The organism is Pseudomonas sp. 2,4-D, from assembly GCF_030418155.1.
In the GTDB taxonomy this organism is placed as follows: Bacteria; Pseudomonadota; Gammaproteobacteria; order Pseudomonadales; family Pseudomonadaceae; genus Aquipseudomonas; species Aquipseudomonas alloputida.
In genome coordinates, this window is the sequence record NZ_JAUHUI010000036.1 from 1 (window position 1) to 56595 (window position 56595).

Sequence of the window (56595 nt, forward strand, 5' to 3'; positions counted from 1 at the left end):
AACCCCCCCCCCCCCGGGCAGCATCCCTTCGAGCTTCATGAAACTTGTTTCATGCCTGTTTTACTTACTTAGTCTGCTAACAAACTCTATAAAGAAGACGTGCGACACACTGTCGCAGCCATCTTGAAGAAGTGGAGTTTACCGATGACTGTCCAAGTAACCGAACGCGACGAATCGAGAATGTCCCACGAAGGCCTGGCCGCTGGCGTGCGGATCTGGGATGTGTACCAACAAGGTCAACTGGTGGGCATGTTCCATAACGAACACGAAGCACACCAATACCGCGTTGAGCTTGAAGACCTGGAAAACCAGCGCGCCACACAATGACCCTGCCCATTGCGGCGAACCCCTGACTCACCAGGGCTGAGTGAGCAACCCCACAATACTGCGGCATTGCCGGAGCATTGTGGGGTTGCCATGTCAGGGCCTACACCGCCCCGAAACGCACCTCTACCGACAGGCTGCCCAGGTTATCGCTCAGGCCAGCCCCGTAACGCCCGTCCAGGTCGTCATTGATGCACAGCTGCAACTCACCTTGCTGGCCGCGCGGCAATTGCACCTGATCGCCGACCAGGAACGGCACGCCGCTGTTACCGATACGCCCGATCAACGCCCCTTCCGGTTGACCAGGCAAGGCATAGCCGGGCTTGGCGATCAACCTTGGGTTGCCTGCCGCGCCAACCATGCCGGTGGCCGGGTTCGCCGTCCACTGCCCGCCCGTGCATACCGCCAACTGCCAGCTCTGCCCATTGACCTGCATGCCCGTGCCCTGCCATGCCTGGTTGGCCTGCACCTGCACGGTGCGTTTGAGCAGGTCGCTGGCCACCACGTCGGCGGCCTGGAACGTCAACGCAGTGATGGTCAAGGTCGGGTTGGCGGTGCCGGTAGTGGGGAACACGCCGTCGCCGACCAGGAACAGGTTGGGGTGGTCCCAGCTGCGCTGGTCCTTGTCCACCACCGACCTGGTACGGTCCGAGCCCATGCGGTAGGTGCCCATCAGGTGGCCTGCGCCGTAGAACGCGTAGTTCTGGCCGTCGTACTCGAACACCGTTTGCGAGCCGGGCTCGAGCTTAGGGTTCAGGTCGGTCAGCTCGGTGGCGCCCATCAGCTCGGTGATGATGTGCGTGGCGGCCAGGCGCGCCTGCTTGAAACCCTCCTTGGTGTAGTCGGACAGTTCGTAGGTGATCTGTGGCCGAGGCAGGCCCAGGCCGTCGGTGAACTCCGTGCTCCTCTCCACCCGGCACAGCGCTTTGTCGGGGTCTTTTTCCACCTGCTCGACCAAGAAGCCCAGACGGAATTGGCGGGTCAGCACGCTGTTCAGCTGCTGCACCAGCGCCTGGCCAGACAACGCCAGCTTGCTGGGGTTAGCGCCGCCGTGGTTGGTGCCGTCGATGAAATCGCAGACCGAGGTGTAGGGGTCGTTCACCGACCAGTTCCAGCCCTCGTTGCCGATTTCGATACGCCAGGCGGCACGCTGGCTGCGGAACGGGCCATCGCGCATGTCCTCGATCCCCGAGGTGGACAACGGCCCCCGGAACGGGAACAGCGGCTTGCCTTCGGGCATCAGGCCCCAGGCCAGGTACACCGGGTGGTCAGCCAATGCCTGGCCGACCTGGCCGCTGCTGTTGGCAACCCCTTTAGGGCTGTTCGGGCCGATGGAGTTGAGCAACAGCTTCGGCGTTTCGATCGCGTGGGCGGCGATCACGTAGCGTTTGCCCTGGGCCGTGCCGTTCTGGCGCGTACCGTTGTTCTGGTACTGGATGAAATCGATGCCCGTGACCCCATTGGCATCGACCTGCACCTGGCTCGCCACGGTCTGGTAAAGGATGCGCACGTTGCCGGTATCCAGTGCCTTGGCCATGGTCACGGTGGCGTCGTACTTGGCCTGGATCGGGCAGATCGGCGTGCAGCTGGTGTTGCCTGCGCACACCCGGCGGCCGTTATCATTCTGCGAGTTGCGCCCGGCCGGGGTCTGCCGGACGTTGAGGGTGACACCTGGGTACGGCTTGCCGTCGGGCCCCTTCTCCGGGCTTTGGTACACGGTGCCCGTGACGTGGTTGCCCAGGCCTTGGTCGACCAGCGACGGCGGGATGCCATGCATGCTGTATTTGTAGCCCTGCGGAAAGGTCACGCCCAGGTAGGTCTGCGAGGCGACATCGGCGGACACGCCCATCTCCTCCTCGGCGCGGCAGTAGGCGGTCTGCAGGTCGTCGTAACTGATCGGCCAGTCGACCCCGACGTTGTACGCAGTGCGCATGCGAAAGTCGTTGGGCAACAGGCGCAGGGCCGTGCCCATCCAGTGCCACATGGTGCCGCCGCCTACCCGCTCGTAGGTGCTGGCGAACAGGTGCGGCCCCTTCTGCACCAGGTAGCTTTTCTGCGCCTTGTTCGGGTCTTGGCTACCCGCGGTGATCAGGTCCTGGATGGTCGCCCGTGGCGCGAACTGTGTGGCTGGGGTCTGCTCGCTCTGCTCAGGTGGGTACGGCGACTCGGGCGCCTTGAGCACCGCGGTGTAGAAGCGCTCCAGGTACTCGCTGCGATTCGGTGGAATGGCCGGGCCCGACTCGAGCACCAGCACTTTCAACCCGGCCAGGCCCAACTGGTAGGCCATGACACTGCCGGCCATACCGGCCCCCACCACGATCACATCAGCGGTTTCGATGTTCTGGGTTTGTACATTGCTCATGGCTGCTGCCCTTCCTTGGCGTCGACACCGGTGAATTGCTTGAGGGTCGGTGGCTGCTCACCCCAGTATCCGAAGTGGAACTGGCTGTAGCCCATAGGGTGAGATTGGGCGATCTTCCATGCCCAGCTCTCCTTGTAGGCCTGGTCGGAGACCACACGCGTGTCACCTGTGCGGGCGCTGCCCAGGTCATAGGGTTGGTACCAACTGCCGAGCAACCACAGCTTCATGATCGAGCGGGCGCCCTGGGCAATTTGTGGGTTCGCGTTATCGAGCACGGCGCTGGCGATTTGCGCGGGCGGTTGGCTCTGGATGCTGGCGTACAGCTCCAGCAGGCTGCTGAACGCCTCGAGGCCCATGCCTTGCTGGGCAGTGGCGAAGAACACCGGCGGCAGGTTGATCGGGTCGACGGAAGGCGCCAGCAGCTTGGCCGACAGGCCAGTGAGCACGGCGGACAAGCCGATGAAGTTTTGCAGGTTCTGGTCGCTCATGGCATCACTCCTTGGCGCCTGTGGATTGGGCACGTTCAAGCAGGAAAGTGAAATCGGCGAAGCTGGTGCGTGGTGACTGGGTCACGCGGGTGGTCGCGTTGTTGTGGCACTCCATGCAGCTGGACGAGGCCTGCGGGGTGGTGCCCTGGTTGTAGGTCTCCAGGGTGGCGTTGGCCAGGAAGTTCGGCGCAGGCGTACCTAGCGGGTTGGTCGGCGACGGCACCTGGCAGTCATCGGCCGGGTCGGTGGGCCACTGGGTGCTGATCAGGTGGTAGTTGGCCCACACCGTGCCCTTGAGCGCGCCTTGCCACTGCGCGTTGAGCTGTTGGGTGGCGGCGGTGATGGGAATTTCACGCACGATCTGCGAAGGGATGGCCTTCTTCGACGGGTCCCAGGGTTGCGCGGGCGGCTCGTTCACCGGGCGGTCGCTGGCCTGGGCGTCGTAGAACAGGTAGGGCCCCTTGCGCTCGTTCATTGGCGTGGTCTTTTCCGGCACGTTGCGCACGTGCTCGAACGTCGACCATACCCACTGCGGAGCGCCCTCGGTCTTGTGCACGATGTGCAGGCCTACCAGCCCGACCTTCTGCGCATTGCACGATTCGGGGATCACCGCCCCCTTGTTCGGGTCGGCGTTGCCGGGAGTGTAGACCAGCGCGTCGACGGCGTGGAACTCCTGCGGGTTGTCGCTGCCATCGAGCACTTTCCAGGCCGACTTGACCATGATCGCGCCGACCTGCTGGGCCTTCTGCGAACCGCAGGCGAAAGCGATGCGGTTGTCGGCCTTGCTCAGGAACGCCTGCTGGCCTTCCTTGCTGTACAGGCCATTGTTGACGATGTCATCGAACATCGGCTGGTTGACCATGATCGCGTTGCGCGTGTAGGTGCCGCTTTGGTCGACCAGCGGGCCGGTCTTGAACGGCTGGATGAACTCATCGAGTACCCCGGCGACCTTGCCCATCTGTTGCAACACCGGCAAGTCACCCTTGCCTTGGCAGGCCTCGGGCACGGGCGCCTGCTGGTCCCAGGCGACGGGTTTCTGACCCTTGGGCAGGAAAATCTCGTAGCTTTCTTTCCACGACTCCCACACCGTCTTGCCGGGCGCGCCGATCTTCGCCGAGGTGTTGGCACTGCCGTCGGCGTTGGCGGGCCAGTTCAGGGCGACGAAGGTTTGCCACGACAGCACGTCGAAATCGTGTTGCAGGTTGTCCAGGGTGAAGGGGGGATTGGCGGTGACATCGAAGGGAATCGCAGGTGACAGCACCGGCGGGCTGGCCGCATCGGCCATGGCGAAAGCACTGGTGAAGCTCGCACCCAGGCACGCCAACCGTTTCAGGGTTATTTTCATTGTCGTCTCCTCAGCAGATAAAGCGTCGGGACGACGAGGCGTACGGGCCCTTCCTGGACCGAATGTTCAGCGCTATCCCTGACGCTAAGCTGGAGGCTAGCCGTTGTGCCGGAAACCTAAGAAATGTCCGACGAACGGATGGAACCAAGACGAGAGTGCAAGTGACTAACTGCGCCGGTTCGGTGAGCGGCGAACCCTTTCGCGACGCAAGGCCAGCGTCTTCTTGAGAACGCGCGTGTCGCGAAAGGGCCGCAGAGCGGCCCTGCGATCTTGAATAAACCGCATTAACGCCAAGGCGGGGTTTTAGTGTTTACCACATCAGGTCATCAGGGATCTTGTAAGCCGCGTACGGGTCGTCTTCGTCCGCTTCCTCGACATGGCTGTTGAGCAGCAGAATACGGCCAGGGTCGCGCTCCTGGATCTTCAAGGCGGCCTCACGAGGGATAACCTCGTAACCACCGGCATGGGCTACCACGGCCAGCGCGCCGTTGCTCAGCTTGGTACGCATCAGGGCGTTGACGGCAATACGCTTGACCTTCTTGTCGTCGACGAAGTTGTAGTAATCCTCGGTGCTCAGCTTGGGCAGGCGAGTGGCTTCGATCAGTTGCTTGACCTGCGCGGCACGGGCCTTCTGCTCGGCCTTTTCCTGCTGCTGGCGGTTCAGTTCCTGGTCACGCCTGGCTTTTTCAGCCATGGCCTCCTTGGCCATGCGCTGCTGGCTGTCGTCGACTTCGACCTGGCCTTTGTGCTCCATGCGCTTCTGTTTCTTTTCAGCTTTGTTGGTCTGCGAGACCTGTTTCTGGTTGACCAGACCGGCTTTGAGCAATTGGTCGCGAAGGGAAAGGCTCATGAATATTCACTCACTTATGCAACAGCTCAGCCGCAGCTGGGCAGGTTCTTTTCCTGACGTTTGGCTTCCCCCCAAAGGGCATCCAGCTCGTCAAGGTCACAATCTTCAATGGGGCGGCCACTGTCGCGCAATGCCTGTTCGATAAAACGGAAACGTCGTTCGAACTTGCGATTGGCGCGGCGCAGCGCATGCTCTGGGTCTTGCTTGAGGTGGCGGGCCAGGTTGACCGCAGCAAACAGCAAGTCGCCGACTTCATCTTCCAGCGCATCGGCGTCGCCGTCGGCCATGGCCTGCAGCACTTCATCCAGCTCTTCGCGGACCTTGTCCAGCACCGGCAACGCCGCCGGCCAGTCGAAACCGACCGTGGCCGCGCGTTTTTGCAGTTTGGCTGCCCGCGATAGTGCCGGCAAGGTTGCTGGCACGTCATCAAGCAGCGACAGTTGTTCGGGCTGGCTCTTCTCCGCACGCTCTTCGGCCTTGATTTCTTCCCAGCGCGACTTGACCTGGGCTTCGCTCAGGCTGGGCGTGTCCAGCGGCGCGTACAGCTCGCCAGTCGGAAAAACGTGCGGGTGGCGGCGGATGAGCTTGCGGGTGATGCTGTCGACCACGCCATCGAACTCGAAACGCCCTTCTTCGCGGGCCAGCTGGCTGTAGTAGACCACCTGGAACAGCAAATCGCCCAGCTCACCTTGCAAGTGCTCGAAATCGCCGCGCTCAATGGTGTCAGCGACCTCGTAGGCCTCTTCGATAGTGTGTGGGACGATGCTGGCGTAGTTCTGCTTCAGGTCCCACGGGCAGCCGTACTGCGGGTCGCGCAGGCGGGCCATGAGGTGCAGCAGGTCGTCAAGGGTGTAGGTCATACAGGCAGGTCCTTCGGTGGTGGCTTCTTCGCGGGCTTGCCCGCTCCCACAGGTACGGTGCAGATTTCGAAACCTGCATCCATCCTGTGGAGCGGGCAAGCCCGCGAAGCTGGCGCCCCGGTCTCAAGGGGTACGATTACGCCGCGTCTCGATGATGTTCGGCAACTGCGAGATCCGCCCCAGCAGGCGCCCCAGCGCGTCCAGGCCTGGAATCTCGATGGTCAGCGACATCAGCGCGGTGTTGTCTTCCTTGTTCGAACGGGTGTTCACCGCCAGCACGTTGATCTTCTCGTTCAGCAGCACCTGCGACACATCGCGCAGCAACCCCGGGCGGTCGTAGGCACGGATGACGATGTCGACCGGGTAGGTCTGCACCGGGATCGGCCCCCAGCTCACCTGGATCATGCGCTCTGGCTCCTTGCCCGCCAGCTGCAATACCGAGGCGCAGTCCTGGCGATGAATGCTCACGCCCCGGCCCTGGGTGATGTAACCGACAATGGCATCGCCTGGTAGCGGCTGGCAGCAGCCGGCCATCTGTGTCAGCAGGTTGCCGACCCCCTGGATCTGAATGTCGCCACGCTTGCCGGTACGCGGCCCGGTAGGCTTGCGCGGCACCAGTTCGATCTGCTCGATACGCTCGGGCTCAAGCAACTGCTGGGCAGCGTTGACCAGATGAGCCAGGCGCAAGTCGCCAGCACCGAGCGCGGCAAACATGTCCTCGGCGGTCTTGACGTTGGTCTTCTCGGCCAGGCGTTCGAAATCAACCTGCGGCAGGCCCAGACGACTGAGCTCGCGCTCAAGCAAGGTCTTGCCGGCAGCAACGTTCTGGTCGCGGGCCTGCAATTTGAACCAGTGGACGATCTTGGCCCGCGCCCGCGAGGTGGTCACGTAGCCCAGGTTGGAGTTCAACCAGTCGCGGCTGGGGTTGCCGTGCTTGCTGGTGATGATCTCCACCTGCTCGCCAGTCTGCAGGCTGTAGTTCAGCGGCACGATACGGCCGTTGATCTTCGCGCCGCGGCAGTTGTGGCCGATCTCGGTGTGCACGCGGTAGGCAAAGTCCAGTGGCGTGGCGCCTTTGGGCAGGTCGATGGCGTGGCCGTCGGGGGTGAACACATAAACCCGGTCAGGCTCGATGTCGACCCGCAACTGCTCGGCCAGGCCACCGATGTCGCCCAGCTCTTCGTGCCATTCCAGCACCTGGCGCAACCAGGAAATCTTCTCTTCGTAGTGGTTGGAGCTGGGCTTGACGTCGGTGCCCTTGTAGCGCCAGTGGGCGCATACGCCAAGTTCGGCCTCTTCGTGCATGCCGTGGGTGCGGATCTGCACCTCCAGCACCTTGCCCTCGGGGCCGATTACCGCAGTGTGCAACGAGCGGTAGCCGTTCTCCTTGGGGTTGGCGATGTAGTCGTCGAACTCCTTGGGAATATGCCGCCACAAGGTGTGCACGATGCCCAGCGCGGTGTAGCAGTCGCGGATTTCCGGCACCAGCACGCGTACCGCACGCACGTCATAGATCTGGCTGAACTCCAGGCCTTTGCGCTGCATCTTGCGCCAGATCGAATAGATATGTTTCGCCCGACCGCTGATGTCGGCATTTACGCCAGTGGCGAGCAACTCGTTCTGCAACTGGTTCATCACGTCGCTGATGAAGCGCTCGCGGTCCAGCCGCCGCTCATGCAACAGCTTGGCGATCTGCTTGTACTGGTCGGGCTCCAGGTAGCGGAAGGACAGGTCTTCCAGCTCCCACTTGATGTGACCGATACCCAGGCGGTGCGCGAGCGGCGCGTAGATGTCGAACACTTCACGCGCGACACGCAGGCGTTTCTCGTCATCGGCGGACTTGACCGCCCGGATTGCGCACGTGCGTTCGGCCAGCTTGATCAGCGCCACACGCACGTCGTCGACCATGGCCACCAGCATCTTGCGCAGGTTCTCGACCTGCGCCTGTGAGCCCAGCACCAGCGACTGTCGTGGGCTGAGGCTGGCACTGATGGCGGCCATGCGCAGCACGCCGTCGATCAGCTTGGACACCACCGGGCCAAAACGCTGGCTGACCTCGGCGAGGGTGACCTTGCCCTCGCGCACCGAGCGGTAGATGACCGCAGCCACCAGAGAGTCCTGGTCGAGCTTGAGGTCAGCCAGAATTTCGGCGATTTCCAGGCCTGCCTGGAAGCTGGACGTACCATCCGCCCAGGAATGCTTGGCCGGGTTGCCCTTTTTCTCTACCTCAAGAGCAAACTCGCAGGCTTCTTTCAGCGCTGCGCGATCCAGTGCCGAATCGACGCTTACCACATGGTCCAACCATGCTTCGAGATTGATACTGCCGTCGGTGTTGACCGGCTGGTGCACTCTCACCTGTACCATCTTTGTTTTACCTTTCCATGCAGCACACCATACCGGTGTGCTGGCGATCACCGTGCGGCCGCCCTTCCGTGGCAACCGCACCAAGGGGCCAGTCAGCTAGCCCGCTTCGAATAACGCCATGGCCTCGACATGCGCCGTCTGAGGAAACATGTCGAGAATCCCGGCCCTTTTTAACCGGTACCCCTGGCCGACCAGCACTTGGGCGTCTCTCGCCAGCGTGGCCGGGTTGCACGATACGTAGACCAGCCTGCTGGCCTTGAGGCGGGCGATGCCTTGCACCACCTCGAAAGCACCGTCGCGCGGTGGATCCAAGAGTACCGCAGAAAAGCCCTCGGCGGCCCATCCGGTGCCGGCCAAAGGCTGCGATAAATCGGCCTGAAAAAACCGTGCGTTATGCACATTGTTGTTCCGGGCATTGGCCGCGGCCCGATCGACCATGGCCTGTACACCTTCCACTGCCACCACTTCACGCGCCTGGCGGGCCAGCGGCAGGGCAAAGTTGCCCAGACCGCAGAACAAGTCCAGCACACGCTCGTCGGCTTGTGGCGCGAGCCAGGCCAGGGCCTGCTCGATCATCGCCGTATTGACCTGGGCATTCACCTGCACGAAATCGCCCGGGCGCCAGGCCAGCTCCAGCTGCCAGGGTGCCAGGGCAAAGCCCAACTGCGCCGCTGGGTCCACTGGCGCCGGCTCACCCTCGCCTTGCAGCCACAGCTGGGCGTTGGCCTGCTCGCAGAACGCTTGCAGCCTGGCTTGGTCCTCCGCCGGCAATGGCGCGACGTGGCGCACCAGAACCGCCTCGGCGGTGCCACTGAACAGCTCTACATGGCCCAGCGCCTGCGGCTTGCTCAACGAACGCAGCACAGTCGGCAAGTGGCGCAAAATGGACTGCAAGGGTTGTACCAGCACTGCACAATCGTCGATGGCAATGATGTCCTGGCTGGCTTCGGCGCGCAAACCCACCTCCAGCTGACGCGCCTTGACGTCCCAGCGCACGGCCACACGGGCGCGGCGCCGGTAGCCGAATTCCGGCCCGCTCAGGGGGGCGGCCCACGCCTCGGGTTGCACACCGGCCACCCGCTGCAGCTGCTCGGCGAGGGTGCGCTGCTTCAGCGCCAGTTGCGCGTCGTGCGGCAGGTGCTGCAGGTTGCAGCCACCGCAGCGGTCGTAGTAGCGACACGGCGCCTCGCGGCGCTCGGGGCCGGCCTGCAGCAACCGCTCCAGGCGGGCCTCGACCACTTTGCCACGGGCGTTGAGCACCCGCGCCTCCACGGCCTCACCGGCCAAGGCGCCGCTGACGAACCAGGTACGCCCGTCGAGGAAGGCGATGCCACGGCCGTCACCGGCCAGGCGCTCGATGTCCAGGCGCTGCTTCTTGCCCACTGGGACCTGCGGGGTGCGATTGCCGCCGGCCGGCTGGAAGCGCAGGCCGCTGTTGCTTTTTTTCTTGGACATTTAGCGTGGATCAAACAGGCCGGTGGACAGATAACGGTCGCCGCGGTCGCAAATGATCGCGACCATTACGGCATTTTCCACTTCGCGGGACAGACGCAACATGGCCGCGACCGCACCACCAGAAGACACGCCGCAGAAAATGCCCTCTTCACGCGCAAGGCGACGGGTGGTGTCTTCGGCTTCCTGCTGCGACATGTCGACCACGCGGTCGACGCGGGTGGCGTCGAAGATTTTCGGCAGGTATTCCTCGGGCCAGCGGCGAATGCCCGGAATAGCCGAGCCTTCCATCGGTTGCAGGCCGATGATCTGCACCGCGGGGTTTTGTTCCTTGAGGTACTGCGAGCAGCCCATGATGGTACCAGTGGTCCCCATGGAGCTGACGAAATGGGTAATGGTGCCCTGAGTCTGCTGCCAGATTTCCGGGCCGGTGCTGTTGTAGTGGGCGATCGGGTTGTCGCCGTTGGCGAACTGGTCGAGCACCAGGCCACGGCCTTCGGCCTGCAGCTTCTCGGCCAGGTCACGGGCGCCCTCCATACCCTCCTCCTTGGTCACCAGGATCAGCTCGGCGCCATAGGCCGTCATGGCGGCCTTGCGCTCGGCGGTGGAGTTGTCGGGCATGATCAGGATCATCTTGTAGCCCTTGATCGCCGCCGCCATCGCCAGGGCGATGCCGGTGTTGCCGGAGGTGGCTTCGATCAGGGTATCGCCTGGCTTGATCTGGCCCCGCAGTTCGGCGCGAGCGATCATCGACAGCGCCGGGCGGTCTTTCACCGAGCCGGCAGGATTGTTACCTTCGAGCTTGAGCAGGAGGGTATTGCTGGTGTCGCCAGCGATGCGCTGCAGGCGAACCAGTGGCGTATTGCCGACGCAATCGGCGATGGTTGGGTACTGCAAGGTCATGGCGTATTTCGCAATCCGGACGGCGGGGGTGCCTATCATACCGGCAAACCCTTCGCGGCCATATCACGCAATCTGTAGTGCATATAGCTACAAGCTATAACGGTGTGACATGTGCTGGCCTCTTCGCGGGTAAACCCGCTCCTACGGGGATTCGCTAGCCTGTAGGAGCGGGTTTACCCGCGAAGCGGCCGGCACATGCAACGGCAACCTCATCCACAAGCGCAACCCGCGTTTGCCATTCTGCGCCCACAAGGTGCCGCCCTGGCGCTGGATGGCACTGCGGGCGATGCTCAGCCCCAGGCCGAAGCCACCATCCCCGGGCCGCGAACCGTCCAACCGCGAGAACGGCGCGAAGATCCGTTCCAGGTCTTCTTCAGCGACACCGCCACCCTCATCCTCAAGCCACAACCACCAATAGCTACCCTCCCGCTGCCCACCCAACCGCACCACCCCCTCGGCCGGCGAGTGGCGAATGGCATTGCGCAAGATGTTCTCCAGCGCCTGAGCCAGGTGGTTGAGGTTGCCCTGCACCCAGCAGTCGGCCGGTACTTCGCAGCGCAGTTGCGCAGGCGACCAGCCGCTCTCGTAGCTGGCATTTTCGGCCAGCAACTCCCACAAGGCGTGGACCTCGATCGGCTCAAGGTTCATCGGCGCACGCTCGGCGTCCTGCCAGGCCAGTTGCAGGGTGTCTTCGACCAGTTGCTGCATGCAGTCCACTTCACGGATCAGGCGGTCACGCAAACGCTGCAGGTCGGTTTCACCATCGCAGGCCACCCGCAACCGGCTCAGCGGCGTACGCATTTCGTGGGACAGGTCGCGCAGCAACTGCTGCTGCATGGCTACCGTGCCTTGCAGCCGCTCGGCCATCTGGTCAAAGGCACGCGCCAGTTCGCCCAGCTCGTCATGCCGGGCGATGGTGCGCGAGTCCAGCCGGGCCGACAACTGATCGGCCCGCCAGGCATTGGCCTGCTCGCGAAGTTGATTCAGCGGCACGATCAGCATGCGGTACAGGCCTACACACAACAGCAAGGTGAACAGCCCCGGGATGATGCCGTTGGTGACAATGCGCCACAGCAAGCGGTGCTGCCCCGGATTGAAGCGCTGCGGCAGTTCGATGACCAGCATGCCCTGCTCCGGCGCCCCCGGGAACGGTATGCGCACCCACGGCTGGTCGACACTGCGCCGACTCATCGGCCAATCGACACCGCGCAGGCGTGTCAGACGCTGCATGATCTGTGGGTTGAGGGTGGCGCTGTCGAGCGGGCGCAGGTTGATGTCGAGCACGCCGACCCAGCCCCGTTCGCGCTGATGCATGGCCGCCACCCACTGGTCCAGCCCTGACCGCCCGCCACTGCGCCAGGCCTGCTCAGCTTCGGCGGCATAACCCCGCAAGGTCTGCCGTGCCGGCTCCGAGAGGAAGGCATTCTGGGTTTCCATGTGCCGGCCCCAGGTATAACTGAGGCCGATCATCAGCAGGCAGAAGCCCACCAGCAAGATGGCCAGCTTCCAGAACAGCGAATGGCGGTCGAGCATGGTTCACTCCGCCTCGCTGGCACTGAGCACGTAACCCTTGCCCCACACGGTGCGGATCTGCCGTTCGTGATAACCGATACCCTTGAGCTTGCGACGGATCTGGCTGACGTGCATGTCCAGGCTGCGGTCATGCCGTGAATAGCCGCGCTGCAACACGTGCTGGTACAGGAATGGCTTGCTGAGGACTTCGTCGAGGTTGCGGTTGAGGATGTCCAGCAGGCGGTATTCGCTGGGGGTCAGGCCTGCCAGACGGCTATTCAGGCGCACGTCACACAGCCCCTCATCGAACTGCAGCTCGCCGCAGCCGGCTTGCTCCAGCGGGCCCTGATGCCGCCGCTCCAGGGCCACGCGGCGCAGAATCGCCTCGATGCGCACCTGCAACTCGGCCATGCTGAATGGCTTGGGCAGGTAATCGTCGGCACCGCGCTGAAAGCCGCTGATACGATCCGCCTCGGCCCCCAGCGCCGACATCATGATCACCGGGGTGGCGCTGTGCCTGCGCAACTGCGCCAAGGCGTCCAACCCATCAAGCCCGGGCAGCAGGATGTCCATGAGCACCACATCGAAAGCCTGGCGGCCAGCTGTTTCCAGGCCCTCCAGGCCATTGCGGCACCAGGTGACCTGGCAGCCGCCACGCTGCAGCTCTTCCTGCAGATAGGCGCCAAGCACCGGGTCGTCCTCGATGGCAAGGATGGTGGTGTTGTAAATAGATACAGGATTCATTGGCAACTGCCATGCATTCTCAATTACGTAATTATTGAGCATTCGCCACCTGCCAGGCAACCGCACTGCAACCAATGCCCCGGCAACGGCGCATAACACGTACTAAAGAGATGCAATGGTGCGGCAGGCGGAGTAACTTCGCGGCTTGGCCGTTACCACTTGACGGCATCCAGGCACATCAGAGGAGGCGAGTGTGCTCGATCGCTTGGGAATCCGCAGCCGGGTACTGCTGCTGGCACTGCTACCGGCCGGCTTGATGGCCCTGGTGCTGGGTAGCTATTTCACCTGGCTGCAACAGAACGACCTGCGCACCCAGCTGCTGCAGCGCGGCAAGATGATCGCCGAACAACTGGCGCCCCTGGCCGCACCCGCCATGGCCCGGCTCGCGCCTGCGCAACTGGAGAGAATTGCCGCACAAACCCTGGAGCAGGCCGATGTGCGCGCAGTGGCGTTTCTGGCCCCGGACCGCACGCGCCTGGCCCACGCCGGCCCAAGCATGCTCAACCTGCCCCCCAGCGGCGGTACCGGCACCCAACTCCTGCAGCGCAGTGGCAACGACGCCACCCGCTACCTGATGCCAGTGTTCGGCCACCACCGCGACCTGGCCACCGACGCCGTGCCGGCCGAAGCCGAGCGCCTGCTGGGCTGGGTAGAGATCGAGCTGTCGCACGACGGCACGCTGCTGCGCGGCTACCGCAACCTGTTCACCAGCCTGTTGCTGATCCTCGCCTGCCTGGCACTCAGCGGCCTGTTGGCGCTGCGCATGAGCCGCACCATCAACGACCCCATCGAACGCATCAAGCACGCGGTCAATCAGCTCAAGGATGGCCACCTCGAAGAACGCCTGCCGACCATGGGCAGCCATGAGCTGGACGAACTGGCCCATGGCATCAACCGCATGGCCGAAACCCTGCAGAACGCCCACGAAGAACTGCAACACAGCATCGACCAGGCCACCGAAGACGTGCGCCAGAACCTGGAAACCATCGAAATCCAGAACATCGAGCTGGACATGGCGCGCAAAGAGGCCCTTGAGGCCAGCCGCATCAAGTCGGAGTTCCTGGCCAACATGAGCCACGAAATCCGCACCCCGCTCAATGGCATCCTCGGCTTTACCCACCTGCTGCAAAAAAGCGAGATGACACCGCGCCAGCTCGACTACCTGAACACCATCGAGAAGTCTGCTGACAACCTGCTGGGAATCATCAACGAGATCCTCGATTTCTCCAAGATCGAGGCCGGCAAGCTGGTGCTCGACAGCATACCGTTCAACCTGCGGGACCTGATCCAGGACACCCTGACCATCCTCGCTCCGGCCGCCCACGCCAAGCAGCTGGAATTGCTGAGCCTGATCTACCGCGACACGCCTGCTTCGCTGGTGGGCGACCCGTTGCGGCTCAAGCAGATCCTCACCAACCTGGTCAGCAACGCCATCAAGTTCACCCGCGAAGGCACCATCGTCGTACGCGCCATGCTGGAAGACGAGCACGAAGACTGCGCGCAGTTGCGCATCAGCGTGCAGGACACCGGCATCGGCCTGTCACCACAGGATGTGCGCACACTGTTCCAGGCCTTCAGCCAGGCTGACAACTCACTGGCCCGCCAGCCCGGTGGCACCGGTCTGGGGCTGGTGATTTCCAAGCGCCTGATCGAACAGATGGGCGGCGAGATCGGCGTCGACAGTACCCCGGGCGAAGGTTCGCAGTTCTGGATCAGCCTCAACCTGCCCAAGGCTCATGACGATGCCGAAGCGCTGCCACCGCAGCCATTGCTGGGGCGCCGTGCCGCCATTGTCGATGGCCACGAACTGGCGCGCCAGGCACTGGAACACCAGCTGGAAGACTGCGGCCTCAGCGTGAGCCTGTTCGCCACCTACGACCAGTTGCTGCAGGGGGTGCAGGCCGCCAGCCAGGCCGGCCTGCCCTTCGAGTTCGCGGTGCTCGGGGCCAACCTGGGTAACCTGTCGCCCGAGCAACTGGGCCATTATCATCAGCAGCTCGAGCGTTACCACTGCCAATGCGTGGTGCTATGCCCGACCACCGAGCAGGCGCTGTACCACCCGTACCTGCCCAACGGCCATGGCCAGTTGCTGTCCAAGCCGACCTGCACCCGCAAGCTGCGGCGCCTCTTGCTGGAGCTGGTACAACCTCGCCGTCCGCTGGCCGAAGTGAGCAACGCCAACGGCCAGCGACGACCGAAAATACTCTGCGTCGACGACAATGCCGCCAACCTGCTGCTGGTAAAAACCCTGCTCGAAGACTTGGGTGCCGAGGTACTGGCCGTCAACAATGGTTATGCGGCGGTACAGGCCGTGCAGGACGAGTTGTTCGACCTGGTGCTGATGGATGTGCAGATGCCCGGCATGGACGGCCGCGCCTGTACTGAACAGATCCGCCTGTGGGAAAACACCCAGAGCGGCAACCCGCTGCCGATCGTCGCCCTCACTGCCCATGCAATGGCCAACGAAAAACGCGCGTTGTTGCACAGCGGCATGGACGACTACCTGACCAAACCGATCAGCGAACGGCAACTGGCCCAGGTGGTGATGAAGTGGACCGGCCTGAGCCTGGGCACACCCCAGCAGGCGCAGGCCGAGCTGCTGACCAACGGCGACGAACTGAAGGTACTCGACCCCGAAGAGGGCCTGCGCCTGGCCGCTGGCAAGGCAGATCTGGCGGCTGACATGCTGAGTATGCTGCTGGCCTCGCTGGATGCAGACCGCGAAGCCATACGTGCCGCCCGCGCAGCCGATGACCGCAATGGCCTGATCGAGCAGGTACACCGTCTGAACGGTGCCTCACGCTATTGCGGCGTGCCGCAGTTAAGGGCAGCGTGCCAACGCAGCGAGACCTTGCTGAAGCAGGACAACCCCCAGGCGCAGCAGGCTCTGGATGAACTGGACAGCGCGATCAGCCGGCTGGCGGCACAGGCCAGATTGAGCGCTTGAGGGGGTCTGGGCCACGCTGGGTATGCCTTGACAGGCAGCGACCCACCCAAGACATGCATTGCAAAGGAGTTCGACCATGCGCGCCCTGTTGTTCAGCAGCCAGCACTACGATCAGGAAAGCTTCACCAAGGCTGCCAGCGGCACCCCCTTGGAGCTGCATTTCCAGCCCGCCCGCCTGACCCTCGACACCGCCGCCCTGGCAGATGGCTTTGAGGTGGTCTGCGCCTTCATCAATGACGAACTCGACGCGCCGGTGCTGCAGCGCCTGGCCGCAGCCGGCACGCGGTTGATCGCCCTGCGCTCGGCCGGCTACAACCACGTCGACCTGGCCGCCGCACAGCGCTTGGGGCTGGCCGTGGTGCGGGTGCCGGCCTACTCGCCACACGCCGTTGCCGAGCACGCCGTGGCGCTCATCCTGGCACTCAACCGGCGCCTGCATCGGGCCTATAACCGCACCCGCGAAGGTGACTTCACCCTGCACGGGCTGACCGGCTTCGACCTGCACGGCAAAACCGTCGGGGTGGTCGGTACCGGCCAGATCGGGGCCGCCTTCGCTCGCATCATGGCCGGTTTCGGCTGCCAGCTGCTGGCGTACGACCCCTACCCCAACCCAGAGCTGCTGGCCCTTGGCGCCCGCTACATGCCCCTGCCCGAGCTGTTGCGCGAAGCCCGCATCATCAGCCTGCACTGCCCACTGACCGAGCACACTCGCCACCTGATCAACGCGCAAAGCCTGGCCCAGTTGCAGCCCGGCGCCATGCTGATCAACACCGGTCGCGGTGCGCTGGTCGACACACCGGCGCTGATCGACGCACTGAAAAGCGGCCAGCTTGGCTACCTGGGCCTGGACGTCTACGAGGAAGAGGCCCAACTGTTCTTCGAGGACCGCTCTGACCTGCCCTTGCAAGACGATGTGCTGGCTCGGCTGCTGACCTTCCCCAACGTGATCATCACCGCTCACCAGGCTTTCCTCACCCGCGAGGCGCTGGATGCCATTGCCGCAACCACACTGGACAACATCAACCGCTGGGCGGCAGGCAATCCACAGAACCTGGTGATGGGTTAATGCTAGGATACGCGGCATTTCTGGAGGACCCATGGTCGAACACGATTTTCGCTACACCCTTTTCAACCCGCAACACACCCTGATCGAGTGCCGCGCTTTGGTGCCGGGCCGCTATCAGGTCACGGGCAACGGCGGTTCGATGCAAAAAGGCGACAGCCTGCTGGTCACGCTCAAGGGCAGCAAGGATTTGTCCATGCGCCTGACCGTGGAAAGCGTGCGCCACCTGATCAACCCACGCGGCCAGTGGGTGGCTGTGGCGAGCGGCCCGGTGTTCAACGAGCTGGAAATCCTCACTTGGCAGGTCGAGTGCGATCGCTGCGATGCGGTGCTGGGCTTCGAGTTCGCAGTAGACGCCAAGCTCGGCAAGGCAGCTCGTCAACCGGCTGCCAGCGCCCGTATCGCAGAGCTGGGCTGGGCCAGCCGTGGCGAAAAACACCTGTGCCCGCGTTGCCAGGAGAGCGCCGAGTGAAGAATCTGCTGACCGGCGTGCTGATTGCAACCGGCCTGCTCGGCTGCGCCACGGAACCTTCCAGGCTGCAGCAGGAACGCAGCTACGTGCTGGAGTGGATTGGTGAACGACCACTGATCGACTACAGCCACCTGACCTTGACCCTGGCCAGCGACGGCCGAGCCTATGGCAACGGCGGCTGCAACCACTGGTTTGCGCCTTACACGCTCGATGGCGAGCACCTGAGCTTCGGCAAGGTCGGCAAGACCCGCAAGCTGTGCGCACCCGCGCTGATGGAACAGGAAAAACGCTTCCTGCAGGCGCTGGAAACAGTAGAGCGTTGGGATGTGTCACCGGTGGGGCAGATGCGCTTCTGGCCAGCCGAAGGCAAGCCGCTGCGCTTCTGGCCCGAGGAAGGCTGAGGATTGCCGGGGCCGCGAAAGCGGCCCCGAATGCATCAGGCGCCTTTCAGGGCCTTGATCTTGGCCTGCAACCCTTCCAGGGTCTGCTCGCCCATCAACTGCTCACGCACCTTGCCCTTGTCGTCGATGATGTAGGTCACCGGCAATGCCTCGCTGCGCGGCAGGTCATAGCGCTCGGCCGGGTCCTGGGCAAGCACGGTGAAACCGATACCCAGGGTTTCGGCAGCCTGCTTCAGGTCCTGCCCCTGCAGGCCATCGAAGTTCACCCCCACCACCTTGACGCCATCAGCCGCCCATTGCTTGGCCGCCGCGTTCAGTTCCGGGATTTCGGTACGGCACGGTCCGCACCATTCAGCCCAGTAGTTGAGCACCAGCCAGTGCCCTTCGATCTGTTCGGCCTTAACCGTATTACCGTGTTGGTCCACGCCGTAATCGGCACCGCAACCACCGAGCAACAGGCTCGCGGTGATGGCCAGTACTGCTGCCAGACGCCTTGCCATGGGTCAATCCTTCTCGAGTTTTAAAGCAAATTGGTCAGTCGCTGCGGTTAGAATAGCCGCCACACCCAGCTGGATGCGACCCGACATGACTGACCTCACGCTCTATCATAACCCGCGCTGCTCGAAATCCCGCGGCGCCCTGGAACTGCTCGAAGCCCGCGGCCTGGCCCCGACCATCGTGCGCTACCTGGAAACCCCGCCCGACGCGGACACCCTCAAGGCCCTGCTCGGCAAGCTGGGCATCGCCCCGCGTCAGTTGCTGCGCAGCGGCGAGGACGAATACAAAGCGCTGAACCTGGCCGACCCGGCACTGACCGACGCGCAACTGATCGAGGCCATGGCCCAGCACCCCAAACTGATCGAGCGGCCGATCCTGGTTGCCGGTGACAAGGCCGTGGTCGGTCGCCCGCCGGAAAAAGTGCTGGAGATCCTGCCGTGAGCGCGCCCTACATCCTGGTGCTGTATTACAGCCGCCATGGCGCGACCAGCGAAATGGCCCGGCACATCGCCCGCGGCATCGAGCTGGCCGGCATGGAGGCGCGTCTGCGCACGGTGCCGGCTATTTCCACCGAATGCGAAGCGGTGGCCCCGGATATTCCGGCCAGTGGCGCGCTGTACGCCACCCTTGATGACCTGCGCCACTGCGCTGGCCTGGTACTGGGCAGCCCGACCCGGTTCGGCAACATGGCAGCGCCACTCAAGTATTTCCTCGATGGCACCAGCAGCCTTTGGCTAGGTGGTGAGCTGGTCGGCAAGCCGGCTGGCGTGTTCACCTCCACCGCCAGCCTGCACGGCGGCCAGGAAACCACCCTGCTGTCGATGATGCTGCCGTTGATGCACCACGGCATGCTGGTGATGGGCCTGCCCTACAGCGAGTCGGCACTGCTCGAGACCCGTGGTGGCGGCACGCCTTATGGCGCCAGCCACCACGCAGGCGCCGATGGCAAGCGCGAACTCGACCCACACGAAATCACCCTGTGCCGCGCCCTGGGCCAACGCCTGGCGACCACGGCCAAGGCCCTGGAGGCGGCGCGTGGCTAGAAAGCCCAAGGCATTGCCGCCGCTCCAATGGCTGGTACCACGCCTGCGCCTGACGCGGGCATTGAGCCTGGCATGCTTCTTCGGCCTGATCGCCCTGCTGGTGGTAAACAACCTGTGGTTCGCCAACCTGCATGGGGCCAGGGTCGAGGTGATCCTGGCGATCGAGCTGGTGCCGTTGCTGTTGCTGCTGCCAGGCATGCTGAAAGGCAGCGCCCGGGCGCATGCCTGGACCTGCTTCGTGGTGAATATCTATTTCATCAAGGGCGTGCTGGCGGCGTTCGACCCTGCGCGGGCGGTATTCGGCTGGCTTGAAGTGCTAGTGAGCCTGGGGCTGTTCATTGCCGGGTTACTGTACGTGCGCTGGAAGTTCCAGCATGAGCGGCGCATGGCGGGCGAAGGCAGTTAGATTTTTCGCGGGCATGCCCGCTGCCACAGGAATCGCACCGCACTCAAGGCCTGTTCGGTACCTGTGGGAGCGGGCGTGCCCGCGAATGGAAGCAACACAAGACTCAATGGTTGACGGTATGCGCCAGCATCACCGACAACTGGCACAGCGGCCGCCCGCTCTCTGCATGCCACTGGTTGAACGCCTGCTGCACCAGAGCCAGGTCGCGCTGGCTGGTGGGCTGCTTGTCGATCACCTTCTGCGCAATCAACGCCGCTGCCATGTCATCGGTCGGGATGAACGTGTCTTTGCCGACCATGCGCAAGAACCGTGGCGCCGACAACCCGCCCAACTGGTTGCCGTGCTTGGCCAGGTACTTCCACAAGCCGACAATGTCGGTCACTGGCCAGTCGGCGATGAATGCTCCAAAACTGCCATGCACCTTGGCGATATCCAGCAACATTTGCGCATTGCGCGGCACGCTCTTGAGCTTGCCCAGGTGGCGGATAATGCGCTCATCCTGCATCAACCGCTCCAGATGCTCGGCGCCCATCAGCACCACTTTCTCCGGGTCGAAGCCAAAGAACACCTGCTCGAACGCCGGCCACTTGGCATCCACCAGGCTGTGCTTGAGCCCCGCGCGGAACACGCGCAGGGCCAGTGTCGACAGGTAGCGGTCGTCACTGATGTCACGCAGTTGCGCCGGCGTGCGCGGCTGCGGCAGGAAAGCCTCCAGCGCCTGGGCCGAACCAAAGCGGTTCAGGCAGTACTCATGCAACCACTGGTAATCGCGCATGGGCTCAGATGTTCAGCACGTCGAGGAAACGCGGGGTAGCGTTTTCGTCGATCTTCAGGCTGGTGAAGTCAAACAGGTTCCGGTCGGCCAGCTGCGACGGTGCCACGTTCTGCAGGGCACGGAAGATGCTCTCGGTACGGCCCGGGTGCTTGCGTTCCCACTCCACCAGCATGTCCTTGACCACCTGACGCTGCAGGTTTTCCTGCGAGCCGCACAGGTTGCACGGGATGATCGGAAATTCCTTCATGTCCGAGTAGGCCTGGATGTCCTTCTCGCTGCAGTAGGCCAGCGGGCGGATCACCACGTTGCGGCCATCGTCGGCGCGCAGCTTCGGCGGCATGCCCTTGAGCGCGCCGTTGAAGAACATGTTGAGGAAGAAGGTTTCGACGATGTCGTCGCGGTGGTGTCCCAGCGCCATCTTGGTAGCGCCGATTTCGTCAGCGAAGGTGTACAGGGTACCGCGGCGCAGGCGCGAACACAGCGAGCAAGTCGTCTTGCCTTCGGGTACCAGTTCCTTTACCACCGAGTACGTATCCTTCTCGACGATGTGGTACTCGACCCCCAGTTCCTTGAGGTAAGCCGGCAGTACGTGCTCAGGGAAGCCCGGCTGTTTCTGGTCCATGTTCACCGCAACGATCTCGAACGTGATCGGTGCCACCTTCTGCAGGTGCAACAGAACGTCGAGCATGGTGTAGCTGTCCTTGCCGCCGGACAGGCAGACCATGACCTTGTCGCCATCCTCGATCATGTTGTAGTCGGTGATGGCTTCGCCAGCGAGACGACGCAGGCGTTTTTGCAGTTTGTTCTGGTTGACCGAGAGGGTGCCCATAGCGCTTGGATCCGCGAGGTGTGACAAAAGCCGGCTATTTTACGCACAAACGCGACGCCGCTGTAGGCATTCCGATAAAGACTTCATTGTAATCAACAGCACGGCTTACAGCGCAATTTGCTCTAAAAAGCGCGGTTTATGTAGGTAACGGCTTCCTATACTGCGACATAAGGCCACATTACCGCTTGCATCGGTGTTAGGGCCTCGGGCCGCTTACGCTCCATATTGGGGGGCGTTTGGCAACATTGAGAGGAGTGATCGGCATGATTCATCACGTTGTGGGGCTGTTTACCCATCCCGATCAGGAATGGCGGGAGATTCGTGGCGAAGAAGAAACCATCAGCCACATGTACCTGACACACACCCTGATCCTCGCGGCGATTCCGGCCGTTTCGGCGTTTATCGGCACTACCCAGGTGGGCTGGGTGATCGGTGACAGGCCAGCAGTGATGCTGACCATGGAAAGCGCAATCTGGATGAGCATCATGTCCTACCTGGCCATGCTCGCCGGGGTGGCGGTAATGGGCGCGTTCATCCACTGGATGGCCCGCACCTACGATGCCAACCCGTCCATGGCGCAATGCATCGCTTTTGCCACCTACACCGCCACCCCCTTGTTCATCGGCGGCCTGGCGGCGCTCTACCCGCACCTGTGGCTGGGCATGCTGATCGGCACTGCCGCCATCTGCTACACGGTGTACCTGCTGTATGTCGGCTTGCCGACGTTCATGAACATACCGTCGGATGAAGGCTTCCTGTTCTCCAGCTCGGTGCTGGCAGTGGGCTTGGTGGTACTGGTGGCTATCATGGCCGCTACCGTGATTATCTGGGGACTGGGCGTGGGGCCCGTCTACACCAACTAGAACAGACCGAACCAACACTGGGGCATCAACCAGGGGCCGCCGCAAGGCGGCCTCTGGCTGTGCGCTGACCGGTGACTCGGCAAGCCACCTGCGCTTGCGGCATAATGCCTGGTCAGGAGAACCGCCCCGCCATGCCCGAGCAGCTCAAACAACGCGTCGAAACCTGTTACCAGCAAGCCGAAGCCTTTTTCAAACGCCGCTTCCCGCGCCCCGAAGTCAGCTTCAAACTGCGCGGGCAAAAAGCCGGCGTCGCCCACCTGCACGAGAATCTGCTGCGCTTCAACCTGCAGCTCTACCGCGAAAACCAGGAAGACTTCCTGCGCCAGACCGTGGCCCATGAAGTGGCACACCTGGTTGCCCACCAGCTGTTTGGCGACCGCATCCAGGCCCATGGTGAAGAGTGGCAGTTGATCATGCGCGGGGTGTATGAACTGCCGCCCAATCGTTGCCACAACTATGACGTGCAACGGCGCGCAGTGACCCGCTACATCTACCGCTGCCCGTGCCCGCAAAGCGACTTCCCGTTTACCGCGCAGCGGCACAAGCTGGTGCACCAAGGGCGGCGATACCTGTGCAAGCGGTGCCGGGAAATCCTGGTGTACAGCGGCGAGACGCGGGTCGAATAGATCGGGGGTCGCCTGCACCGGCCCTTTCGCGGGCAAGCCCGCTCCTACAGGTGCAGCGCACGTCTCGAGAATTGCACGCCCCCCGTAGGAGCGGGTTTACCCGCGAAAGGGCCAGAACAGGCAATGCACAAATCCCAGGCATAAGAAAGGCGACCCGAAGGTCGCCTTCCTCTATCCGCCTGCGCCTTACTTCTCGACGAAGGCACGCTCGATCAGGTAGTCACCCGGCTCGCGCATGCGCGGGGAGATCTTCAGGCCGAAGCTGTCCAGCACTTCGCTGGTCTCGTCGAGCATGCTCGGGCTGCCGCAGATCATCGCGCGGTCGTCTTGCGGGTTGATCGGCGGCAGGCCGATGTCGCTGAACAGCTTGCCGCTGCGCATCAGGTCGGTCAGACGGCCCTGGTTTTCGAACGGCTCGCGGGTCACGGTCGGGTAGTAGATCAGCTTGTCGCGAACCGACTCACCGAAGAACTCGTTCTGCGGCAGGTGCTCGGTGATGAACTCGCGGTAGGCCACTTCGTTCACGTAGCGCACGCCGTGCACCAGGATCACTTTTTCAAAGCGCTCGTAGGTTTCCGGGTCCTGGATGACGCTCATGAACGGCGCCAGGCCAGTGCCGGTGCTCAGCAGGTACAGGTGCTTGCCAGGATTCAGGTCGTCGAGTACCAGGGTGCCGGTAGGCTTCTTGCTGATAATGATCTCATCGCCTTCCTTCAGGTGCTGCAGCTGCGAGGTCAGCGGGCCGTCCGGCACCTTGATGCTGAAGAATTCAAGGTGCTCTTCCCAGTTTGGCGAAGCGATGGAGTAGGCACGCATGAGCGGACGGCCGTTGTCCTGCTGCAGGCCGATCATCACGAACTGACCGTTCTCGAAGCGCAGGCCCGGGTCGCGGGTGCACTTGAAGCTGAACAGGGTGTCGTTCCAGTGGTGCACACTGAGGACACGTTCGTGGTTCATGTTGCTCATCGATGGGGCTCCTGAAGAAAAACGCGCGCGTAAAGCGCACAGTTGCGCAATAGTTTAGGGGCAGCGACAATATCTGTTAACTGGATTATCAAGATATGTGTTATCGGTTATATCGATATGCGATTCACACTCCGTCAAATGCAAGTCTTCGTCGCCGTCGCCCAGCACCAAAGCGTCTCTCGGGCCGCCAGCCTGTTGGCGCTGTCGCAGTCGGCCGCCAGTACCTCTATCACGGAACTGGAGCGGCAATCGAGCTGCCAGCTGTTCGACCGTGCCGGCAAACGCCTGGCCCTCAATGCCCTGGGCCATCAATTGCTGCCACAAGCAGTAGCCCTGCTTGACCAGGCCAAGGAAATCGAAGACCTGCTCAACGGCAAATCCGGTTTCGGCTCGCTGGCGGTCGGCGCCACGCTCACCATCGGCAACTACCTGGCCACCCTGCTGATCGGCAACTACATGCAGACACACCCGGAAAGCCAGGTAAAACTGCATGTTCAAAATACTGCGCATATCGTGCAACAGGTCGCGCACTACGAAATTGATCTGGGTCTAATCGAAGGTGACTGCAATCACCCCGACCTGGAAGTTCAGCCGTGGGTCGAGGACGAACTGGTGGTGTTCTGTGCGCCACAGCACCCACTGGCGAAACTGGGCCGCGCCGATATCGAAAGCCTTTCGCAGGAGGCGTGGATCCTGCGCGAACAAGGCTCAGGCACGCGCCTGACCTTCGACCAGGCCATGCGCCATCACCGCGCCAACCTCAATATTCGCCTGGAGCTGGAGCACACCGAAGCGATCAAGCGCGCGGTGGAGTCGGGCCTGGGCATCGGTTGCATTTCACGCCTGGCCCTGCGCGACGCCTTCCGCCGTGGCAGCCTGGTACCTGTGGAAACACCGGAGCTGGACCTGCTGCGCCAGTTCTACTTCATCTGGCACAAACAGAAGTACCAGACCTCGGCCATGCGTGAGTTTCTCGAGCTATGTCGCAACTTCACTGCCGGCTTTACCCGCAGTGACGAGATCGTGCTGCCACCGATCGCTTAAAGCAGGATCACACCCCACACCAGCGCCACCATGGTCAGGGCCACCAGCTGTGCGGCGCTGCCCATGTCCTTGGCATTTTTCGACAACGGGTGGCGCTCCAGCGAAATGCGATCGATGGCCGCCTCCACCGCCGAGTTGAACAGCTCGACGATCAGCCCCAGCAGGCAGACGGCGATCATGATGGCCCGCTCGGCGCGGCTGACCGGCAGCCAGAAGGCGATCGGGATCAGCAGCACGTTGAGCAGCACCAGCTGGCGGAATGCGGCCTCGCCCTTGAAGGCTGCACGCAGGCCGTCCAGCGAGTAGCCAGCGGCGTTGAAGATGCGTTTGAGGCCGGTCTGGCCCTTGAATGGCGATGTCATCTGAGTCACTTCACAGCAGAAAGGCCAGCAGACTAGACCGGCTCGGGTCAAAAAAGCGTGAAGCCACACGCAGTCAGTTGCTGGCAACCGATTCAAGTTGTTGCAGCAGCAGTGCAGCCTGGGTCCGGGTACGCACGCCCAGTTTACGGAAGATCGCGGTCACGTGGGCCTTGATGGTCGCTTCCGACACGCTCAGCTCATAGGCGATCTGCTTGTTCAGCAAGCCTTCGCAGACCATGGTCAGTACGCGGAACTGCTGCGGCGTGAGGCTGGCCAAGCCTTCGCTGGCGGCCTTGGCCTCGGCCGAAACATCGACCTTTTCGAACGCCTGCGGCGGCCACCAGACCTCGCCATCAAGCACCTTGCGCACCGCATCCTGGATCACTTCCAGGGTGCTGGACTTGGGAATGAAACCACTGGCGCCGAACTCGCGGGACTTGACCACCACGGCGGCCTCTTCCTGCGCCGAAACCATCACCACGGGGATCTGCGGGTACTGCCCGCGGAGCAGCACCAGACCGGAAAAACCGTAGGCACCCGGCATGTTCAAGTCCAGCAGCACCAGGTCCCAGTCGGCTTTTTCGCTCAGGCGGGTTTCCAGTTCGGCAATGCTTGCGACTTCGACCAGACGCACATCGGAGCCAAGCCCGAGGGTAACGGCCTGGCGCAGGGCGCCACGGAACAGTGGGTGGTCATCGGCAATCAGGATTTCGTATGTGGCCATCGATCTAAGGATCCTGTTCTGTGCCAGGCACTCGAGTGGAAGGGAAGCGCCCGGCGGGGAATCGGCGCCAAGGAGGCCGAGCACGGTCAAGGGTGATCAAGCCAATCGCCCTGCCGTCTCGCCCGCCCTGGCTGCCAGCTCCGTCATTATGAACCAAAGCAGGGGTTGTGCCCCTTGGACTATAGGAAGGTATGCAAACGCTGGTGGGTGTCGTCCTGCTCGTCAAGCGGCAGCCGCCGCTTGCCGCTCAGGTAATGCAGGCTGAACACATCCAGATAGGCATCCAGCGCCTGCGAAGCCTGGCTATCGCCAGCAAGGTCCAGGCACATGGCCGCAACTTCTGCCGTACAGAAATGATCATCGCGCTTGGAGCGCCGCAGGCGGTAGCGCGACATCTGCTCGGCTTGCAGGCTCAACACCGGGAAGCGGTCCAGGTACGGGCTTTTGCGGAACATCTTGCGCGCTTCGGTCCAGGTGGCATCCAGCAGGATGAACAATGGACGCTTGCCCGGCTCACGCACCACCTCGCTGACCACCCGCTCCTGGGCAACGAACTCGCCCGGAAAAACGATATAGGGCTGCCAGCGCGGGTCATCGAGCAAGGCCAGCAGGCGCTCGTCAACCGCAGTACGCAACCAGCCGAAGGCCCAGGTGTCTTCAATCAGGTCGGCAATCAACCAGCCGGTGTTGGTGGGTTTCAGCGGCTCGGTGTCGTGCATCAGCAGGCACACACCTGCGTCAGCCTGCACCCTAGGCTTCCAGGCACACAGGCAATGGGTGGCGATGACCCGGCAATCCGGGCAACGCTCGGCACGCGAGCCACGGGCGATGAAAGGCTTGTTGCTGCGGGCCAGGCGTTCGGCGCGCAGACGCGCTACCGCATGGCTCATGCCGGCAGGCCTCTGGACAGATTGAAAATGGGCACAAGGATGACTCGGAGAAAACAAGGCGGCCAGTCTACCAGAACAGGTGGCAATTGCTGTGCAGCCGGCAATGCGCTCCTTATAATCGGGTTTCTACCGTGCCGGTCCTCGCCACGCGCAATTTTACGGAACGCCGTTGACCCGCGCATGTCAAAGCGCCAGTCATCGAACCAGGAGAGATTCATGCTGCGCCTTATCGCCCCCGCCCTGAGCCTGCTGCTCGCCCTGCCTCTGGCAGCACAGGCGGCATCCAAGCAGGATTACGACCTGAACACCCTGCTGCAGAAGGTCGCCAAAGAGAGCAGCGTCGGCACCCCACGCGCAATCAACGAGGACATTCTCGATCAGGGTTACACCGTTGAAGGCAAGGCACTGGTCAACCATCTGAGCGTACGCCAGAGCCACGCAGCGCGCATGCAGGCCAACCCTGAGCAGGTGCGCAGCCAGCTCGGCGACAGCGTGTGCCGCAACAACGGCTTTCGCAACCTGATGTCCAAGGGCGCCGTCATGGTCTACCGCTTCACGGTCTACAAGACCAACCAGCCAGTCATGGACCAGGCCTTCGACAACGCCAGCTGCGTGGCCGGCAACAAGAAGAAGTAAGCACAGCGTCAACGCTACGCCTTTTCGTCCTCATGAGCGCGCCAGCGCCCTTCAACGGCATCGGCGCGCATCTCCGCCAACAGCGCCTGCAAGTATCGCGACCGACACTCCAGCCCCGACAGCCTGCGGCGGCACTCGGCTTCAAGGCTCAGGTGATGCACCTGGGCCGCGTTCTCCAGCTGCTGGTAGAGCTGCCAGTCCACTTCGATGACCAAGCGATGCATACCGCCACCTCCTGCATCGACACGTTTCACTCTACCAGTTAACCAAACCCGTGCTGCCGATGGCCGCAGGCCGACAGGCGGCTGCGCCGAACACCTCGGCACGATCGGGCGCTAGGGTCTAGATTGAGGTCAGAGGTATTGGTGCAGAAGGAGACGTCGCATGCCTTACCATTCGAATGAACTGCTGTTCAGCCACTTCCGCGACAACAATATCGACCTGAGCAATATCGAAGCACAACTGCAACTGGTTGCCCCCAACAGCCCTAACCTGCCGCTCTACCGCGACATGATGCTGACCATCCTGCGCATGGCCCATGACGACAGCGACCGCTGGAGCGCCAAGATCACCCTGCAGGCCCTACGCGAACTGGACCAGTCGTTCCGCACCCTGCAGCGCTACAAGGGCCGACGCAAAGTGACCGTGTTCGGCTCGGCACGCACCCCGCTGGAGCATCCGATGTACGCCCTGGCCCGCGAGCTGGGCGCCACTCTGGCGCGCTCTGACCTGATGGTTATCACCGGCGCCGGCGGCGGCATCATGGCGGCTGCCCACGAAGGCGCCGGCAGCGAGCACAGCCTGGGTTTCAACATCACCTTACCCTTCGAACAACATGCCAACCCGACGGTGAACGGTACCGACAAACTACTACCGTTCCACTTTTTCTTCATTCGCAAGCTGTTCTTCGTCAAGGAGGCCGACGGCCTGGTGCTGTGCCCTGGCGGCTTCGGCACCCTGGATGAAGCGCTGGAGGTACTGACCTTGATCCAGACCGGCAAGAGCCCACTGGTACCGGTGGTGCTGCTGGATTCGCCGGGCGGCAGCTTCTGGCACGACTGCCTGGACTTCATCAGCCGCCAGTTGGAAGAAAACCGCTACATCCTGCCCAGCGACCTGAAGCTGGTGCGCCTGGTACACAGCGCTGACGAGGCGGTTGAAGAAATCAACCAGTTCTACAGCAACTACCACTCCAGCCGCTGGCTGAAGAGCCAGTTCGTGATCCGCATGCACCATGCGCTCAGCGAGGCGGCGTTGTATGACATTCAGGAAGGGTTTGCCGATTTGCGCCTGAGTGGCAAATATCACCAGCAAGCGGATAGCAGCGCCGAGCACGAAGTTGGCAATTACAGCCACCTGACCCGCCTGTCATTCGCCTTCAACGGCCGGGATCAGGGCCGCTTGCGTGAGCTGGTGGATTTCATCAACCTGCCGGAGAACTGGGCCAAGCCACAACCCATGCATACCACGCAGAGGGCCAGGCAGGCGCTGAAAGTGAGTTGATGCTTTTCTGTAACAGCTCGCGTGATACCTGCAGGATCAACCTTAGGCTGTCTGGTCCTGCACCCGATCGGTTGTTGTACGCAAACCGTCGTAGGAGCGGGTTTACCCGCGAAAGGGCCGGGCCTGCTGCCCAATTTCCCCGATCATTCACCGTCGCAGCCGCCACCGCATTCGCGGGTGAACCCGCTCCTACAATGGAATGGAGACAGCCTGGGGCATTTGGCAAAACAGATTATCCGCTACGGGCACGTGCCACTGTGGTTTCGAGCGTCAATAATCGTCGAGATCACGCCCGTTGAGCAGACGACCGATCATGTCCATAGGGAACCCACGGTAAGCCAGGAACCGGGTCTGCTGGGCGCGGCTGCGCGGATCTTGCGGGCGCTGCCCGGCAAACTTGCGCTGCCACACGTCTCGCATACGCTCGCCCCAATTTACCTCGCTTTCACGCAGGGCCTGGTCGATATCTGCACGCGCCAAACCACGCTGACATAGCTCTTCGCGAATACGCGCAGGGCCATAGCCAGAGCCGGAACGATAACGAATGAAACTCTCAAGGTAGCGGGCTTCACTAAGCAGCCCTTCTTCGGCGAGCCGATCGAGTTCAGGCTCGATCAGCTCGTCCGAAGCGCCGCGCTGACGCAACTTGCGCGTCAGCTCGACTCGACCGTGCTCACGTCGTGCGAGCAGGTCCATGGCTGTCCGCCGGATGGCGACGGGGGTGTCGAGTACGGCAGACATATTTGGCTATCTACTGCGCAATCAATAACCGGCGTCAGCGTCGGCCATGTCATCGGCATCAGCTTCGGCAGCAGCAGCTTTGCCGGCTTCAGCAGCAGCACCCGCTTTCAGCAACTTTTCACGAATCTGCTTCTCGATCTCGGCACCAATAGCCGGGTTCTCAGCCAGGTACTTGGCAGCGTTGGCTTTGCCTTGACCGATCTTGTTGCCTTGGTAGGCGTACCAGGCGCCGGACTTCTCGACCAAGCCCTGAGATACCCCCAGATCAATGATCTCGCCGTTACGGTAGATACCTTTCCCGTAAAGAATCTGGAACTCAGCCTGACGGAACGGAGGCGAGACCTTGTTCTTGACGATCTTGACGCGGGTTTCGCTGCCGACCACTTCGTCGCCTTCCTTGACCGCGCCGGTACGGCGGATGTCCAGACGGACCGAAGCATAGAACTTCAGGGCGTTACCACCGGTAGTGGTTTCCGGGCTGCCGAACATCACACCGATCTTCATACGGATCTGGTTGATGAAGATGACCAGGCAGTTCGCGTTCTTGATGTTACCGGTGATCTTGCGCAGTGCCTGGGACATCAGGCGGGCCTGCAGACCCACATGCATGTCACCCATCTCGCCTTCGATCTCGGCCTTCGGTACCAGCGCGGCAACGGAGTCGACAATGATCACGTCGACCGCGTTGGAACGCACCAGCATGTCGGTGATTTCAAGGGCCTGCTCACCGGTGTCCGGCTGCGAAACCAGCAGGTCATCGACGTTGACGCCCAGCTTGCCGGCGTACTCAGGGTCAAGGGCATGTTCGGCGTCGACGAAGGCGCAGGTAGCACCGTTCTTCTGCGCTTCAGCGATGACAGACAGGGTGAGCGTGGTCTTACCCGACGATTCCGGGCCGTAGATCTCGACGATACGGCCTTTTGGCAGACCGCCGATGCCCAGTGCGATATCCAAGCCCAGCGAGCCGGTGGAGATGGCCGGAATGCCTTGACGCTCATGGTCACCCATGCGCATGACCGCGCCTTTACCGAATTGGCGTTCGATCTGACCCAGGGCCGCAGCCAAGGCGCGCTTCTTGTTGTCGTCCATTGAAATCCTCACGTGTTCGACTTGGCCCTGACGGCCGGAATACCTGTATAAGTAGCCAGTATTATTCCACAGGCAGACGCCCGCGCAAACCCCTGTCGTCGATTTACTCGGCACCAAGCTGTAACAAGCCGTCTAACGCGGCGATCACCGTCTGTCGGCGCACCGCCTCGCGGTCACCGTCGAACTGCCGACGTTCGCTGAACACCCGGTCGCCATCACCCCAGGCCAGCCACACAGTGCCCACTGGTTTGGCTGGCGAGCCGCCGTCCGGCCCGGCCACACCACTCACCGCCACGGCGAAGCGTGCGCCACTGGCGGCCTGAGCCCCACGGACCATGGCTTCGACCACTTCCTGGCTGACTGCCCCCACCTGACCGAACAACGCTTCAGGCACCCCCAGCTGGCGGGTTTTCTGTGCATTGGAATAGGTGACGTAACCGGCTTCGAACCAGGCCGAGCTGCCAGGTATGCGGGTGATGGCTTCGGCAATGCCACCACCGGTGCAGGATTCGGCGGTAGTCACCTGCGCATTGAATCGGCGCAGGTGCTCACCCAGGCGGGTGGCGAGCGTGGTGATCGGGTCCATGTGGGTGCTCCTTGAAGGCGGCTCTCTACCCTATCACCCTGGTTCGGGCTCTGGCTCAGGAAACTTTCAGGCTGGCCCGTGCGATTTCGCTGAACGCCAGTTCGTCACGCTGCCCAAGCCGCGGCAGCCCGTCAGGCCACTCCCGGCTCCAGTCGAAGCCGCCCAGCTTGCGCATGTCCTCGACCGCCGAACGCCACCAGACCACCTTGCACGCGCGCTGGTAGTCATCACCATTCATCACACTGCCGTAGAGCAACTTGCGGCCGATGCCACGCAGCTCCCGGGGTACATGCTTTAGGCTCCATTTCACCGAGAGCCGCGCCAGCCAAGAGGGCACCGGGCGATGCGCCGGCACCTTCAGGGCCAGACCTGGCATCTTCGAATGAAAATGCTCGCCATGCCGGGCAAAGAAGATTTCTAGAATGGCATGCACGTACTGCTTCATCGCAAAGTAATGGCTGATCACGCCGCGCGCCTCGTTGATCGGCGCGCCGTGCAATTCGAAGGAAAAGGCGATCTGCTCGATCGTATGCAAGTCACGAGCATACGGCGTCCAGTCGTCAATCCGGACAATGGCGCGCTCGGCGATGCCAACGTTGTCGCGGGTAAAGCCCATCACACCGCTGTTACACAGCCGCAGGTCATCGGCCGGTGCTTCGCCCGACTCCACAAGCCCCTCGATGAAGCAGCGGTAATAGCTGCTGCGAGAAGCCTCGGCCCAGCTCATTTCCACCTCGTCGACCAAGAATTGCCCGGAATCGACCTGGCTGAACAGCTTTTGCGGCGACTGCAGAAATACCGTATCGGTATCGATGAACACGGTCTTTTCCGCCCACTGCCCGGCCTGGGCAATGGCGCAGGCCTTGCGCCGATGGGTGTAGCCGCCGTCACCGGCCCAGGCCTGCAAGGTCTGCTCGTCCAGTGCGATCACTTCCACCGGCCAGCCGGCAAAAGCCTGTGGCTGGTCGGTAAGCACGCGGATCACCGGCAGCTCAGCCGGCTTGCAACGGGCCAGGGCGGTGAGGATGCTGAGTTTTGCCTCCAGCTGATAGATCCGGCGCTCGCCATAAAGGAGGTAGATCAACTGTTGCGTTACATAAGGGACAGGGCTGGACACATTCATCGTGGAGGTCACGGCTAGGGGCATTCGTCGAGGGGCGCGCATTCTAGAGGGTTACGCGGCGCAGCTCCACCATTGCCCGCCGGACTGCAGGCGCACGCCCCACAGCAGGCGCCTGCAACGCAACGAAAAAGCCTGTACCATTACGGGTTTACCATCGCCAACCAGATCCCCCCTGTAAGGCCCTGAATGTCAGATCTTTCCGCACACACCCCGATGATGCAGCAGTACTGGAAGCTGAAAAACCAGCACCCGGACCAGCTGATGTTCTACCGCATGGGCGACTTCTACGAGATCTTCTACGAAGATGCGAAAAAGGCCGCGAAACTGCTGGATATCACGCTGACCGCCCGCGGTCAGTCGGCCGGCCAGTCCATCCCCATGTGCGGGATTCCTTTCCATTCGCTGGAAGGCTACCTGGCCAAGCTGGTCAAGCTCGGCGAGTCGGTGGTGATCTGTGAGCAGATCGGCGACCCCGCCACCAGCAAGGGCCCGGTGGAGCGCCAGGTAGTGCGCATCATCACACCCGGTACGGTCAGTGACGAGGCACTGCTCGACGAGCGCCGCGATAACCTGATCGCCGCACTGCTCGGTGACGAACGCCTGTTCGGCCTGGCGGTACTGGACATCACCAGCGGCAATTTCAGCGTGCAGGAGATCAAGGGCTGGGAAAACCTGCTGGCCGAACTCGAGCGCCTGAACCCGGTCGAGCTGTTGATCCCCGACGACTGGCCACGGGACCTGCCTGCGGAGAAACGCCCAGGCGCCCGCCGCCGCGCCCCTTGGGACTTCGACCGCGACTCGGCACGCAAGGCCCTGTGCCAGCAGTTCGCAACCAAGGACCTCAAGGGCTTCGGCTGCGACAAGCTGACCCTGGCCATCGGTGCCGCCGGCTGCCTGCTGACCTACGCCAAGGAAACCCAGCGCACCGCCCTGCCGCACTTGCGTAGCCTGCGCCACGAGCGTCTGGACGATACGGTCATCCTCGATGGGGCCAGCCGGCGTAACCTGGAGCTGGACATCAACCTGGCCGGCGGGCGCGACAACACCCTGCAATCGGTGATCGACCGCTGCCAGACCGCCATGGCCAGCCGCCTGCTGAGCCGCTGGCTGAACCGCCCACTGCGCGACCTCAAGGTGCTGCAAGCACGCCAGGACTCGATCCGCTGCCTGCTCGACAGCTACCGCTTCGAAAAGCTGCAGCCGCAGTTGAAGGAAATTGGCGATATCGAGCGGATCCTCGCCCGGATTGGCCTGCGCAATGCCCGCCCGCGCGACCTGGCACGCCTGCGCGATGCGCTGGGCGCGTTGCCAGAACTGCAGAACGCGATGACCGAGCTCGAAGCGCCGCACCTGGCGCGTCTGGCGGCCATTACCGGTACCTATCCGGAGCTGGCCAGCCTGTTGGAGCGGGCGATCATCGATAACCCGCCGGCGGTGATCCGCGACGGCGGAGTACTGAAGGCCGGCTATGACAACGAACTGGACGAGCTGCTGGCAATCAGCGAGAACGCCGGTCAGTTCCTGATCGACCTGGAAGCCCGGGAAAAGGCTCGCACCGGCCTGGCCAACCTCAAGGTCGGCTACAACCGCGTACACGGCTACTTCATCGAACTGCCAACCAAGCAGGCCGAACAGGCCCCGGGCGACTACATCCGCCGCCAGACCCTCAAAGGCGCCGAGCGCTTCATCACCCCGGAGCTGAAGGCGTTCGAGGACAAGGCATTGTCGGCCAAGAGCCGCGCCCTGGCCCGCGAGAAGATGCTCTACGACGCGCTGCTGGAAACCCTGATCAGCCACTTGGCGCCGCTGCAGGACAGTGCCGCCGCGCTGGCCGAGCTGGATGTGCTCAGCAACTTGGCCGAGCGCGCACTGAACCTCGACCTGAACTGCCCACGCTTCGTCGACGAGCCTTGCCTGCGCATCGAGCAGGGCCGCCACCCGGTGGTGGAGCAGGTGCTGACCACGCCGTTCGTGGCCAACGACCTGGGCCTGGACAACAGTACGCGCATGCTGATCATCACCGGCCCGAACATGGGCGGTAAGTCGACATACATGCGCCAGACCGCCCTGATCGTGCTGCTGGCGCACATCGGCAGCTTCGTGCCGGCAGCCAGCTGCGAGCTGTCGCTGGTCGACCGCATCTTCACCCGCATCGGCTCCAGTGACGACCTGGCCGGCGGGCGCTCGACCTTCATGGTGGAGATGAGCGAAACCGCCAACATCCTGCACAACGCCACCGACCGCAGCCTGGTGCTGATGGACGAAGTGGGCCGCGGTACCAGCACCTTCGACGGCCTGTCGCTGGCCTGGGCTGCCGCTGAGCGCCTGGCCCAGCTGCGTGCCTACACCTTGTTCGCCACCCACTACTTCGAACTGACCGTGCTGCCGGAGAGCGAGCCGCTGGTGGCCAACGTGCACCTGAACGCCACCGAGCACAATGAACGCATCGTGTTCCTGCACCACGTGCTACCCGGCCCTGCCAGCCAAAGCTACGGCCTGGCCGTCGCACAGCTGGCCGGCGTACCGACGGCAGTGATCCAGCGTGCCCGCGAGCACCTTGGCCGGCTGGAAACCACCAGCCTGCCCCATGAGCAGCCTGCGGCCCACAAGGCCAAGGACGCGCCGCAAGTGCCGCATCAGAGCGACTTGTTTGCCAGCCTGCCTCATCCAGCCATCGAGAAGCTGGGCAAGCTGCAACTGGACGACATGACCCCGCGTCAAGCTATCGAAATGCTATATCAACTAAAGAACCTGTTATAACGGCGCCCATTACAAGCTGGTAGAATCCGCCGCGGTTTGCTGGTGCTGCAGGTTATTAGCCTGGCCTGCAGCCACATACCCGTAAACCGCGCGGCCCTGAGAGGAAGGGCCGCCGCCGTCGCCTGAGGAGAGAATTAGAAATGACCTTCGTCGTCACCGACAACTGCATCAAATGCAAATACACCGACTGCGTGGAAGTCTGTCCGGTGGACTGCTTCTACGAAGGCCCGAACTTCCTGGTCATCCACCCGGACGAGTGCATCGACTGCGCCTTGTGCGAGCCGGAGTGCCCAGCGCAAGCCATCTTCTCGGAAGACGAAGTGCCTTCGGGCATGGAAAACTTCATCGAGCTGAACGCCGAGCTGGCGGAAATCTGGCCTAATATCACCGAGCGTAAGGACGCCCTGCCGGACGCTGAAGAATGGGATGGCAAGCCTGGCAAGATTGCCGACCTGGAGCGCTGATAGCGCCCAGACGCGAAAAAGGCCCTTCGGGGCCTTTTTTGTTTTCCTACGGGCAAAAAAAGGGGCGGTTTGACCCGCCCACATTTTTTTCCGTAGTCCCTGCTTGTCCCAAACATCATCCTGATGAAATCGCTTCTTGCGACGTCCTTGGCCTTCATCCTGAAAGCCTGTGCATGTCCCTGTGCACAGTTCGAATACTAGCGGGTTCAGCCCGGCGAGCAAGCGATGGACCTTGCAAGGTATTTCCGCGGACACATTTATTCACCGGTGAATAAACCATGCTTTTCAATGGGTTGTAAAAATGCAGCCTTTGGAAACGACTTTGATTTACTGAAGGTTGCATGGAAAGCTTACACAACGAGTAAGCAAAGGCTTACACGCGGTGTTACTGGGGTGGCGCGGTACACATTTGATATGTGCCTTGCCTGGCAGAGTCTGGGCGCCATGCGCCCCGGCAATCTGAAGGGAAACTGGCTTTTCGCCACAAACAAAAACGCCCCGAGATCATCGGGGCGTCTTTTGTTACAGCGCTAGCTACTGGAACAATGACTCGCTGGACAGACCATTCTTTTCAAGGATCTCACGCAAGCGCTTGAGCCCTTCCACCTGGATTTGCCGCACGCGTTCACGGGTAAGGCCGATCTCCAGCCCAACATCCTCCAGGGTACTGCTTTCATGGCCGCGAAGGCCAAAGCGGCGTACAACCACTTCACGCTGCTTGTCGGTCAACTCGCCCAGCCACTGATCGATGCTCTGCGACAGGTCGTCATCCTGTAGCAGTTCGCACGGGTCGGTCGGGCGGTCGTCGGTCAGGGTATCAAGCAGGGTCTTGTCCGAATCCGGTCCAAGCGACACGTCTACCGAAGACACCCGCTCGTTCAGGCCGAGCATACGCTTGACCTCGGCGACCGGCTTTTCCAGCAAGGTGGCGATTTCTTCTGGCGAGGGCTCGTGGTCGAGTTTCTGCGTCAGCTCGCGCGCGGCGCGCAGGTACACGTTCAGTTCCTTGACCACGTGGATCGGCAGGCGAATGGTGCGGGTCTGGTTCATGATCGCCCGTTCGATGGTCTGGCGAATCCACCAGGTCGCATAGGTCGAAAAACGGAAACCACGCTCCGGGTCGAACTTTTCGACCGCACGGATCAGCCCCAGGTTGCCCTCCTCGATCAGGTCGAGCAACGACAGGCCACGGTTCACGTATCGACGGGCAATTTTGACAACCAGGCGCAGGTTGCTTTCGATCATGCGCTTGCGGCCGGCAGGGTCACCCTTTTGCGACAAGCGCGCAAAATGCACTTCTTCTTCCGGCGAAAGCAGCGGCGAGAAACCAATCTCGTTGAGGTACAGCTGGGTGGCATCGAGCGCCCTGCTGTAATCGATGTACTTGTGTTGCTTGAGCGAAGAGCCCGATTTGGCCCTCGTCCGAACCGAAGATACAGCAGGTTCGTCTGACACCACATCCGTTTCCAAAACGATACCCGTCTCCATCAGGAGGACGTCATCGTCGATGTCAAACTCCGGCACTTCTTTACTGAGAGCCATTGTTATAATCCTTTGCTGAGTTCGAACTCAGACTCGAGCGGCACCTTTCTCCCTGGCAGCGCTTGAGCCTGTCCCCACTACATCACAGGAACAGGCTGGGTACAACGGTCAACGACGTGGCAGGAACTGGAGTGGATCGACGGGTTTGCCCTGGCGGCGAATCTCGAAATGCAGCTTCACCCGATCTGTGCCCGTAGACCCCATTTCAGCAATCGACTGCCCTGCCTTGACCTGCTGCCCCTCCCGAACCAACAGCCTGCGGTTATGACCGTAGGCACTGACGTAGGTGTCGCTGTGCTTGATGATGATCAGCTCGCCGTAGCCCCTCAAACCACTCCCGGCATAAACCACCGCACCATCAGACGCAGCAAAAACAGGCTGTCCCAAATCACCGGCGATATCAATGCCTTTATTCAAACTACCGTTTGAAGCGAATTTTCCAATCAGTACACCGTTGGCAGGCCAGGTCCAACCACCTACCGCGCGCTCTGCAGCTGGTACGGTAGCGACCACAGGGGCAGGGGCGGAAGGCGCCGCCGTGGCCGGTTTGCTGGTACTGGCAGGCGCCGTGGCAGTGCTGCCCACAGGCCGCCGCGTGACCGTGGTGCGGCTTGACGAGGACGGGCTGGACACCACCGTGGTGCGGCTGCTGGAACCGCTGCTGAAACGAATCGCTTGGCCCGGGCGGATGGTATAAGGCGCCTGAATGCCGTTGCGTGCAGCCAGCTCCTTGTAGTCCCAGCCATAACGGAAGGCGATGGAGAACAGGGTGTCGCCTGGCTTGACGATGTATTGCCCAGAAGTCACCGCCGGGCGCTTGGGCACGGTGCTGTTGCGGTCGACCACCCGCGCGCTGTTGCTGCTGGTGCTTGAGCAACCCACCAGAAGCGTGCCAATGGCCAATGCAATCACCAGAAGCTTGAAACCCGACCCGTCCTTGCGCTGCCGAATGACTGTGTGACCCACCCGCGCTCCCCTCATGGTGCCGAAAATCGATATGAAGACAAGAAATGCAATATTGTTGCAATTATAACCAAGCCAGCCGGTAATGGCAGACGGGTACGAAAGACGGGCAAAAAACCCCGGTGCACGCTGTGCGTTAGCGCTTCGCACCGCCTGATAGACAGGGCGAAGTGACAAGAATTCGCCACCGGCACAAAAATACACCGCGCCTCATGCCCGCACAGCTCAGATCAACAGGCCTCAGGCCAGGGGACCGTTGAGCAGCGGCACGAAACGCACAGCCCCCAGTACGCGACGGGAGAATCCATGCTCTTCGCGCACGATCAGCATCAGTTGCTGCGCTTCGCCGGCCGGCCCTACCGGGATGACCATGCGCCCACCGGGTGCCAGTTGATCGAGCAGTGCCTGTGGCACTTCCGGCGCCACGGCGGTAACGATGATGCCGTTGTACGGCGCAAGCGCCGGCCACCCCTCACAACCGTCACCCCAGCGGAAAACCACGTTGCGCAGGTTAAGCTCCACCAAGCGCTCTTTGGCCCGGTCCTGCAGTACTTTGATGCGCTCTACCGAAAACACCCGCTCGACCAGCTGGGCCAGGATCGCCGTCTGGTAGCCCGAACCGGTGCCAATCTCCAGCACCTTGTCCAGCGGCCCGGCCTCGAGCAACAACTCGCTCATGTGAGCAACCATGAACGGCTGGGAGATGGTCTGGTTGTGGCCGATCGGCAGCGCGGTGTCTTCGTAAGCCCGATGCGCCAGTGCCTCGTCGACGAACAGGTGGCGCGGCGTACGACGGATCACGTCGAGCACCTTGGTGTTCGAAACCCCCTCTTCGCACAAGCGCTGGATCAGCCGCTCCCGGGTACGCTGAGAGGTCATGCCGATACCACGCCGCAGCATATCGTCCTCGCGCATCAGAGCAGGCCCTCCAGCCATCCATCGAGCTGCTCGAAGGCATCATTGAAGGTGCGGTCGAGCTGCAACGGGGTAATCGATACGTAGCCTTGCATCACCGCGTGGAAGTCGGTGCCCGGGCCGCCGTCCTCGGCATCACCGGCCACGGCAATCCAGTAGCCTTCCTTGCCACGCGGGTTGACCACCTTGGTGGGCGCCGCCGCCCGCGCCCGGTGACCGAGACGGGTGAGCTGGATGCCACGGATGTGCTCCAGCGGCAAGTTGGGAATATTGACGTTGAGTACGGTGCGTGGCGGCAATACCAGGCGCGACTGTGCCTCGACCAGACGACGGGCAATATAGGCCGCAGTCGGCAGGTTGTCCGGCTGGCGCGACAACAGCGAGAACGCCAGCGAGGTACCGCCGAGGAAGCGGCCTTCCAGCGCCGCAGCGACCGTTCCCGAATACAGCACGTCATCGCCCAGGTTGGCACCGAGGTTGATCCCCGACACGACCATGTCCGGCATCTGCGGCAACAGCCCATTGAGCCCCAGGTGCACGCAGTCGGTCGGCGTGCCGTTGAGGCTGATGAAGCCATTGGCCAAGGTCTGCGGATGCAGTGGCCGGTCCAGCGTCAGCGAACTGCTGGCGCCGCTCTTGTCTTGATCCGGGGCGATCACCGCGCACTCGGCATAATCTGCCAGCGCAGCGTGCAGCGCGGCGATGCCAGGTGCGGTAACACCGTCGTCATTCGAAATCAGAATACGCATGGGCTGTCCGTCTGCCCTGCCGACACCAGATCCACGACTTCACGCACCACCACGGTGGCGAAGCATCCGGCCGGCAGGACGAATTCCAGTTGCAGGATATCAGGCTCGGGATAATGCCACGTCAGGCCGCCAATAGGGAGCCGCAGAATTCGCCGTTCGTGATCCATGCCCGCCTGGGCCAGCCACTGGCAAAGTGCCGGCTGACGTGCGCCGATAGCGTTTTCCAGCTGCGCAGGCGCAGCGCCAGCAGGTGAAGCGCCCTCCCCCCACATCGGGCCGGTTGGATGCAAGTCGAGAATCGCCAGGCGCGGGTCGGCACATTCCGCCTCACCCGCCGGGAAGAAACTGCGGCTGTCGGTGAACGCCAGCAGGTCGCCGACCTGGGCTCGGGCCCAGCTACCGTCAGCCACACGCGCAGCCAGCAACTGATTGAACAGGTAGCTGCGCCCGGCCGAAAGCAGCCGCGAACGCACGTTGCGCTGTTCAGGCAAAGCCTTGCGCGCGGCCCAATCGAGGGCGTCATGGACGTTGCCACCCCCGTGCCCGAAGCGCTGGGTGCCGAAATAGTTGGGCACACCTTGCTGCCTGAGCTGCTCCAGGCGGGCATCCACCGCCTGGTGATCGGCAGCCAGGGCGGTCAGGCGCAAGGTGAACCCGTTGGCCGAATGCGCGCCGCGCTGCAGTTTGCGCTGGTGACGCACCTGTTTGAGCACACGCAGGCTGGCATCCTCGGCACGCGACAGATCCGGGTCGGCCTTGCCCGGCAGGTGCAGGCTGAACCACTGGCGGGTCAGCGCCTGGCGATCCTTCAGGCCGGCGTAGCTGATGCTGCGCACCGGCACGCCAGCGGCGCGGGCAAGGCGCCGGGCGGCTTCTTCAGTGTTCAGATCACGCTTCTCGACCCACAGCCACAGGTGCTCGCCTTGGCCCGATTGCGGTATATCCAGGACTTCGTCAACCTGAAAGTCTTCGGCAACCGCTTTGAGGACGGCGGTGCCCAGCGGTTCGCCCGATGCGCGCGGGCCCAGCAGTTCAAGTTCGGTCATGCTGGTAGCAGCAGGGCGACCGAATGCACGGCAATGCCCTCCTCGCGGCCGGTAAAGCCCAGCTTCTCCGTGGTGGTGGCCTTGACATTGACCTGGTCGAGCTCGACCTGCAGGTCTTCGGCAATCAGCTGGCGCATGGTTTCGATGTGTGGGGCCATTTTCGGTGCCTGGGCGACGATGGTGGCGTCAACGTTGCCGACCTTCCAGCCCTTGGCATTGACGATGGCGACCACATGGCGCAGCAGCGCGCGGCTGTCAGCACCCTTGAACTGCGGGTCAGTGTCAGGGAAGTGCTTGCCGATGTCGCCCAGCGCCGCAGCGCCAAGCAAGGCATCGCTCAGGGCGTGCAGCAGCACGTCACCGTCGGAGTGGGCCAGCAGGCCGTATTTGTGGGGGATACGCACCCCGCCCAGGGTAATGAAATCACCGTCACAGAAACGGTGCACATCGTAGCCGTGGCCAATACGCATAAGAAAACGCCCTGAATGAGTCAGGGCGTGATTCTACCTGCTTTGCAGGGGATTTGTGGGATTGGGGCTGCTGTGCAGCCCTTCGCGGGCACGCCCGCTCCCACAGGAGGCGTTAAACCCGCCCCAGTGCCACCGCATGATGGCGCAGGTGTTCCTCGATGAAGCTGGCAATGAAGTAGTAGCTATGGTCATAACCCGGCTGCATACGCAGGGTCATTTCATGGCCTCCTTTGCGTGCCGCCTGTTCCAGCGCTTCAGGCTTGAGTTGCTTCTCGAGGAAGTCGTCACGGTCGCCCTGGTCCACCAGCAACGGCGGGCATTGGCCAGCAGGGGTTTCGGCCAGCAGCACGCTGGCATCCCACTCACGCCAGCGTCCACGGTCTTCACCCAGGTAGCGGCTGAAGGCCTTCTCGCCCCACGGACAATCCATCGGATTGCTGATCGGCGAGAATGCCGACACCGAGCGGTAGCGCCCCGGATTGCGCAAGGCGCACACCAGCGCGCCATGCCCACCCATGGAGTGGCCGCTGATGCTGCGCTCGCCCGACGCCGGGAAGTGTGCCTCGATCAGGGCTGGCAACTCCTCCACCACGTAGTCGTGCATGCGGTAGTGCTGGGCCCAGGGTTGCTGGGTGGCGTTGAGGTAGAAGCCAGCACCCAGGCCGAAGTCCCAGGCGCCGTCCGGATCGCCCGGCACCTGCTCGCCGCGCGGGCTGGTATCAGGGGCAACGATGATCAGCCCCAGCTCGGCGGCCAGACGCTGGGCGCCGGCCTTCTGCATGAAGTTCTCGTCGGTGCAGGTGAGGCCGCTGAGCCAGTAAAGCACCGGCAGCTTTTCGCCCTGCTCGGCCTGCGGTGGCAGGTACACAGCGAACACCATATCGCAACCCAGCACCTTGGAATGATGCCGGTAACGCTTGTGCCAGCCGCCGAAGCTCTTCTGGCAGGAGATGTTATCCAGGCTCATGGCAGACCTCAGAAGTGGATCACGCTGCGGATGCTCTTGCCTTCATGCATCAGGTCGAAGGCCTTGTTGATGTCTTCCAGACCCATCGTGTGGGTGATGAAGGTGTCCAGCGGGATCTCGCCTTTCTCGGACATTTCCACGTAGCTCGGCAGCTCGCTGCGGCCACGTACGCCGCCGAACGCCGAACCACGCCAAACCCGACCGGTAACCAGCTGGAACGGACGCGTGGAAATTTCCTGGCCGGCACCGGCCACACCGATGATGACCGACTCACCCCAGCCCTTGTGGCAGCATTCCAGGGCGGCGCGCATCAGTTGAACGTTGCCGATGCACTCGAAGGAGAAGTCCACGCCACCATCGGTGAGGTCGACGATCACTTCCTGGATCGGGCGATCGTAGTCTTTCGGGTTGACGCAATCGGTAGCACCCAATTGGCGGGCGATTTCGAACTTGGCCGGGTTGATGTCGATGGCGATGATACGCGAGGCCTTGGCCTTGACCGCACCGATCACGGCCGACAGGCCAATGCCACCGAGGCCGAAGATGGCCACGGTATCACCCGGCTTGACCTTGGCAGTGTTGAGCACCGCGCCGATACCGGTGGTGACGCCGCAGCCCAGCAGGCAGACCTTTTCCAGTGGTGCTTCTTTCTGGATCTTGGCCACGGAAATTTCCGGCAGCACGGTGTATTCGGAGAACGTCGAGGTGCCCATGTAGTGGAACAGCTGCTGGCCCTTGTACGAGAAGCGCGTGGTGCCGTCCGGCATCAGGCCCTTGCCCTGGGTGGCGCGGATGGCCTGGCACAGGTTGGTCTTGCCCGAGAGGCAGAACTTGCACTTGCCGCATTCCGGGGTGTACAGCGGGATGACGTGGTCACCCACGGCGAGCGAGGTCACCCCCTCGCCTACCGCTTCGACGATGGCACCGCCCTCGTGGCCGAGGATCGACGGGAAGATACCTTCCGGGTCAGCACCGGACAGGGTATAGGCATCGGTGTGGCAGACACCGCTGGCGACCACGCGCAGCAGCACTTCACCGGCCTTTGGCATGGCCACGTCGACTTCGACGATTTCCAGGGGTTTCTTGGCTTCGAAGGCTACGGCAGCACGGGACTTGATCATCAAAGGTCTCCAGACAGTGGATCGATTCAGTCTTGCAGTGTAATTCAGCGCCTTTTGATGAATAATCAGGCCAAAGACAAAACATTATTGCCACACAGGGATAATCGATGAGCAGCCGATGGGAAGGCATCGACGAATTTGTCGCCGTGGCCGAATCGGGCCAGTTCACTGCCGCCGCCGAACGCCTTGGGGTTTCCTCATCGCACATCAGCCGGCAGATCGCCCGGCTGGAGGACCGCCTGCAAACGCGCCTGCTGTATCGCAGCACCCGCCGGGTAACCTTGAGCGAAGCCGGGCAGACCTTCCTGCAGCATTGCCAGCGCTTGCAGGATGGCCGCGAGGAAGCGCTGCGCGCCATGGGCGACCTGGCCAGCGAACCGAAGGGCTTGTTGCGCATGACGTGCGCAGTGGCCTACGGCGAGCGCTTCATAGTGCCGCTGGTGACGCGATTCATGGCGCTGTACCCGCAGCTGCGCGTGGATGTGGAACTGAGCAACCACACCCTCGACCTGCTGCATGAAGGCATGGACCTGGCCATCCGCCTGGGCCGCCTGGCCGACTCTCGCTTGGTGGCTACCCGCCTGGCGCCAAGGCGCATGTACCTGTGCGCCTCGCCGGCCTATCTTGAGCGCTATGGCCGGCCACACAGCCTGTCGGAGCTGGCGCGGCACAATTGCCTGGTGGGGAGTTCGGACTTGTGGGCACTACAGCAGGATGGCCGTGAGATCAGCCAGCGGGTACAGGGTAACTGGCGCTGCAACAGTGGCCAGGCAGTGCTGGATGCGGCGCTGCAAGGGATCGGGTTGTGCCAGTTGCCGGATTACTACGTGCTGGAACACCTGAACAGTGGTTCACTGGTGTCGCTGCTGGAGGCGCACCAACCGCCGAATACGGCGGTATGGGCGCTGTATCCGCAGCAGAGGCACCTGTCGCCGAAGGTACGGCGGCTGGTGGATTACCTGAAGGAGGGGTTGGCAGGGTTGCCGGAATATCGTTTCGGCTGACGGGATGTGCTGCAGGTACTGGCCTCTTCGCGGGTGAACCCGCTCCTACGACGGCCTGTGTCCAACCACCGGTGTGTGTCTACCACCGTGTAGGAGCGGGTTTACCCGCGAAGAAGCCGGCCCAGGAGAACGCTCAGCGTTTACCCGCCCAGCGCTGGCGCAACCATTCGAGATCTTCGGGCCGGGTCACCTTTATGTTGTCACTGCGCCCTTCCACCAGCCGCGGCGCCTGACCGGACCATTCGATGGCCGAGGCTTCATCGGTCACCACCACATCCGACACCAGGCACTCAGCCAGCGCCCGGTGCAACGCTCCAAGGCGGAACATCTGCGGTGTGTACGCCTGCCAGATCGTGCTGCGATCCACGGTAGCACTCACTCGGCCATGGCTGTCGGCACGCTTGAGGGTGTCGCGCGCCGGCACCGCCAGCAGGCCACCCACCGGGTCGTTCGCCAGCTCCGACAACAGTTTGTCCAGATCGCTGCGCGCCAGGTTCGGCCGCGCAGCATCGTGCACCAGCACCCAGTCGCTGTCCCCCGCACCCTGGGCATGCAGCACCAGCAAGGCGTTAAGCACCGAGTCAGCGCGTTCACGCCCGCCCGCCGCGCACTGGATGCGGGGGTCGCTGGCGCAGCGCAGGCCAGGCCAGTACGGGTCGTCTTCGGCAATGCTGACCACCACGCCCTTGAGCGCAGGGTGGCCAAGAAAACAGTCGAGGCTGTGCTCGAGAAGGGTCTGCCCAGCCAGCTCCAAGTATTGCTTGGGGCGGTCGGCAGCCATGCGGGCACCTACACCCGCAGCAGGAATCACGGCCCAGAAGGCCGGCAAGGTATCGATCATTTCTGTGGCAACTGGAAGAGGGTTTCGCCCTCTTTGACCATCCCCAATTCATGGCGGGCCCGCTCTTCAACGGTCTCCATGCCTTTTTTCAGCTCTAGCACTTCAGCATCGAGCACACGATTACGCTCGAGCAAGCGCTCGTTTTCGGCATGCTGATCGGCAATCTGCTGCTTCAATTCGGTCACTTGCGCAAGGCTGCCGTTACCCACCCACAGGCGGTACTGCAGGCCACCCAACAGCAAGAGCAGAACGAGGAACAACCAATAGGGACTGCGCATCACGTTATCCAGGTTAAAAAGGCTGCCGCGTACTTTTTACTTCGGGGCCTCGAATAGCACGAAGCCTGGCCGAGGCCAGGCTTCGTCGACAGAAACCCGTTAGTACGTAGGAAAGTTCAGTACGAACGTTCCTACAACTCCGGCTGCTGCCTTTTTACCATCTCTTGCTTAGCCGCGAAACTCGGCACGACCGCGGTAAACCGCTTTGGCGCCCAGTTGCTCTTCGATGCGCAGCAGCTGGTTGTACTTGGAAACGCGGTCGGAACGGCACAGCGAGCCCGTCTTGATCTGGCCAGCAGCAGTACCCACAGCCAGGTCGGCAATGGTCGAGTCTTCGGTTTCACCGGAACGGTGCGAGATCACTGCAGTGTAACCAGCAGCCTTGGCCATCTGGATGGCTTCCAGGGTTTCGGTCAGCGAGCCGATCTGGTTGAACTTGATCAGGATCGAGTTACCGATGCCCTTCTCGATGCCTTCCTTGAGGATCTTGGTGTTGGTCACGAACAGGTCGTCACCGACCAGCTGGACTTTTTCACCGATCTTGTCAGTGAGGATTTTCCAGCCAGCCCAGTCGGACTCGTCCAGGCCGTCTTCGATCGAAATGATCGGGAAACGCTCGGTCAGGCCTTTCAGGTAGTCGGCGAAGCCTTCGGCGTCGAACGACTTGCCTTCGCCGGACAGGTTGTACTTGCCGTCTTCGTAGAATTCGGAAGCCGCGCAGTCCAGGGCCAGGGTCACGTCGGTGCCCAGCTTGTAGCCGGCTTTTTCGACAGCTTCAGCGATGGCGCCCAGGGCGTCTTCGTTGGATGCCAGGTTAGGGGCGAAACCACCTTCATCACCTACGGCGGTGTTCAGGCTACGGGCCTTCAGTACAGCCTTGAGGTGGTGGAAGATTTCGGTACCCATGCGCAGGCCGTCAGAGAAGGTCTTGGCGCCAACTGGCTGAACCATGAACTCCTGGATGTCGACGTTGTTGTCGGCGTGCTCGCCACCGTTGATGATGTTCATCATCGGAACCGGCATCGAGTACTGGCCCGGGGTGCCGTTCAGGTTGGCGATGTGCGCGTACAGCGGCAGGTCCTGGTCCTGTGCAGCAGCTTTGGCGGCAGCCAGGGAAACAGCCAGGATGGCGTTGGCGCCCAGCTTGGCCTTGTTCTCGGTACCGTCTAGTTCGATCATGGCGCGGTCCAGAGCCTTCTGGTCGGAAGGATCCTTGCCCAGCAGCAGGTCACGGATCGGACCGTTGATGTTGGCGACAGCCTTCAGCACGCCCTTGCCCAGGTAACGGCTCTTGTCGCCATCACGCAGCTCCAGCGCTTCGCGCGAGCCGGTAGAAGCACCGGACGGCGCGCAAGCGCTGCCGATGATGCCGTTGTCGAGCAGTACATCGGCTTCCACAGTGGGGTTGCCACGCGAATCGAGAACTTCACGACCTTTGATGTCGACGATTTTTGCCATTGTTGTAAGCACTCCAGAATTTGACGAAAACAACTTAGCTTAGGAAATTCTTGCCGTTCACCGGGCGAACTTGCTTTGGGCAGGCCTGATGAAGGGAGCCCCTGACCGACTGGTCAGGGGTGGATCGGGCGGTACTTTACCCGAGAAATGAGCTTTACGCGGTTTCTACCGTCGGAAAACTTTTCACCAGGTCGTCCAATTGCTTGAGCTGGACCAGGAACGGCTCCAGTTTATCCAGGCGCAGGGCGCATGGGCCGTCGCACTTGGCGTTGTCCGGGTCGGGGTGGGCTTCGAGGAAAAGCCCGGCCAGGCCCTGACTCATGCCGGCCTTGGCCAGGTCAGTGACCTGAGCCCGACGACCGCCGGCGGAATCGGCGCGGCCACCCGGCATCTGCAGGGCGTGGGTCACGTCGAAGAACACCGGGTACTCGAACTGCTTCATGATGCCGAAGCCCAGCATGTCGACCACCAGGTTGTTGTAGCCGAAGCTCGAACCACGTTCGCAGAGTATCAACTGGTCGTTACCGGCCTCTTCGCACTTGGCCAGGATGTGTTTCATTTCCTGAGGTGCGAGGAACTGAGCCTTCTTGATGTTGATCACCACGCCGGTCTTGGCCATGGCCACCACCAGGTCAGTCTGCCGCGACAGGAAAGCCGGCAGCTGGATGATGTCGCATACCTTGGCGACGGGCTCGGCCTGGTAAGGCTCGTGCACGTCGGTGATCACCGGCACGTTGAAGGTGCGCTTGATCTCTTCGAAGATCTTCAGCCCCTCTTCCATGCCAGGGCCACGGTAGGACGTTACCGACGAACGGTTGGCCTTGTCGAAGCTGGCCTTGAACACGTACGGGATACCGAGCTTCTCGGTAACCCGCACGTACTCTTCGCAGACCTTCATCGCCAGGTCACGGGATTCCAGAACGTTCATGCCGCCGAACAGGACGAACGGCTTGTCGTTGGCGATCTCGATGTTACCGACGCGAATGATCTTCTGGGTCATCGATCAGGCCTTGTTCTTCTGGGCCAGGGCTGCCTTGACGAAACCACTGAACAGCGGGTGGCCGTCACGCGGGGTGGAGGTGAACTCCGGGTGGAACTGGCAGGCGACGAACCATGGGTGGTCCTTGGACTCGACCACTTCCACCAGCGCGCCGTCTTCGGAACGGCCGGAAACCACCAGACCAGCGTCCACCAGTTGTGGCAGCAGGTTGTTGTTCACTTCGTAGCGGTGACGGTGACGCTCGGTGATCACGTCCTTGCCGTAGCAGTCGTGCACCTTGGAACCGGCAGCCAGCTGGCAGTCCTGTGCGCCCAGGCGCATGGTGCCGCCCAGGTCGGAAGCCTCGTCGCGGGTCTCGACGGCACCGGTGGCATCGGCCCACTCGGTGATCAGGCCGACCACTGGGTGGCCGCTGTTACGGTCGAACTCGGTGGAGTTGGCGTCTTTCCAGCCCATCACATTACGGGCGAATTCGATGACGGCCACCTGCATGCCCAGGCAGATACCCAGGTACGGCACCTTGTTCTCACGGGCGTATTGCACCGCGGTGATCTTGCCTTCCACACCGCGCAGGCCGAAACCGCCCGGTACCAGGATGGCATCGGCGCCTTCGAGCAGGCTGGTGCCCTGGTTCTCGATGTCTTCCGAATCGATGTAGCGCAGGTTGACCTTGGTCCGGTTGGTGATGCCGGCGTGGCTCATCGCTTCGATCAGCGATTTGTACGCATCCAGCAGCTCCATGTACTTGCCGACCATCGCGATGGTCACTTCGTGCTCCGGGTTGAGCTTGGCATCGACTACCTTGTCCCACTCGGACAGGTCGGCGCCATTGCACTGCAGGCCGAAGCGCTCGACGACGAAGTCGTCCAGGCCCTGCGCGTGCAGTACGCCCGGGATCTTGTAGATGGTGTCGACGTCTTCCAGCGAAATCACCGCACGCTCTTCAACGTTGGTGAACAGCGCGATCTTGCGACGCGACGAAGCATCGACCGGGTGGTCGGAGCGGCAGATCAGCACGTCAGGCTGCAGGCCGATGGAGCGCAGCTCCTTGACCGAGTGCTGGGTCGGCTTGGTCTTGGTTTCGCCAGCGGTGGCGATGTACGGGACCAGGGTCAGGTGCATCAGCATGGCCCGCTTGGAGCCCACTTCGACACGCAGCTGGCGAATCGCCTCGAGGAACGGCTGCGACTCGATATCACCCACGGTACCGCCGATCTCCACCAGGGCCACGTCGGCATCGCCGGCACCCTTGATGATGCGACGCTTGATTTCGTCGGTGATGTGCGGGATGACCTGGATGGTCGCGCCCAGATAATCACCACGACGCTCTTTGCGAAGCACGTGCTCGTAGATACGGCCGGTGGTGAAGTTGTTGTTCTGGGTCATGGTGGTGCGGATGAACCGCTCGTAGTGCCCCAGGTCGAGGTCGGTCTCGGCGCCATCGTGGGTGACGAACACTTCACCGTGCTGGAACGGGCTCATGGTGCCCGGGTCGACGTTGATGTACGGATCCAGCTTGAGCATGGTGACCTTCAGGCCCCGCGCTTCCAGGATGGCCGCCAGGGAAGCCGAGGCAATGCCTTTCCCCAATGAAGAAACAACACCGCCCGTGACGAATATGTAGCGCGTCATGAAAAACCCTAGAAGTCTGCGTTAAGGCGGCCAGCGCCGCCGGAGAAAGCGAAGGAAGGCCGAAGCCCCCGATCACCTGCGTCAATCACAGTGCATCTCGAAAAACTGCCGCGTCTGTACAGCCAGGGTATACCCGGCATGGCGTTCGCTCGTCATTTCCAGAATCAGCTCGGCAAAAAACTGCTTGGTAATCGGCAACTCCTGTGTTTTCGCGGAACCCACAGAAGTTGTATCAAGAAGGGAGGGTAGTCTACCGGAATGTACCCTTCAGCTCAAACCTTGCGCGTTCGTCGGTAACTGCCAGTGCAGTTGGCAATCCGCCTGCACCAGCCCGGGCAGGTTGGCCACCGCCAGCAGGCGTTCGCCGTGATACAGCAACGGCAGGCGCGAGCGCAGGAAATGCGGCACCTGCTGTTCGTTGAGCAGGCGCTTGAGGTCCCGCCGGCCACGGCCGGGAACCGCCAGCATTTCACCACCCTGACGGTAGGCAATGCGCAACCCGCTCGGCACGGCTGCGCCAACAAGACGCACGCAACCATTGCCGGGCAACCGCAACGGCCCATCAGGGTCGGGCCAGGCCAGCGAGCCAGCCGGTTGCTGTAGCCAATCACCGCTCAGCCACCAGATGCGCCCGTGGCTACGCACCAACCGTCCATCGGCAAGCCGCCAGACTGGCCGGGCATCGGCAGCGGCATCGCGCAGGTCTGCCCAGCCGGCCCAGTGCCGGGTATCGGGCAAACGGGTGCGCTGGCTCAGCCAGTACTGCAAGGCATTGCGCTGACGGGCCGGCGATAACGCCAGCAGGGCGGCCAGGTCGAGGGAATCCAGCCCCGGCCAGGCGATGGGCGCCCCCTTGCCCGCAAGCGCCAGATCCTCTTGGGCCAATTCGTCCAGCAAACTCAGCGCCTCGCCCAGATGCTCTGCTGCACGGGCGAAGTTCTGGCTGGCCTGTGGCCAACGTTGCTGCAAGTGCGGCATCACTTCGCCGCGCAGGTAGTTGCGGGCGAATTGTGTGTCGAGGTTTGACGGGTCTTCGATCCAGGTCAGCCCTTGGGCTTGGGCATAATCCTGCAAATGTTGCCGGGAACAGGCCAGCAACGGCCTGACCAGGCGGCCCTGCCCCAGCGTCCGCTGCCCCGGCATTGCCGCCAGGCCACGCAGGCCGGCGCCGCGCAACAGGCGGAACAGCAGGGTCTCGGCCTGGTCGTCGCGGTGCTGGCCGGTGAACAGGATATCGCCCGGGCCGAGCACTTGCCTGAAGGCGGCATAGCGCGCATCTCGGGCCGCCTGTTCCAGGCTGGCGCCTGGGGAGACCTGGACGTGGATGACCTGGAGTTCAACGTCGAAATTGTCGCAGATGGCTTGGCAGTGGGCGGGCCAGGCGTCGGCAGCAGCTTGCAGGCCGTGGTGGATATGGATGGCGCGCAGCGGGGGGGATGCGTGGTTGCGGGCGTATTCGGCCAGCAGGTGCAGGAGGACGGTGGAATCGAGGCCGCCGGAGAAGGCGACGTGCCAGGTGGGGGCGTTGAGCCAAGGAGTGAGGTTGATCATCTAGCCCTCGCTCGATTCCAGAAAGCATTCGCGGGCATGCCCGCTCCCACACGTAAGGCGCAAGCCTCAAGGGCAGCGCAATACCTGTAGGAGCGGGTTTACCCGCGAACACCGGCGAAGCCGGTGCCATCAATCACAAGGGCCGCAAAACGGCCCCGGGGCAAATCAGAATCAGAGGCCGTAGCTCATCAGGCGCTCGTAACGACGGGCCAGCAGCGCATCGTTGTCGAACTTGCCGAGCATGTCCAGCTGCTGCACCAGATCGGCACGGATGCTTTCGGACATCTTGGCCGGATCACGGTGGGCGCCGCCCAGCGGCTCCTGGATGACCTTGTCGACAATGTTCAGGCTCTTCAGACGCTCGGCGGTGATGCCCATGGCCTCGGCCGCATCTGCTGCTTTATCGGCAGTTTTCCACAGAATCGAAGCACAGCCTTCCGGCGAGATCACCGAGTAGGTGGAGTACTGCAGCATGTTCAGTTGGTCGCACACGCCAATGGCCAGTGCACCACCGGAACCACCCTCACCAATCACGGTAGCGATGATCGGGGTTTTCAGGCGTGCCATGACCCGCAGGTTCCAGGCGATGGCTTCACTCTGGTTGCGCTCTTCGGCGTCGATGCCCGGGTAGGCGCCCGGCGTGTCGATGAAGGTCAGGATCGGCATCTTGAAGCGTTCGGCCATTTCCATCAGGCGACAGGCCTTGCGGTAGCCTTCCGGGCGCGGCATGCCGAAGTTGCGACGCACTTTCTCGCGCACTTCACGGCCCTTCTGGTGGCCAATGACCATGACCGGCTTGCCGTCCAGGCGCGCAGTACCACCCACGATGGCGGCGTCGTCAGAGAAGTGACGGTCCCCGTGCAGCTCTTCGAACTCGGTGAAGATGTGCTCCAGGTAGTCCAGGGTGTAAGGACGACGCGGGTGACGGGCCAGGCGGGCGATCTGCCAGCTGGTCAGGTTGCCGAAGATGCTTTCGGTCAGGGTGTTGCTCTTGTCTTGCAGACGGGCAATTTCATCGCTGATGTTCAGCGAGTTGTCGTTGCCCACCAGGCGCAGGCCTTCGATCTTGGCTTGCAGGTCGGCAATCGGCTGTTCGAAGTCGAGGAAATTCGGGTTCATAGTCATCCGTCTTGGGTCTACGGCCAGGCGGCCGGCCGGTTGATCCGTTTGGCGCCATACCTTAAGGGATCAGGCGCATTCAGGTCGAGATTAAATTTTTGTCGGTTCAACGATATTGCAGGAAGACGTTCTCACGCCCGAACTGGTCACGCAGCGCCTGAATCAGCCCATCGGCCGGGTCGATCGCCCACTGCTCGCCAAACTGCAGCATGGCCTTGGCGTCACTGCCGGTGTACTCCAGCGTGATCGGGCAGGCACCGCGATGGCGGGTGATCAGCTCGCCCAGCCACTTCAGCCGGTCGCCCTTCAGTGCGTCGTGCGCCACCTTCAGGCGCAGGCTCTCGGCCAGCTTGGTGCGTGCGTCTTCCATGGTCATGACCTGCTTCACCCGAAGGCGCAAGCCCCCGGAGAAGTCGTCATTGCTGACTTCGCCTTCCACCACCACCATGGCATCGGTCTGCAGCAAGGACTGTGCCGCCATGAAGGCATCGGCAAACAGCGATGCCTCGATTCGCCCGGAACGGTCATCCAGGGTGACGAAGCCCATCTTGTCGCCCTTCTTGTTCTTCATCACCCGCAGGGCAATGATCATGCCCGCGATGGTCTGGGTTTCGCGCGACGGCTTGAGATCGACGATGCGCTGGCGGGCGAAGCGGCGGATCTCGGTCTCGTACTCGTCGATCGGGTGGCCGGTGAGGTACAGGCCAAGGGTGTCTTTCTCCCCCTTCAGACGCTCTTTGAGGGTGAGCTCGCGCACCTTGCGATGGTTGGCATAGACGTCGATATCTGCCGCGTCGAACATGCTGCCGAACAGGTCGACATGACCACTGTCAGCGGTGTGCGCAGCCTGCTCGGCGGCCTTGATGGCCTCGCCCAGCGCCGACAGCAAGGTTGCCCGGTTGATGTCGATGTTGGCGTGGTAGGCCTTGATCTCGTCATGGAAGTGCGGGCCAAGGCGGTCCAGCGCGCCACTGCGCACCAGCGCATCAAGGGTACGCTTGTTGACCCGCTTGAGGTCGATGCGTTCACAGAAATCGAACAGGTCCTTGAACGGACCGCCTTGGGCACGCGCCTCGACAATCGCCTCCACCGGGCCTTCGCCGACACCCTTGATGGCGCCAAGGCCGTAGACGATACGGCCGTCGTTGTTGACGGTGAACTTGAAGTCCGAGAAGTTCACGTCCGGCGCGTCGAGGCGCAGCTTCATGCTGCGCACCTCCTCCACCAGCACCACCACCTTGTCGGTGTTGTGCATATCCGCCGACAGGACCGCGGCCATGAACGGCGCCGGGTAGTGGGTTTTCAGCCAGGCGGTCTGGTACGACACCAGGCCATAGGCGGCGGAGTGGGATTTGTTGAAGCCGTAGCCCGCGAACTTCTCTACCAGGTCGAAGATGTTACCGGCGAGGTCCGCATCGATATTGTTGGCTACGCAACCTTCGATGAAACCACCGCGCTGCTTGGCCATTTCCTCGGGCTTTTTCTTACCCATGGCCCGGCGCAGCATGTCGGCGCCACCCAGGGTGTAACCCGCCATCACCTGGGCGATCTGCATCACCTGTTCCTGGTACAGGATGATGCCGTAGGTCGGCGCCAGCACCGGCTTGAGGCCTTCGTACTGGTAGTCGGAGTGCGGGTAGGCCAGCTCGGCGCGGCCGTGCTTGCGGTTGATGAAGTCGTCCACCATGCCCGATTGCAGCGGGCCCGGGCGGAACAGCGCAACCAGTGCGATCAGGTCTTCCAGGCAGTCGGGTTTGAGCTTCTTGATCAGCTCCTTCATGCCACGCGATTCAAGCTGGAACACCGCCGTGGTTTCGGCCTTCTGCAGCAGCTCGTAAGTCTTGCGGTCGTCCAGCGGGATGAAGTCGATGTTGAGGTCGGGCAGGTTCTTCTTGGCCTGCTCGCGATTGATGATCTCCATCGCCCACTTGATGATGGTCAAGGTACGCAGGCCGAGGAAGTCGAACTTCACCAGGCCGGCGGCCTCGACGTCATCCTTGTCGAACTGGGTTACCAGGCCACCGCCCTCTTCATCACAGGCGATCGGCGAAAAGTCGGTGAGTTTGGTCGGTGCGATAACCACACCACCGGCGTGCTTGCCGGTACCCCGGGTCACACCCTCCAGCTTCAGGGCCATGTCCCAGATTTCACGGGCGTCTTCATCGCCCTTGAGGAAGTCACGCAGGATTTCTTCCTGCTCGTAGGCCTTCTCCAGGGTCATGCCCACTTCGAAGGGGATCATCTTCGACAGGCGGTCGGCCAAGCCATAGGATTTGCCTTGCACCCGCGCCACGTCACGCACCACCGCCTTGGCGGCCATGGTACCGAAGGTGATGATCTGGCTCACCGCATTACGGCCGTAGGCCTCGGCCACGTAGTCGATCACCCGGTCACGGCCGTCCATGCAGAAGTCGACGTCGAAGTCGGGCATGGAAACACGTTCAGGGTTGAGGAAGCGCTCGAACAGCAGGTCGTAGGCCAGCGGGTCGAGATCGGTGATCTTCAGTACATAGGCCACCAGCGAACCAGCACCCGAACCGCGGCCCGGGCCAACCGGTACATCGTTGTTCTTGGCCCACTTGATGAAGTCCATAACAATCAGGAAGTAACCGGGGAAGCCCATCTGGATGATGATGTCCAGCTCGAACTTCAGGCGGTCCAGGTAAACCTGACGCTTTTCTTCGTAATTGGGCGTGGTCTCTTTCGGCCACAGTACGGCCAGGCGCTCTTCCAGGCCTTCGTGGGCCACATGCCTCAGGTAGTCGTCGATGCCCATGCCGTTGGGCGTGGGGAAGTCAGGCAGGAAGTACTTGCCCAGCTGCACCTGGATGTTGCAGCGCTTGGCAATTTCGACGGTGTTGGCAATGGCGTCGGGCAGGTCACTGAAGAGCTCGGCCATTTCCTCGGCCGACTTCAGGTACTGTTGGTCGCTGTAGCAACGCGGACGGCGCGGGTCATCGAGGGTCCAGCCCTCGCCGATACAGACGCGGGTTTCGTGGGCGTCAAAGTCCGCCTGCTTGATGAAACGTACGTCGTTGGTAGCCACCAGCGGGGCGCCAAGCTTGTCGGCCAATGCCACCGCCGCGTGCACGTATTCTTCGTCGCGTGCGCGATTGGTGCGCTGCACTTCAACGTAGAAGCGCTCGGGGAACATGCCCATCCAGTCCTGAAGAAGCGCTTCGGCTTCGTCTTGCCGACCCGCCAGCAGCGCCATGCCAATGTCGCCCTCCTTACCCGCGGACAGGGCAATCAGGCCCTCGCTGGCAGGGGCGATCCATTCACGCTGGAGGATGACCAGGCCATTGCGCTGGCCATCGGTCCAGCCGCGCGAGATCAGTTCGGTGAGGTTGCGATAGCCCTTGGGGTCCATGGCCAGGAAGCAGATGCGCGACAGCGGGGCATCCGGGTCGGCACCGGCCAGCCACAGGTCGGCACCGCAGATCGGTTTGATGCCGGCGCCCATGGCAGTCTTGTAGAACTTCACCAGCGAGCACATGTTGCTCTGATCGGTGATCGCGACCGCCGGCATGTTCATCCCGGTCAGCGCCTTGGCCAGCGGTTTGATCCGCACCAGGCCGTCGACCAGCGAGAATTCGGAGTGGACGCGCAGGTGAACGAAGGGAACCGACATGGAAGATCCTGTAGCAGAGCTTAACGACAAGGGCGGGATTGTAGCCTAACTAGGGGCTTTTTTTGGGGCTGCTTTGCAGCCCTTCGCGGGCACGCCCGCTCCCACAGGTACGGCCCCGCTGCTCAGACCGAAGAATCCTGTGGGAGCGGGCGTGCCCGTGAAGGGCCGCAAAGCGGCCCCAATGGTCAGATCAGGGAATCGGTGACGCCTTCGCGCGCTTCCCAGGCCGCCCGCACCGGGGCGAAGGAGCGCCGATGAATGGGCGTAGGCCCAAGGCGTGCCAACGCCTCCAG

Annotated in this window: 55 protein-coding genes (1 of these 55 only partly in view); 16 read left to right on the plus strand and 39 right to left on the minus strand. The window is 62.4% G+C overall.

The annotated features are described in order from the left end of the window. The first annotated feature begins 144 nt into the window (after positions 1 to 144). A complete protein-coding gene (locus QYE47_RS21130) occupies positions 145 to 327 on the plus strand; it encodes a hypothetical protein (protein ID WP_003252431.1) in 183 nt (60 codons plus the stop codon). 100 nt (positions 328 to 427) lie between these two features. On the opposite strand, the gene QYE47_RS21135 is transcribed toward QYE47_RS21130, so the two are convergent. From QYE47_RS21135 to QYE47_RS21180, 10 genes are all read right to left on the minus strand, one after another. Then, on the minus strand, positions 428 to 2686 hold the full coding sequence (locus QYE47_RS21135) for a GMC oxidoreductase (RefSeq protein ID WP_070384242.1): 2259 nt from the start codon (positions 2684 to 2686) through the stop codon (positions 428 to 430). Then, positions 2683 to 3174, minus strand: coding sequence for a sorbitol dehydrogenase (locus tag QYE47_RS21140; protein WP_014592105.1), 492 nt, complete (start codon positions 3172 to 3174; stop codon positions 2683 to 2685). Before QYE47_RS21140 ends, QYE47_RS21135 begins: the two co-directional genes overlap by 4 nt. 4 nt (positions 3175 to 3178) lie before the next feature. Beyond that, the gene (locus QYE47_RS21145) at positions 3179 to 4519 is read right to left on the minus strand and encodes a hypothetical protein (protein ID WP_019436750.1); all 1341 of its coding nucleotides are present in this window, start codon (positions 4517 to 4519) and stop codon (positions 3179 to 3181) included. A 310-nt stretch (positions 4520 to 4829) separates the two neighbouring features. Continuing rightward, complete coding sequence (locus QYE47_RS21150; RefSeq protein ID WP_070384243.1) at positions 4830 to 5369, minus strand: DUF2058 domain-containing protein; 540 nt, start codon at positions 5367 to 5369, stop codon at positions 4830 to 4832. A gap of 26 nt (positions 5370 to 5395) precedes the next feature. Beyond that, positions 5396 to 6229: a nucleoside triphosphate pyrophosphohydrolase gene (gene mazG / locus QYE47_RS21155; protein ID WP_014592107.1), complete on the minus strand. Its 834-nt coding sequence runs from the start codon at positions 6227 to 6229 to the stop codon at positions 5396 to 5398. A gap of 123 nt (positions 6230 to 6352) precedes the next feature. After that, positions 6353 to 8593 carry a GTP diphosphokinase gene (relA, locus tag QYE47_RS21160; RefSeq protein ID WP_019436749.1) on the minus strand — a complete coding sequence of 747 codons (2241 nt, stop codon included), beginning with the start codon at positions 8591 to 8593 and terminating at the stop codon, positions 6353 to 6355. Positions 8594 to 8689: 96 nt separating this feature from the next. Further along, complete coding sequence (rlmD, locus tag QYE47_RS21165) at positions 8690 to 10048, minus strand: 23S rRNA (uracil(1939)-C(5))-methyltransferase RlmD (protein ID WP_014592109.1); 1359 nt, start codon at positions 10046 to 10048, stop codon at positions 8690 to 8692. Then, the gene (gene cysM / locus QYE47_RS21170; RefSeq protein ID WP_014592110.1) at positions 10049 to 10948 is read right to left on the minus strand and encodes a cysteine synthase CysM; all 900 of its coding nucleotides are present in this window, start codon (positions 10946 to 10948) and stop codon (positions 10049 to 10051) included. Positions 10949 to 11089: 141 nt separating this feature from the next. Continuing rightward, positions 11090 to 12481, minus strand: a complete 1392-nt coding sequence (locus QYE47_RS21175) for a cell wall metabolism sensor histidine kinase WalK (RefSeq protein ID WP_014592111.1) — start codon at positions 12479 to 12481, stop codon at positions 11090 to 11092. Positions 12482 to 12484: 3 nt separating this feature from the next. After that, the gene (locus QYE47_RS21180) at positions 12485 to 13204 is read right to left on the minus strand and encodes a response regulator transcription factor (RefSeq protein WP_019436936.1); all 720 of its coding nucleotides are present in this window, start codon (positions 13202 to 13204) and stop codon (positions 12485 to 12487) included. Positions 13205 to 13397: 193 nt separating this feature from the next. Between QYE47_RS21180 and QYE47_RS21185 the strand changes: the two genes are divergently transcribed. From QYE47_RS21185 to QYE47_RS21200, 4 genes are all read left to right on the plus strand, one after another. Then, the gene (locus tag QYE47_RS21185; RefSeq protein WP_014592113.1) at positions 13398 to 16151 is read left to right on the plus strand and encodes a response regulator; all 2754 of its coding nucleotides are present in this window, start codon (positions 13398 to 13400) and stop codon (positions 16149 to 16151) included. Between the two features lie 76 nt (positions 16152 to 16227). Then, on the plus strand, positions 16228 to 17217 hold the full coding sequence (locus tag QYE47_RS21190) for a 2-hydroxyacid dehydrogenase (RefSeq protein ID WP_070384244.1): 990 nt from the start codon (positions 16228 to 16230) through the stop codon (positions 17215 to 17217). A 31-nt stretch (positions 17218 to 17248) separates the two neighbouring features. Continuing rightward, a complete protein-coding gene (locus tag QYE47_RS21195) occupies positions 17249 to 17686 on the plus strand; it encodes a hypothetical protein (protein WP_014592115.1) in 438 nt (145 codons plus the stop codon). Continuing rightward, positions 17683 to 18087 (plus strand): META domain-containing protein, encoded by a 405-nt coding sequence (locus QYE47_RS21200; RefSeq protein ID WP_014592116.1) that lies wholly within the window; start codon positions 17683 to 17685, stop codon positions 18085 to 18087. Before QYE47_RS21195 ends, QYE47_RS21200 begins: the two co-directional genes overlap by 4 nt. A 35-nt stretch (positions 18088 to 18122) precedes the next feature. On the opposite strand, the gene QYE47_RS21205 is transcribed toward QYE47_RS21200, so the two are convergent. Next, positions 18123 to 18587: a peroxiredoxin family protein gene (locus QYE47_RS21205; protein ID WP_010952706.1), complete on the minus strand. Its 465-nt coding sequence runs from the start codon at positions 18585 to 18587 to the stop codon at positions 18123 to 18125. Between the two features lie 85 nt (positions 18588 to 18672). Between QYE47_RS21205 and arsC the strand changes: the two genes are divergently transcribed. From arsC to QYE47_RS21220, 3 genes are read left to right on the plus strand one after another with little or no spacing between them, the layout of a single operon-like run. Then, a complete protein-coding gene (gene arsC / locus QYE47_RS21210; RefSeq protein WP_014592117.1) occupies positions 18673 to 19026 on the plus strand; it encodes an arsenate reductase (glutaredoxin) in 354 nt (117 codons plus the stop codon). Continuing rightward, the gene (gene wrbA, locus QYE47_RS21215) at positions 19023 to 19628 is read left to right on the plus strand and encodes an NAD(P)H:quinone oxidoreductase (RefSeq protein WP_014592118.1); all 606 of its coding nucleotides are present in this window, start codon (positions 19023 to 19025) and stop codon (positions 19626 to 19628) included. Before arsC ends, wrbA begins: the two co-directional genes overlap by 4 nt. Beyond that, positions 19621 to 20034, plus strand: a complete 414-nt coding sequence (locus QYE47_RS21220; protein WP_014592119.1) for a DUF2069 domain-containing protein — start codon at positions 19621 to 19623, stop codon at positions 20032 to 20034. The genes wrbA and QYE47_RS21220 overlap by 8 nt, the downstream gene beginning before the upstream one ends. A 103-nt stretch (positions 20035 to 20137) precedes the next feature. Here the strand turns inward: QYE47_RS21220 and QYE47_RS21225 are convergent, their stop codons facing one another. Beyond that, positions 20138 to 20809 carry a DNA-3-methyladenine glycosylase I gene (locus tag QYE47_RS21225; RefSeq protein ID WP_014592120.1) on the minus strand — a complete coding sequence of 224 codons (672 nt, stop codon included), beginning with the start codon at positions 20807 to 20809 and terminating at the stop codon, positions 20138 to 20140. 4 nt (positions 20810 to 20813) lie between these two features. Further along, entirely contained in the window at positions 20814 to 21638 is an 825-nt protein-coding gene (ttcA, locus tag QYE47_RS21230; protein ID WP_014592121.1) for a tRNA 2-thiocytidine(32) synthetase TtcA, read from the minus strand. A 263-nt stretch (positions 21639 to 21901) separates the two neighbouring features. On the opposite strand from ttcA, the gene QYE47_RS21235 reads away from it, so the two are divergent. Both QYE47_RS21235 and QYE47_RS21240 read left to right on the plus strand, forming a co-directional pair. Continuing rightward, complete coding sequence (locus QYE47_RS21235) at positions 21902 to 22501, plus strand: Yip1 family protein (RefSeq protein ID WP_003252385.1); 600 nt, start codon at positions 21902 to 21904, stop codon at positions 22499 to 22501. A 131-nt stretch (positions 22502 to 22632) separates the two neighbouring features. Then, a complete protein-coding gene (locus QYE47_RS21240) occupies positions 22633 to 23127 on the plus strand; it encodes a SprT family zinc-dependent metalloprotease (protein WP_003252383.1) in 495 nt (164 codons plus the stop codon). Between the two features lie 186 nt (positions 23128 to 23313). On the opposite strand, the gene fpr is transcribed toward QYE47_RS21240, so the two are convergent. Beyond that, complete coding sequence (gene fpr, locus QYE47_RS21245; protein ID WP_003252381.1) at positions 23314 to 24093, minus strand: ferredoxin-NADP reductase; 780 nt, start codon at positions 24091 to 24093, stop codon at positions 23314 to 23316. A gap of 117 nt (positions 24094 to 24210) precedes the next feature. On the opposite strand from fpr, the gene finR reads away from it, so the two are divergent. Beyond that, positions 24211 to 25137, plus strand: coding sequence for a LysR family transcriptional regulator FinR (finR, locus tag QYE47_RS21250; protein ID WP_003252379.1), 927 nt, complete (start codon positions 24211 to 24213; stop codon positions 25135 to 25137). Here the strand turns inward: finR and QYE47_RS21255 are convergent. The 3 genes from QYE47_RS21255 to QYE47_RS21265 all read right to left on the minus strand — a co-directional run bounded on the left by QYE47_RS21255 (position 25134) and on the right by QYE47_RS21265 (position 27113). Then, entirely contained in the window at positions 25134 to 25499 is a 366-nt protein-coding gene (locus QYE47_RS21255; protein WP_010952700.1) for a diacylglycerol kinase, read from the minus strand. The two genes, finR and QYE47_RS21255, sit on opposite strands and share 4 nt — an antisense overlap. A gap of 73 nt (positions 25500 to 25572) precedes the next feature. Next, a complete protein-coding gene (gene erdR, locus QYE47_RS21260) occupies positions 25573 to 26223 on the minus strand; it encodes a response regulator transcription factor ErdR (protein ID WP_010952699.1) in 651 nt (216 codons plus the stop codon). Between the two features lie 179 nt (positions 26224 to 26402). Beyond that, the gene (locus tag QYE47_RS21265) at positions 26403 to 27113 is read right to left on the minus strand and encodes a tRNA-uridine aminocarboxypropyltransferase (protein WP_004574842.1); all 711 of its coding nucleotides are present in this window, start codon (positions 27111 to 27113) and stop codon (positions 26403 to 26405) included. 216 nt (positions 27114 to 27329) lie between these two features. On the opposite strand from QYE47_RS21265, the gene QYE47_RS21270 reads away from it, so the two are divergent. Then, entirely contained in the window at positions 27330 to 27749 is a 420-nt protein-coding gene (locus QYE47_RS21270; RefSeq protein ID WP_003252372.1) for a quorum-sensing-regulated virulence factor family protein, read from the plus strand. A 14-nt stretch (positions 27750 to 27763) separates the two neighbouring features. On the opposite strand, the gene QYE47_RS21275 is transcribed toward QYE47_RS21270, so the two are convergent. Further along, positions 27764 to 27973 carry a hypothetical protein gene (locus tag QYE47_RS21275; RefSeq protein WP_012053470.1) on the minus strand — a complete coding sequence of 70 codons (210 nt, stop codon included), beginning with the start codon at positions 27971 to 27973 and terminating at the stop codon, positions 27764 to 27766. A 160-nt stretch (positions 27974 to 28133) separates the two neighbouring features. Here QYE47_RS21275 and QYE47_RS21280 point away from each other — a divergent pair, with 160 nt between their 5' ends. After that, positions 28134 to 29252 (plus strand): LOG family protein, encoded by a 1119-nt coding sequence (locus QYE47_RS21280; RefSeq protein WP_019436650.1) that lies wholly within the window; start codon positions 28134 to 28136, stop codon positions 29250 to 29252. 270 nt (positions 29253 to 29522) lie between these two features. Here the strand turns inward: QYE47_RS21280 and recX are convergent, their stop codons facing one another. From recX to QYE47_RS21300, 4 genes are all read right to left on the minus strand, one after another. After that, positions 29523 to 29993, minus strand: a complete 471-nt coding sequence (gene recX, locus QYE47_RS21285) for a recombination regulator RecX (protein ID WP_019436651.1) — start codon at positions 29991 to 29993, stop codon at positions 29523 to 29525. Between the two features lie 21 nt (positions 29994 to 30014). Beyond that, positions 30015 to 31082, minus strand: a complete 1068-nt coding sequence (gene recA, locus QYE47_RS21290; RefSeq protein ID WP_003252365.1) for a recombinase RecA — start codon at positions 31080 to 31082, stop codon at positions 30015 to 30017. A 103-nt stretch (positions 31083 to 31185) separates the two neighbouring features. After that, positions 31186 to 31668, minus strand: coding sequence for a CinA family protein (locus QYE47_RS21295; protein WP_010952695.1), 483 nt, complete (start codon positions 31666 to 31668; stop codon positions 31186 to 31188). A gap of 55 nt (positions 31669 to 31723) precedes the next feature. Beyond that, positions 31724 to 32791 carry a hypothetical protein gene (locus tag QYE47_RS21300; RefSeq protein ID WP_014592125.1) on the minus strand — a complete coding sequence of 356 codons (1068 nt, stop codon included), beginning with the start codon at positions 32789 to 32791 and terminating at the stop codon, positions 31724 to 31726. Between the two features lie 186 nt (positions 32792 to 32977). Between QYE47_RS21300 and mutS the strand changes: the two genes are divergently transcribed. After that, complete coding sequence (mutS, locus tag QYE47_RS21305; protein WP_010952693.1) at positions 32978 to 35551, plus strand: DNA mismatch repair protein MutS; 2574 nt, start codon at positions 32978 to 32980, stop codon at positions 35549 to 35551. A 140-nt stretch (positions 35552 to 35691) separates the two neighbouring features. Beyond that, positions 35692 to 36015, plus strand: a complete 324-nt coding sequence (gene fdxA, locus QYE47_RS21310; protein WP_003252355.1) for a ferredoxin FdxA — start codon at positions 35692 to 35694, stop codon at positions 36013 to 36015. Positions 36016 to 36549: 534 nt separating this feature from the next. Here the strand turns inward: fdxA and rpoS are convergent. The 8 genes from rpoS to QYE47_RS21350 all read right to left on the minus strand — a co-directional run bounded on the left by rpoS (position 36550) and on the right by QYE47_RS21350 (position 43788). Beyond that, entirely contained in the window at positions 36550 to 37557 is a 1008-nt protein-coding gene (rpoS, locus tag QYE47_RS21315; protein WP_003252351.1) for an RNA polymerase sigma factor RpoS, read from the minus strand. 108 nt (positions 37558 to 37665) lie between these two features. Further along, positions 37666 to 38523, minus strand: coding sequence for a peptidoglycan DD-metalloendopeptidase family protein (locus QYE47_RS21320; RefSeq protein ID WP_041167066.1), 858 nt, complete (start codon positions 38521 to 38523; stop codon positions 37666 to 37668). A 237-nt stretch (positions 38524 to 38760) separates the two neighbouring features. After that, positions 38761 to 39399: a protein-L-isoaspartate(D-aspartate) O-methyltransferase gene (locus tag QYE47_RS21325; RefSeq protein ID WP_003252348.1), complete on the minus strand. Its 639-nt coding sequence runs from the start codon at positions 39397 to 39399 to the stop codon at positions 38761 to 38763. Positions 39400 to 39434: 35 nt separating this feature from the next. Continuing rightward, a complete protein-coding gene (gene surE / locus QYE47_RS21330; protein WP_010952690.1) occupies positions 39435 to 40184 on the minus strand; it encodes a 5'/3'-nucleotidase SurE in 750 nt (249 codons plus the stop codon). Continuing rightward, positions 40172 to 41230: a tRNA pseudouridine(13) synthase TruD gene (gene truD, locus QYE47_RS21335; RefSeq protein ID WP_070384289.1), complete on the minus strand. Its 1059-nt coding sequence runs from the start codon at positions 41228 to 41230 to the stop codon at positions 40172 to 40174. The genes surE and truD overlap by 13 nt, the downstream gene beginning before the upstream one ends. After that, complete coding sequence (gene ispF / locus QYE47_RS21340; protein ID WP_014592129.1) at positions 41227 to 41700, minus strand: 2-C-methyl-D-erythritol 2,4-cyclodiphosphate synthase; 474 nt, start codon at positions 41698 to 41700, stop codon at positions 41227 to 41229. Before ispF ends, truD begins: the two co-directional genes overlap by 4 nt. A gap of 112 nt (positions 41701 to 41812) precedes the next feature. Continuing rightward, complete coding sequence (fghA, locus tag QYE47_RS21345; protein ID WP_014592130.1) at positions 41813 to 42667, minus strand: S-formylglutathione hydrolase; 855 nt, start codon at positions 42665 to 42667, stop codon at positions 41813 to 41815. Between the two features lie 8 nt (positions 42668 to 42675). Continuing rightward, positions 42676 to 43788, minus strand: a complete 1113-nt coding sequence (locus QYE47_RS21350; protein ID WP_014592131.1) for an S-(hydroxymethyl)glutathione dehydrogenase/class III alcohol dehydrogenase — start codon at positions 43786 to 43788, stop codon at positions 42676 to 42678. A 107-nt stretch (positions 43789 to 43895) separates the two neighbouring features. Between QYE47_RS21350 and QYE47_RS21355 the strand changes: the two genes are divergently transcribed. Next, complete coding sequence (locus tag QYE47_RS21355) at positions 43896 to 44792, plus strand: LysR substrate-binding domain-containing protein (RefSeq protein WP_014592132.1); 897 nt, start codon at positions 43896 to 43898, stop codon at positions 44790 to 44792. A gap of 133 nt (positions 44793 to 44925) precedes the next feature. On the opposite strand, the gene ispD is transcribed toward QYE47_RS21355, so the two are convergent. From ispD to rnhB, 9 genes are all read right to left on the minus strand, one after another. Beyond that, the gene (gene ispD / locus QYE47_RS21360) at positions 44926 to 45633 is read right to left on the minus strand and encodes a 2-C-methyl-D-erythritol 4-phosphate cytidylyltransferase (protein WP_014592133.1); all 708 of its coding nucleotides are present in this window, start codon (positions 45631 to 45633) and stop codon (positions 44926 to 44928) included. After that, the gene (gene ftsB / locus QYE47_RS21365) at positions 45630 to 45911 is read right to left on the minus strand and encodes a cell division protein FtsB (protein WP_004576849.1); all 282 of its coding nucleotides are present in this window, start codon (positions 45909 to 45911) and stop codon (positions 45630 to 45632) included. The genes ispD and ftsB overlap by 4 nt, the downstream gene beginning before the upstream one ends. A gap of 168 nt (positions 45912 to 46079) precedes the next feature. Further along, a complete protein-coding gene (gene eno, locus QYE47_RS21370; protein WP_070384290.1) occupies positions 46080 to 47369 on the minus strand; it encodes a phosphopyruvate hydratase in 1290 nt (429 codons plus the stop codon). 154 nt (positions 47370 to 47523) lie between these two features. Further along, positions 47524 to 48369: a 3-deoxy-8-phosphooctulonate synthase gene (kdsA, locus tag QYE47_RS21375; protein ID WP_010952685.1), complete on the minus strand. Its 846-nt coding sequence runs from the start codon at positions 48367 to 48369 to the stop codon at positions 47524 to 47526. Between the two features lie 3 nt (positions 48370 to 48372). Beyond that, positions 48373 to 50001: a CTP synthase gene (locus tag QYE47_RS21380; RefSeq protein WP_012270851.1), complete on the minus strand. Its 1629-nt coding sequence runs from the start codon at positions 49999 to 50001 to the stop codon at positions 48373 to 48375. Positions 50002 to 50268: 267 nt separating this feature from the next. Continuing rightward, positions 50269 to 51552, minus strand: coding sequence for a tRNA lysidine(34) synthetase TilS (gene tilS / locus QYE47_RS21385; protein WP_070384291.1), 1284 nt, complete (start codon positions 51550 to 51552; stop codon positions 50269 to 50271). A gap of 171 nt (positions 51553 to 51723) precedes the next feature. Next, on the minus strand, positions 51724 to 52671 hold the full coding sequence (locus QYE47_RS21390) for an acetyl-CoA carboxylase carboxyltransferase subunit alpha (RefSeq protein WP_003252323.1): 948 nt from the start codon (positions 52669 to 52671) through the stop codon (positions 51724 to 51726). Positions 52672 to 52777: 106 nt separating this feature from the next. Then, a complete protein-coding gene (gene dnaE, locus QYE47_RS21395) occupies positions 52778 to 56302 on the minus strand; it encodes a DNA polymerase III subunit alpha (RefSeq protein ID WP_014592135.1) in 3525 nt (1174 codons plus the stop codon). A gap of 185 nt (positions 56303 to 56487) precedes the next feature. Further along, a protein-coding gene (rnhB, locus tag QYE47_RS21400; RefSeq protein ID WP_003252319.1) for a ribonuclease HII crosses the window boundary here: on the minus strand, positions 56488 to 56595 show its 3' end. Its footprint extends 516 nt past the window's final position; 108 of the gene's 624 nt are visible here — the last part of the coding sequence; its start codon lies beyond the right edge, outside the window; its stop codon occupies positions 56488 to 56490.

Coding starts and splice junctions, on each gene's coding strand:
- QYE47_RS21130 (WP_003252431.1), top strand. CDS start 145: ATGACTGTCCAAGTAACCGAACGCGACGAATCGAGAATGTCCCACGAA.
- QYE47_RS21135 (WP_070384242.1), bottom strand. CDS start 2,686: ATGAGCAATGTACAAACCCAGAACATCGAAACCGCTGATGTGATCGTG.
- QYE47_RS21140 (WP_014592105.1), bottom strand. CDS start 3,174: ATGAGCGACCAGAACCTGCAAAACTTCATCGGCTTGTCCGCCGTGCTC.
- QYE47_RS21145 (WP_019436750.1), bottom strand. CDS start 4,519: ATGAAAATAACCCTGAAACGGTTGGCGTGCCTGGGTGCGAGCTTCACC.
- QYE47_RS21150 (WP_070384243.1), bottom strand. CDS start 5,369: ATGAGCCTTTCCCTTCGCGACCAATTGCTCAAAGCCGGTCTGGTCAAC.
- mazG (WP_014592107.1), bottom strand. CDS start 6,229: ATGACCTACACCCTTGACGACCTGCTGCACCTCATGGCCCGCCTGCGC.
- relA (WP_019436749.1), bottom strand. CDS start 8,593: ATGGTACAGGTGAGAGTGCACCAGCCGGTCAACACCGACGGCAGTATC.
- rlmD (WP_014592109.1), bottom strand. CDS start 10,048: ATGTCCAAGAAAAAAAGCAACAGCGGCCTGCGCTTCCAGCCGGCCGGC.
- cysM (WP_014592110.1), bottom strand. CDS start 10,948: ATGACCTTGCAGTACCCAACCATCGCCGATTGCGTCGGCAATACGCCA.
- QYE47_RS21175 (WP_014592111.1), bottom strand. CDS start 12,481: ATGCTCGACCGCCATTCGCTGTTCTGGAAGCTGGCCATCTTGCTGGTG.
- QYE47_RS21180 (WP_019436936.1), bottom strand. CDS start 13,204: ATGAATCCTGTATCTATTTACAACACCACCATCCTTGCCATCGAGGAC.
- QYE47_RS21190 (WP_070384244.1), top strand. CDS start 16,228: ATGCGCGCCCTGTTGTTCAGCAGCCAGCACTACGATCAGGAAAGCTTC.
- QYE47_RS21195 (WP_014592115.1), top strand. CDS start 17,249: ATGGTCGAACACGATTTTCGCTACACCCTTTTCAACCCGCAACACACC.
- QYE47_RS21205 (WP_010952706.1), bottom strand. CDS start 18,587: ATGGCAAGGCGTCTGGCAGCAGTACTGGCCATCACCGCGAGCCTGTTG.
- arsC (WP_014592117.1), top strand. CDS start 18,673: ATGACTGACCTCACGCTCTATCATAACCCGCGCTGCTCGAAATCCCGC.
- QYE47_RS21225 (WP_014592120.1), bottom strand. CDS start 20,809: ATGCGCGATTACCAGTGGTTGCATGAGTACTGCCTGAACCGCTTTGGT.
- ttcA (WP_014592121.1), bottom strand. CDS start 21,638: ATGGGCACCCTCTCGGTCAACCAGAACAAACTGCAAAAACGCCTGCGT.
- QYE47_RS21235 (WP_003252385.1), top strand. CDS start 21,902: ATGATTCATCACGTTGTGGGGCTGTTTACCCATCCCGATCAGGAATGG.
- QYE47_RS21240 (WP_003252383.1), top strand. CDS start 22,633: ATGCCCGAGCAGCTCAAACAACGCGTCGAAACCTGTTACCAGCAAGCC.
- fpr (WP_003252381.1), bottom strand. CDS start 24,093: ATGAGCAACATGAACCACGAACGTGTCCTCAGTGTGCACCACTGGAAC.
- finR (WP_003252379.1), top strand. CDS start 24,211: ATGCGATTCACACTCCGTCAAATGCAAGTCTTCGTCGCCGTCGCCCAG.
- QYE47_RS21255 (WP_010952700.1), bottom strand. CDS start 25,499: ATGACATCGCCATTCAAGGGCCAGACCGGCCTCAAACGCATCTTCAAC.
- erdR (WP_010952699.1), bottom strand. CDS start 26,223: ATGGCCACATACGAAATCCTGATTGCCGATGACCACCCACTGTTCCGT.
- QYE47_RS21265 (WP_004574842.1), bottom strand. CDS start 27,113: ATGAGCCATGCGGTAGCGCGTCTGCGCGCCGAACGCCTGGCCCGCAGC.
- QYE47_RS21270 (WP_003252372.1), top strand. CDS start 27,330: ATGCTGCGCCTTATCGCCCCCGCCCTGAGCCTGCTGCTCGCCCTGCCT.
- QYE47_RS21275 (WP_012053470.1), bottom strand. CDS start 27,973: ATGCATCGCTTGGTCATCGAAGTGGACTGGCAGCTCTACCAGCAGCTG.
- QYE47_RS21280 (WP_019436650.1), top strand. CDS start 28,134: ATGCCTTACCATTCGAATGAACTGCTGTTCAGCCACTTCCGCGACAAC.
- recX (WP_019436651.1), bottom strand. CDS start 29,993: ATGTCTGCCGTACTCGACACCCCCGTCGCCATCCGGCGGACAGCCATG.
- recA (WP_003252365.1), bottom strand. CDS start 31,082: ATGGACGACAACAAGAAGCGCGCCTTGGCTGCGGCCCTGGGTCAGATC.
- QYE47_RS21295 (WP_010952695.1), bottom strand. CDS start 31,668: ATGGACCCGATCACCACGCTCGCCACCCGCCTGGGTGAGCACCTGCGC.
- QYE47_RS21300 (WP_014592125.1), bottom strand. CDS start 32,791: ATGAATGTGTCCAGCCCTGTCCCTTATGTAACGCAACAGTTGATCTAC.
- mutS (WP_010952693.1), top strand. CDS start 32,978: ATGTCAGATCTTTCCGCACACACCCCGATGATGCAGCAGTACTGGAAG.
- fdxA (WP_003252355.1), top strand. CDS start 35,692: ATGACCTTCGTCGTCACCGACAACTGCATCAAATGCAAATACACCGAC.
- rpoS (WP_003252351.1), bottom strand. CDS start 37,557: ATGGCTCTCAGTAAAGAAGTGCCGGAGTTTGACATCGACGATGACGTC.
- QYE47_RS21325 (WP_003252348.1), bottom strand. CDS start 39,399: ATGACCTCTCAGCGTACCCGGGAGCGGCTGATCCAGCGCTTGTGCGAA.
- surE (WP_010952690.1), bottom strand. CDS start 40,184: ATGCGTATTCTGATTTCGAATGACGACGGTGTTACCGCACCTGGCATC.
- truD (WP_070384289.1), bottom strand. CDS start 41,230: ATGACCGAACTTGAACTGCTGGGCCCGCGCGCATCGGGCGAACCGCTG.
- ispF (WP_014592129.1), bottom strand. CDS start 41,700: ATGCGTATTGGCCACGGCTACGATGTGCACCGTTTCTGTGACGGTGAT.
- fghA (WP_014592130.1), bottom strand. CDS start 42,667: ATGAGCCTGGATAACATCTCCTGCCAGAAGAGCTTCGGCGGCTGGCAC.
- QYE47_RS21350 (WP_014592131.1), bottom strand. CDS start 43,788: ATGATCAAGTCCCGTGCTGCCGTAGCCTTCGAAGCCAAGAAACCCCTG.
- QYE47_RS21355 (WP_014592132.1), top strand. CDS start 43,896: ATGAGCAGCCGATGGGAAGGCATCGACGAATTTGTCGCCGTGGCCGAA.
- ispD (WP_014592133.1), bottom strand. CDS start 45,633: ATGATCGATACCTTGCCGGCCTTCTGGGCCGTGATTCCTGCTGCGGGT.
- ftsB (WP_004576849.1), bottom strand. CDS start 45,911: ATGCGCAGTCCCTATTGGTTGTTCCTCGTTCTGCTCTTGCTGTTGGGT.
- eno (WP_070384290.1), bottom strand. CDS start 47,369: ATGGCAAAAATCGTCGACATCAAAGGTCGTGAAGTTCTCGATTCGCGT.
- kdsA (WP_010952685.1), bottom strand. CDS start 48,369: ATGACCCAGAAGATCATTCGCGTCGGTAACATCGAGATCGCCAACGAC.
- QYE47_RS21380 (WP_012270851.1), bottom strand. CDS start 50,001: ATGACGCGCTACATATTCGTCACGGGCGGTGTTGTTTCTTCATTGGGG.
- tilS (WP_070384291.1), bottom strand. CDS start 51,552: ATGATCAACCTCACTCCTTGGCTCAACGCCCCCACCTGGCACGTCGCC.
- QYE47_RS21390 (WP_003252323.1), bottom strand. CDS start 52,671: ATGAACCCGAATTTCCTCGACTTCGAACAGCCGATTGCCGACCTGCAA.
- dnaE (WP_014592135.1), bottom strand. CDS start 56,302: ATGTCGGTTCCCTTCGTTCACCTGCGCGTCCACTCCGAATTCTCGCTG.